The organism is Rhizobium sp. USDA 3886, from assembly GCF_056279785.1.
On sequence record NZ_JBWCDC010000003.1, the window covers coordinates 224,801 to 281,862 of the forward strand.

The window sequence follows — 57,062 nt, forward strand, 5'->3', positions numbered from 1 at the left end:
CGCGCCATCTCGTCGTCGGAGCGCGCGACAGAGTGTGAGCGTCGAGGACGTGATTGAGCAGGCGCGCTCGCTTTTTCCACCGTCGGAGACAGCGCATTCGCGAACAAGTCCAGTTGGGAATCCATCTTTTACTCTCACCGCGTGGTGGCAAAGGATAGTGGCGCTCAGCATCGCGAGCAACGAAAGATGCGGTTTATGCACCGGTTCTGAACGATCGCCAATACGTGGGACCCTTGACCAGCCCGAGGGCGAAAAGGTCATCAACCGGAACCCGTTTGAGGACGCCTTCAACACAGCAAGCTGAAGGCGTCACGCCTGCCACACTGCTCGTTACTGCTGTCGAGGCCGACCCGACCGAACTGACTTTGCAGCGCGGCGCAACGAGATGGGAGGGCAATGCAATTGCCCTCCCACAAACGATCAGGCTGCTTCGGCAGAAAACCGCGCAAATAGCGGCTTGAGACGGGGATGACGCTCCGCCCGAGGCGGATGAACCTGGACGGTTCGACCGGATTTCGTCTCGCGCCTGAGCCATTCGCTGATGGTCTCTGCACTGGTGTGATCCATGAAACGGAGGTGTTTGCCGATGATATTGACTTTGCGGCCTTCGGGCAGCCCTTCGAGCGTGCTGAGTAGCGCCGGCACGTCCTTGCAGGTGAGCGCTCCGCCCAGTCGGACATGAATTTCATCGTCGACTTCGGAATGCCTGATCGCGAGCTTTCGGCGCAGATAGGGAAGAACTTCGAGGATCGACAGCGCAAGGCCGAGCGCCACACCGACCAGCAGATCCTGCAGGACGACCATGGCCACGGTGACGGCCCAGATTCCAACCGGCATGAGACCGTGGTGCTCGAACAGGTGGCGTACGTGGTGAAGGCTGATCAGCCGCCAGCCGGTGACGAGCAGCACGGCGGCGAGCGCCGTCAAGGGTACCATTTCCAGCAATCCCGGCAAAAGCGCCACCAAGCCCAGGATCCATGCCCCATGCAATACTGCCGAGGTCCGCGTGCGAGCCCCGGCCTGGATATTGGCCGACGAACGGACAATGACACCGGTGATAGGCAATCCCCCGAGTAATCCGCAGAGCCCGTTACCGACGCCTTGGGCGAACAGCTCCTTGTTGAAGCGCGTGCGCTCCCCGTCGTGCATGCGGTCGACGGCGGCCGCCGAAAGAAGCGTTTCGGCGCTCGCAATGACGGTAATCATTAGAATCGTCAAGATGATGCCGGGCTGCACCAGCTGGGCAAAGCTCTCTGCCGCCGGTATCGATATGCTCTCTGCCAGTGAGGCCGGCACTTCCACGCGGGCTATCGGGAGGTCAAGTGTGGTAGCCAAGACCGTCGCGGCAGCAACGCCGACAAGGGCCCCAGGAAGCGGCGCCAGCAATTTCGGGCGGAATTGTTCCCAGCAGACCATCGCGAGGAGAGCGATGAGACCGACCAGAAGCGCGACGGCCTCGTTTGTCACGCTGGTGCCCCACAATCTACCGACGCTCTCGTTGATCGCGGTGATATTCTCGATGCCGCCGGCGGCAGGCCTGGCATCCATGAGCACATGGATCTGCCCCAGGATGATCAAAATGCCAATGCCAGCCAGCATGCCGTGAACGACGGCCGGCGAAATTGCTCTGAACCAGGAACCGATCCTTAGGAAACCCGCTATGATCTGCAGCAAGCCGACAACGAGCAGCACGGGAGCGAGCATGGCAACGCCATACTGTTCGATGAAGCCGAAGACGATGACAGCAAGACCGGCGGCAGGCCCGGAGACCTGAAGAGGCGAGCCCGCCAGGAGGCCGACGACGAGGCCGCCTATGATACCGGAGATTAGTCCCATAGCCGCGGGCACCCCGGAGGCGATCGCAATTCCCAGGCAAAGCGGAATGGCGACAAGAAAAACCACCAGAGACGAAGCGAGATCGCGCGAGAAAGCAGAGCCGTTGTTTATCATGGCGTTACTCCCCGGCAAGCGTTGCAGCGGCCCGCGGCATGACATGCGGGTGATCTCGTCCTATGACGGCGACTGGCAGCGGCTCGCCCTCCTGCACATCGGTAAATGTCGCCAAGACCCCGTCATAGACTTGGACCTCGCCCGTTCCAATGTCGAAGAACCAGCCGTGCAGCGTGATTTCGTTGGTCGCAAGCTTCGCAGCCACCGCTGGATGGGTCTTCAGGTGGTCAAGCTGAACGACGACGTTTTCCATCGCTACAGCCCGCACGCGGTCAGCTTCGGAAAGGTCGTCGGGATAGGCTTGGCAAACAATCGAATAGGCGGCGTGGCTGTGCCGCAGCCAGGCTGCGACATTCGGCATCGATTCCAGCATTGCCGGGTGGCACAGCCCTTTCATCGCCCCGCAATCTGAGTGGCCGCAGACAACAATGTCGCTGACGCCGAGTGCCAGGATGGCATATTCGATTGCGGAAGAGACGCCGCCATTGAGCGTCGAGAAGGGGGGAACAATATTGCCGGCATTGCGGCAGACGAAGAGATCGCCGGGCCCGGACTGCGTTATCGTTTCCGGCATCACCCGGCTGTCGGCGCAGGATATCATCAGGGCATGTGGCTGCTGGCCTTCGCGCGCGAGCTTGCGGTAAAGCGCCGAATGACTCGGGAACACGGCGCCACGAAAGCTGGAGATACCTTTCAGGAGATCACCCATATTTCGAATCCTCTTTCTGGCCGGACGTCGGACTGGGAGGAGGACGTCTCTCATCCGGCGGGTTGCAAAAGCGATCTGTTCGCAGATGCACAATAAAGGGAGAGAAGAGATCAAAAACAGAGCCACGCAGCATATTGCGGCGCAACATTTTTCAATAAAACGTGATTTACGCAATCCTAGATGGCATTTATCTCAACGCCGAACCCTTGGATCACTGAGAAAACTCGCGTAGGCGGGCCTGAACGAGCATCAAGTGACTAGTCACTCGTCCGCAGAGATGGCGCGCCGCTCTCAGAGCTGGCGGGACGCCTCCGGCTGTCAGGCGGATTTCGTCGGGCCTGGATTCGGGCAGCTTCTCCACGGTCTCGCCCCGCCCAAGAGCCTCGGCGGCCGAGGCAAGCCCTCACAGCGGCCGGGCAATGCGATTGCTAGTGAAGACACCGATGACCAAAAGCACGATGGTTGTTATCCCGAGCGAGAACAGCGATTGCGTGTTCCACTGGCAAGCAGGACTTCCTGGCGAAGGGAGCAGGCAGGGATTCGAGCAGGCTCGCAAGCAATGCGGTGCGGCTGAAGAACTCGCCCCTGGCGGCCGCCCGCAGGGCCTCGTCGCGCTCTTCCCAGGAGATAAGGAATGCAAGGGCCTGCGATACGACGAGCGCAAGCAGCATGAATACGATGAACTGGGCGGCGAGGCTCCTTTTCCACCATAGCATCATCCGGATGCCACCTCCGCAGAAAAGCGGTAGCCGCCGCCCCAGTGGGTCTTGATGATGGCGGGATTTTTCGGATCGAACTCGATCTTCTTGCGCAAGCGGCTGACTTGGTTGTCGATGCTGCGATCGAAAAAATCTGCGGTGCGGCCGACGGTCAGATCGAGAAGTTGGTCACGGCTGAGGACGAGGCCCGGATGTTCCAGGAAGGCCTTGAGCAGGCGAAACTCCGCGATGCTGAGCGCGATGCCGACGCCGTCCTCGCCGATCAGCTCTCGGCGCCCGACATCGAGCCGCCATTGATCGAAGGTCACGGTTTTCGACTTGATCGTCTCGCGCTGCTGCTGCGGCAGGCTGTTGACCCTGCGCAGCACGGCCCTGATGCGCGCCAGAAGCTCACGCGGGTTGAAGGGCTTGGTAAGATAGTCGTCGGCGCCGAGCTCCAGTCCGATGATGCGGTCGGTATCGTCCGCCATCGCCGTCAGGAAGATGATCGGTGTCTCCATCGTGCCGCGCAGCTGGCGACAGACTGATAGACCATCCTCACCCGGCATCATGATATCGAGAACGATCAGGTCCGGGGCGCCACGTTCGACGATGCGCCGAAGAGCCGCGCCGCTTTCGGCGACGCTGACGTGGTAGCCCTGTTGGGAAAGATATTTGCCGACGAGGTCACGGATGTCCCGGTGATCGTCTACGACGACGATATGGTGTGCCGTTTGCATAGAGCGCCTCACGCAAGGAATGAAGATATGAACGGCAATATAAAGTGACGGAAAAATCCGGCACCTCCAAAAGTGTATCAAAGTTTGCCGAATCCGGCGATCCGGTTACCTGACGAATTGCCCGCCATTCCAAGGAATAGCCTGAACTGGCGGGTCCGTCTTCGGTCTCGTCTAAGCTTGTATGAAGACATATCCGGACGGCTTGAGACATTTCGCGACAATTCCCTACCCGTCTGGCACATCTCTGCGACAAACCGCCCTTAGCCTGCAAGCGTCGAAACGATCTGCACCGAAGCAGCCGTTGATCCGCATCCGTGCAGTCCCAACGATGCAAGACGCAATGACACAAGGACTTTCAATGAAACCAATCTGTCTCGGCTCAATGCTGGTGTTCTCACTGTCGCTCGCGGCTGGCGGCCGGAGCCTGGCGCAGGAGCCGGTCAATCCGGAGGGCGAACGGCTGTTCCGCACCCGTTGCGGCACCTGCCACAGTGTCAACATCGGCGAAAACCGGATGGGGCCGCATCTTTCCGGCCTTCTCGGTCGGTCGGCGGGAACCATTGAAGGCGCACGCTACTCGAAAGCGCTCGGCGGGTCCGGCATCGTCTGGGACGACGAGAGGCTGCAGGCCTTTCTGGCCAATCCGCGGCAAGTCGTTCCCGGCACGACGATGACCGTCACCATTCGTGACGAGGCGCAGCGATCGGCGATCATCGCCTATCTGCGCAGCGTTTCCTCCGTCGACTAAAGCGCATGCGCCAGGCGGGGAAAAGACGGAGCGGAAGCTCCAGTAGCAGCCCGAGATCGGATCGTCCGCTCTCAGGCAATTCAAACTCCAACCAGAAGTGAGGCATTCATGAAGAATTTTCTCATCGCATTGGCAGCCTCCGTCGGCCTTCTTATGGCCGCAGGCAATGCCTTGGCCCAAGGGTCCGGTTGCACGCGGCTCCAGTCCGCCAGCTCGCAATCGCAGCCGGCTCCCCCGGCCGACCAGTCTGGCTCGGACGCGCAGCGCAAAGCCAGCTGACCAGGATACCACCCCTGCATCCTGATCGAGCGGCACGCGATGGCGGGCAAATCCGCCATCGCATCTGGGACTTCTTTCAAGAGATTGGAGCATGTTATGGTTCAACTCACCATTAACGGCGTGGCCCGCGATATCGACGTGGATCCTGAAACGCCTCTTTTATGGGTTTTGCGTGAACAGGCCGGCCTGACCGGCACCAAGTTCGGCTGTGGCATTGCGCAATGCGGCGCATGCACGGTGCATATCGACGGCGTCGCCACGCGCTCCTGCGCTATGCCGGTCAGCGCGATCGACGCAGCCCAGGAGATCGTCACGATCGAAGGGCTTTCCCCGGAAGGCTCCCATCCGGTCCAGCAGGCATGGCTCGCGCTCGACGTGCCGCAATGCGGCTACTGTCAGGCCGGCATGATCATGGCGGCCACCGCCCTTCTGAGCACGACTCCGAACCCAACGGATGACGATATCAACGCGGAAATCACAAATATCTGCCGCTGCGGCACCTATAACCGGGTGCGGGCCGCGATCAAGCTCGCCGCTGCAAACAGCAGTGCCGCGCAGAAAGGCTGAGGGTAGAACGATGAATGTGGTCACGCTATCACGCCGCAAGTTTCTGATTGGTACGGCCGCGGCGGCCGGCGGATTTTCACTCGGCTTTCAGATTCCGCTACAGGCAAATGCCGAGCAGGCGGCATCGGATATATTGCCGGAAGTCAACGCCTGGGTTCTGATCCATCCGGACGACACCGTCGTCATCCGCATCGCCCGCTCGGAAATGGGACAAGGCACGCTCACAGGACTGGCGCAGCTCGTCGTCGAAGAACTCGAATGCGACTGGTCCAAGGTTACCACCGAATATCCGACCCCTGGGGAGAGCCTTCGACGCGAGCGCGTCTGGGGTAGTTTCTCGACCGGGGGCAGCCAGGGAATTCGCGGCTCGCACGAATACGTCAGGCAAGGCGGAGCTGCCGCACGCGAAATGCTTGTTGCAGCCGCCGCCAGCACCTGGAATGTTCCGCGTTCCGAATGTTCCGTTCAGAACGGCATCATCACCCATCCCGCTTCCGGACGTACGACGCCTTATGGCGCCGTGGCGACGCTTGCCACGCAGATGCCAGTTCCGAGCGCGATCGCGCTCAAGGACCCGAAGGACTGGAAGATTGCCGGCAAGCCGCTTCCGCGCCTTGATACCGCCGACAAGCTCACCGGAAGGCAGATCTACGGCGCCGATGTTCAACTTCCCGGAATGCTGAACGCTTCGGTGAAGGCCTGCCCGGTGTTCGGTGGCAAGATTGCAAGCTTCGATGCCGCCGCCGTCTCGGCGAGGCCGGGCGTGCGCAAGGTCGTGCAGGTCGATGAGGCAACCGTGGCCGTGGTTGCCGAGACCTGGTGGCAGGCGCAATCGGCGCTCAACGCGCTTCCGATCGTCTGGGACGATGGTCCGAACAAAGCCGTCACGAGCGCCTCCATCGCCGCAATGCTCGCCGAAGGCCTCGATGCAGACGACGCCTTCCTCGGCACTTCGACAGGCGATGCGCCCGCAGCACTTCAGGAAGCAGCACGGGTCGTCACGGCAACCTATTCCTTCCCCTATCAAGCCCATGCCACCATGGAGCCGATGAATGCGACAGCGCGGTATACGCCAGACAGATGCGAGGTGTGGGTGCCGACACAAAACGGCGAAAGCAGCCTTGCGAACGTGGCGGAAGCCTCCGGCCTGCCGATCGGACAATGCGAGGTCTATAAGCTGCATCTCGGCGGCGGCTTTGGCCGGCGCGGCGCCAACGAATCCTACGTCCGTCAGGCGGTTACGATCGCCAAGGAGTTTCCAGGCACGCCGGTGAAGCTGATCTGGTCGCGTGAGGAGGACATGCTGCACGGCTCCTATCACCCGACGACGCAGTGCAGGATGCGGGCAGCACTCGATGCCGACGGCAATCTGACGGCGCTTCACATGCGCATCAGCGGTCAGTCTATCCTCTCCTCGCTCCGTCCACAGATGTTTCGCGAGAACGGTCACGACCCAATCGTGTTCCAGGGGCTGAACGCCAGCGGCAGCGAGGGTGTCTTTGGCTACACCGTCGCCAATCTCCTCATCGACCATGCCATGCGCAATCCTCCCGTACCACCCGGCTTCTGGCGTGGCGTAAACCTCAACCAGAATGCCTTCTACGTGGAAAGCTTTTTGGACGAGCTTGCCCATGCCGCCGGAACCGATCCCCTCGATTTCCGCCGTAAGCTTATGGCTGACCATCCGAAGCATCTGGCGGTGCTGGAGGCCGTCGCCGAACGCATCGGCTGGGAAACGCCGGCGCCGCAAGGCATATACCGTGGCCTTGCGCAGATCATGGGTTTTGCCAGCTATGTCGCTGCAGCCGCGGAAATCTCCATCATCGACGGACAGTTGAAGATCCACCGCATCGTCGCCGCGACGGACCCCGGACATATCGTCAACCCCGCCCAGGCCGAACGCCAGGTCGAAGGGTCCTTCGTTTACGGTCTCTCCGCCTGCCTCTACGGCGAATGCACCATCAATGGCGGCCGCGTTGAACAGGAGAATTTCGACACCTACGAGGTGATGCGGATGGAGCAGATGCCGGCGGTCGAGACAATCATCATGCCGTCCGGTGGCTTCTGGGGTGGCGTTGGCGAGCCGACCATCGCCGTCGCCGGCCCGGCCGTCCTGAACGCCGTCTTCGCCGCTACTGGCAAACGGATCCGGCAACTGCCGCTGAAGAACAATAGCCTTTCATAAACAAGGGGAGATGCAGCCTTTTACAAGGGAAAAAGGGGGGTTCCGCAACGAATGCCGGGAGACCTCTTTGCGGGGCCCAACCTCTAGGATCAACCAAGCGAGTTTGTCATGCGCCACGAAGACAGAGATCAAGAACCGGACTATCTGGAAGAGTATCTGCTCCGCCGTCGGCATGCGATATCCGACCAAGTCGTCGGCGTCGCACTTTTCGCATTCTCCATTCTGGCGATGGCGATAGGCTTGGACGCCGCGTCGGTGCGCACGGCTCCGGCCCCCGACCAACCTCTGTCGGCATTGGTGACCACGAGGCCTACAACGCCCTGCATCGACGACAGGATGCCGGCGGGAGGCCGCTCGGAGGCGATGAGATCGCGCCATGTTCTGGACCAGAACATCAATACGACGCTCGCCCTTCGCAAAGTGTCGTCGAGATCGATCGCAATCCGCTGACAACTTGGCAGATAGCCGCGTTTGTTTTGGCCGTTTGACCCCACCGTGCGGATTGAACATTGACCCCGACCTTGGCCCCCATGGCTAGGACGTCACCGACCATCTTTGCAAACCGCACCGTAATCGGCAGGCCGTCGTTGAAGTTGCACGAATCTAATTGATTTTGGTGAACCTCATGATGTCGGCAAGAACGTCATCAATCTTGGGCATATTCTTGATACCCAAGAGGGTAATGTGAAGCGGGTTTGGTATCTCGGGCCGATATGGGTGTCGAGCTGCGGCACATAGCCATTGGTCCACAGATAGTCGTCTTTTCGTCGAGGATCGACGCAGTGCCGCGCACGACCGGATAATCGTCGTCGCGAAACACTTGGTCTCTCCGCCGGTCGTAGGATGCGCACGCCCACGACATTGTCTCCTTGGGCGCCGCTTGCGAAAACGCGTCCCACTCCTCGTCGTTGGAATAGGTCTGGCCGTGAATGAACTGTTCGCGCAGGGGCTGCGCGTAATTGTCCTGGTAGGTCTCAAGGACCATCGAAAGGAGCGAGCCTCGCCTCCCGTCGAGATGCTTGTCACGTACTCAATCGCGGCCTACATAGTCATCATAGTCATCTCGCACACTCGATCTGTGTTTCGTGTCGCGCTTATAGAGCAGCGGCATCGGTTCAACGAAGCTATCAGTCGGAAGTCAGTGCAGGATCTGGCTGAGGAAGAGCTTGGTCCGCTCGTGCTGCGGGTTGTCAAAGAACTCGGCCGGCGCGTTCTGCTCGACGATCTGGCCCTGATCCATGAAGATCACGCGGTTGGCCACCTGCCGGGCGAAGCCCATCTCGTGGGTAACGCAGACCATGGTCATGCCCTCTTCGGCAAGCTGAACCATCGTATCCAGCACTTCCTTGATCATCTCCGGATCGAGCGCTGATGTCGGTTCATCGAACAGCATGATGCGCGGGTTCATGCAGAGTGATCGGGCAATCGCCACACGCTGCTGCTGGCCGCCGGAGAGCTGACCCGGATACTTGTTGGCCTGCTCGGGAATCTTGACGCGCTCAAGATAGTGCATCGCGATCTCATCGGCCTTTTTCTTTGGCATCTTGCGCACCCAGATTTGTGCCAGCGTGCAATTTTCGAGGATTGTCAGATGCGGGAACAGATTGAAGTGCTGGAATACCATGCCGACCTCGCGGCGGACCTCGTCGATCTTCTTCAGATCGTTGGTGAGCTCGATCCCATCAACGAGGATCTTCCCACTTTGATGTTCTTCCAGCCGATTGATACAGCGGATCATGGTCGACTTGCCCGAACCGGATGGCCCGCAAGCGATGATGCGCTCGCCGCGCATCACGTTCAGGTTGATGTCCTTCAAGGCATGGAAGTCGCCATACCACTTATTTAAGCTCGTCAACTCGATAGCAACTTCTTCATTCGAAGAAACAGGTTGATCGCTGGACTGGCCCACAATGGATAAAGTCATGCAATCCTCTCAATGACTGATGCGGCCACGCCGTTCCAAGAAATCGGAAAAACGGGCGAAAGAGAAAGAGAGCGCGAAAAAAATCGCGCCAATGAACAGAAACGTTTCGGCCGCGGGCGATGGCCATGCCGGGTCGGCCAAAGCCGCTTTGCCTGAGCTGATGAGGTCAAACAGTCCGACGACAAGCACCAGGCTGGTGTTCTTGATCATCACAATGATCGTATTTGCAAGAGCGGGGATGGCGACACGAATGGCTTGCGGCAGAATCACGAGTTGTTGCGTGCGCCAGAACGAAAGACCGAGAGCTTCAGCGGCCTCGTACTGCCCACTCGGGACGGCCTGCAGGCCGCCGCGGATCACCTCAGCCAAATAGGCCGACGCAAACAGCGTCAGAGCGACCAACGCACGTACAAACTTGTCAGGCAAGAGATAGTCCGGCAAGAACAACGGGAGCATAATCGACGCAACGAACAGGATAGACAGCAGCGGGAGTCCACGAATCCCCTCTATGAAGGCCACTGCCATAATTCGTACAGTTGGCATCGTCGTAGAGCGTCGTGCGAGTGCCAACAAGACGCCGACGGGAAAAGCGACCCCAATGGCCACAACAGTCAAAATAAGGGTTACTGGAAGTCCGCCCCAGGACGATGTGGGAACACTTACCAGTCCGAGACCACCACCCATCAGCCATCCGACGAGCGCCAGGGCCGCGATCCAAAGTTGCAAAAGTTTCGGTGTCCAACTGGCGGGTCGAACCGACCAGGCGAGAAGGGCAATGATCAGGACGCAAACCAGTGCCGGACGCCAACGCTCGTCAAAAGGGTAGATCCCAAAAAGCAATTGGCCGGATTTTGCGTAGATAAAGCTCCAGCAAGCGCCGGAAGCCGCACGGCATGCGTCGGGATCGGGGTCAAACAGAACCGCGTCCAAGACGAACCACCGAAACATCGTGGGCACCGTGGCAAACAGGCCAGCACCAAAAATGATGCTGAGCGTTGCATTCAAGGGCGTACCGAAGAGAAGCTTGGCTGTTTCGCGAGCCCTGCCGGCCAAAGCTCCCGATGAAACTGGAGGCATAATTGGCTGCCCTACGAGTTCTGCGGATATTGGTTTCATAGTCATCGCTCCACTATTGCGATACGGCGGTTGTACCAATTCGCGGCAGCCGACAAAGTCAGGTTCAGCGCAAGGTAGACACCGAGGATGATAAACAGCCCTTCGATCGAATGACTCGACTTGCTTATGGTCGTGTTCATAACCGCCAGGAAATCAGGATAGCCAACCGCAATCGCAAGCGTCGAGTTCTTGACGACGTTGATGTATTGGCTGTTCAGAGGAGGCACGATTATGCGCAACGTCTGCGGGATGACGATCAGTCGCAATATACTGGTTCGGGACAGACCGAGTGATCGGCCGGCATCCCATTGGCCCTTTCCAATGGCCAATACGCCGCCCCTAACGATTTCCGCAACGAAGCCACTGGTGTAGATCGTCAAACCGACCAGAATTGTGCTGAGTTCCGGCGTTAGCGTGATGCCTCCCCGGAAACTAAAGCCCGTAAAGACCGGCCAATCTACATTGGCTGGCACATTTGCCACCCAGATACCGATTGCCACTGCACCCACCAAGGTGAGGATCGAACGCGAATGAATTTGCGGAAAGAACGTACGGAATGCTCGCGCTCCAAGGAAAAGAATCGCCAGGCCAAGGAGACCCCATCCAATTGATTGCAAGCTGATGTTGACGGACGGCATCGCCATACCACGCATTGACACGTAGGTGCCGGGCGCAAGATTGAAGGCTTCGGTAATCGGGGGAAGTACCTTCCACCACAACGAATAGAGAAAAATGAGCAGGACAATTGGAGGGGTGTTGCGCGCGACCTCGATCCAGACCTTGCATGTGCCTGAGGCGAGTGGATTGCTGCTCAGGCGCGTGATTCCCAGGATCAGGCCTATGATCGATGAAAAGCCGATGACCAGTGCCGAAATAAGGATCGTGTTGGCGATCCCGACAACAATCGCCCAATAGTAGGGGTCTCGCGGTCCGTATGACAGCATCGACTCGGAGATCACGAGCCTTGACGGCATAGTGAGGAAGTCAAAGCCTATCGGGATGCCACGCGCTTCGAGATTGGTGACCGTCGTGGTGAAGAGGAGAGTCGCAAACCCAATGAGCACTAACAGTAAAACACCCTGAACGGCAATCGCTCTGGCCTTCACGTCGTTGAACATCTGACTCTCCTCACTTCTGCTTGTATGAACGGTAGTAGTGTCAGTTCCACGGAAGCGGGTAGTTCAACCCACCATCCTTGGCCAGGGCGTTCATACCGCGTGCGACTTTAAGTGGGCTCTTCATTCCAAGATTGTTGTCCCAAATTTCCGCGTAGCTGCCCATCTGTTTGATGACGTTGTAGACCCACTTGTCATCAAGCCCGATTGGCTTGCCGAAACCGGGCTCCTCTCCCAAAACGCGCTTCACTTCAACGCTTCCTGTTTTGAGTTTCTCATCGATGTTTTTCGAGTCGATACCGTTGGCCTCGGCCCAAAGTAGCGCGTTGACGGTCCAGCGGACGATATCGAACAATTGGTCGTCACCGCGTGCGATTGCGACCCCGTTCGGTTCGACGGTATTTCCGACTCTAATAATGGCGTAGTCGTCCGGGTTCTTGGCGACCGAGGCACGTTGTCCGGCTGCGGCAGTGCCGTCGGTGACGTAACTGTCGCAACGTCCGCCGAAAAAGGCATCCCGCGCCTGTATCGTAGAATCAAAGTAAACCTTCTGCATCGATATGTTGTGCTCTTCTTCGGTCTCCTGGATTGCTGTTTCCGTAAGGCTGCCACCACCCTGCAGGCAGACCGTCCTGCCATCCAGTTGTTTGGGGTCTGTGATATTGTCCGCCTTGCGAACGAGGAGTCCGTCCACGTCGTAGAGGGTTAGCCATACGAAGCGGACCACCATATCGCGCGTGTAGGTCAAGGTTGATGTCCGGGAGAGAATGTCGATCTCGCCCGTCTGCAGCGCCGGGAACCGCTGGCCTGCGTTAAGTGGCACAAAGCGGATTTTGTCCTTGTCGCCCAGGATGGCGACCGCAAAGGCCCGGCAAATGTCGGAGTCGAAGCCACGGTAGTAGCCTTTCTCGTCCGGCCGCGAGAGCCCCGGCACGCCTTGGCTAGCACCGCAGCTCACATAACCGCGCTCCTTGATCTTGTTTACGACAGTTTGAGCTTCCGCCGGCGCTCCCAGCATGGCTGAGGTAGCGATAGCGATACTGGCAAAGGCCAGCGATTTGAAAGTTCTAAGTTTCATGTTCGTGTTCCCTTTTTTCTTGATTGGATATCTAGATTTCCCGCCGGGTGGGCATGGAAGGTTCCACCATCTCGGCCGCCAGGATCCGAAATGATTTCTCGAGATCGGCCAGCAGATCATCGACATGCTCCAAGCCGATACTGAAGCGGATCAGGGGCCCCTGTATGTCGGTTCTGGTCGTTGTCCGGACCGGCTGTGGATCAATCACAGCCACGATGCTTTTCGTGCCGCCCCAACTTGCCCCTATGCTGAAGAACTCCAAGGATTCGATCGCCGATGCGACGCGCGGGCGCGTCCACGATTGCAAAACCACAGAGAACAAGCCCGAAGATCCCAGGAAGTCGCGTTGCCACAATTCGTGCCCGGGGTGGGAAGGAAGCGCCGGGTGTAGAACGCTCAGAACTTCAGGGCGCTCCTGAAGCCACTTTGCAATCGCCAGGGCATTCGCTTCTGAGCGATCGAGACGAATGGGGAGCGTCTCGATACCTCGCATGACAAGCGAGCAGTCTTCTGGCGACACACCGTAACCAAGATAACGCGATACATCCCGAAGGCGTCGGTAGAGGGTTTCATCGCGGACGGCGACTGACCCCATCAGCACGTCCGAGTGGCCGGAGAGATATTTCGACACAGCACAGATGGAGAAGTCGATCCCCATCGCTAGCGGTTTGAGCCGAAGCGGGGTCGCCCACGTGTTGTCAGCGGCCACGAGCGAGCCGCTTGCCCGTGCGGCCTTTACAATCGCCGCCATGTCCTGAATTTCCATCGTTGCCGAGCCAGGCGATTCGACCAAGACCAGCCTGACGCGGTCGTGGAGGAGTGCCGCAATCCCACCCCCGATCAGCGGATCGTAATAGCCGACCTCAATTCCTAGAAATGAGAGAAAGTTATCGGACAGTGTTCTTACCGGATCATATACACTGTCCGGGAGCAGCACCTGATCGCCCGCTTTGGCCACCGCCAGAATTGTCAAGACTATGGCAGCAAGACCAGACGGCACAACGTGGGAGTAGGTTCCGCATTCCAGCGACGCGATGCGCGCTTCGAGAGCCCGCGAGGTTGGGGTGCCGTAAAGCCCGTAGGAATAACCATCGTAGAAAGTCTCGCGACGGCGTTGATAGGCATCGACCGTAGGGAATACGACCGTAGAGCCACGGAACACAGGAAAGGACAGGCTTTGAAAGCCGAGTGGGGCTGTGGCGTCGTTTGTCTGAAGGCATCTGGTGTCGTCGTGCATATTTAATGTTTCCTTGGCTGCTTCCGACAGTAGCCGTGTGATTGAGCCGCCACAAATGTATAGTGATCACCAAATCATTCACTGTGGTTATAATGGATCGCCATGAACCTTGCCCTGATTGAAATATTTAGCGCCGTCATGAAAACGGGCTCGACCACGAGAGCTGCTGATCTACTGGGAATTTCGCAGCCTGGCGTCAGTCGTGGTTTGAAGCGGCTCGAAGACACAACCAAACTCAAGCTGTTCGAACGCTCTGGCCCCCGGCTTACGGCGACGCCGGAAGCTCTTCTGCTTTACCGCGAGGTTCAGGCCGCCCACGCTGGCCTTGATAGGTTGAAACAAGCGGCAGCACGCATCCGGGAAGTGGGGACAGGTTCGCTCAAGGTCGCGAGTTCCGCCGCTCTGGGCCTGAGCTTCATGCCGCGAGTGATCGCCAAGTATTTGAAGCACCGGCCCGCCGTATCGATTACCTTCGAAATCGCGGGCTCGTCTGCAGTTCGTGATCTGGTGGCGAGCGGTTTGTTCGATTTTGGGCTTTGTGCCGATGAGATCGACACTACCAATCTGGTCGCCGAGCCTTTCATTGAAAGTTACGGTGTATGTGTGTTCCGAAAAGGTCACGCACTCGAAAGTAAACGTATCGTGAGCCCGCTTGACCTCGAACAGGAACGCCTGATCTGTCTCGCGCCTGAGGACACCGCTCGAAAGCAGCTCGACCGTCATCTCGCCGCCCAGGGTGTGTCGCCTCGCATGATCGTGGAAACGCAATTCTCAGCCACAGTCTGCCAACTTGCGATCGAAGGCGTGGGCGTGGGCGTCGCCAACGTCCTAAGCTACGTGTCAGAGGGATACGAAAAAGCAGGACTCGTTGCCCGCCCCTTGCTTCCCGCAGTCACCTTCGTGACATTGCAGATCCTGCCGCCACAAAGGGCAAGATCGCGGCTTGTGGATGAGTTTGCAGCGGATCTCATGCAAGAGCGCGATCAACTCCTGCAGGAATGCAGCAGCTATAGCCCGCATGGTCGCTAGTGGTCGCGAAAGCGCAACATGTTGGAAGATCGGTTTCTCAAGCGCCTGAGTAAGAAAGCCCGGAAGGGATTGCGGGGATGGCCAATTGCGACGATTGCCTTCTACGGTCCGAACCTGAGCCAAGCAACAAAGGTCGCTGTTGGCATCGTCCCATCCGAGAATGCAGCAGTGGAAGAGTTGCGCGACTGGAAAGTGGAACGCGGCGATGTCCGCGCCGACCCCGCCATTGCCCGTGAGATACTCGAATTTATCGAGGAGCATCAGGCGCGATCCGTCGTGATGACCGATGGCATCATTGGGTGCCCTCACCAAGAAGGGGTCGATTACGAAGGCGAATGGTGTCCAGTTTGCGAGTTTTGGCACGGACGAGATCGCTTTACAGGGCAGAGCGTCCAATAGTTCTGTTGCAAGGGGGAGGCTTGTCGTAGTCGGTAGTCTGTCAGGGACGACCGATTGAGACGGCCGTGAGGGCTACGCCGGCCGGGCTAACGCGGCTTTCGAGTTGCCTTTTAACTCCGACGAAGGGTGCCACCGGTCTCCGTCATCGCTGTCGCGCTGATGCGAGTGCCGCGCATATCAGGGCTATTTTATTTTACTCTCTTGGAGAGAGCGACAAAGCCATCTTGGCCGTCGCCGATGATCTGTTCCCGATAGCACGGCCCTAATGCCGAATTCAGCGGAATCGTCAAACGGTTGCCCGTTCCAACTCCGCAAGGCGCTCCTGGCAGATGGTCGCGACAATCTGATGGAGATGCTCGGTCCGCTCAAGCAGCCAGCTTAGCGCCTCGTCGGTGATCTCGAAGTGCTTCGAGTAGCGCGCCTTGACATAGGATTCGTTGAGGATGTTGTACCAAGCGGTATAGCGGTGCTGGTCACGCGGCCAGGCGTCGATCAGCCGGCGGTCCTGATCTTCGGCCAACCCGCGGAGGAATTTCAGATTGTGCGACGGCGGACTGTAGTTGGTCAGCGTCAGAAGCAGACAGGAATAGGCAGTTTCGACCGCTTGGTGGAGCTCAAAGACGGCGCGACGGTGGTTTCCTTTCGCCAGATAGAACCGTGACCCGTCAATCAGATCGCCGATTTCCGGTAGATGTAGGGTGACATGCTCCTTCGCCACCCTGTACGCATCGGCGGCGGAGAGCTTTTTCGGTTCGGCCAGCGGCCGGTCGTCGAGCTCGTAGAGCACGATGCCCTCGCGCAGGATGTCGACGAAGAAATACTGGCCGTCGGCCAGAAAGTTGTTCACCTCCCTGGCGCCATGGACGATCAGCCCGACCGGCGTCTTCACGCCTTTGTCCCACATCAGCCGGTCGGTGGTTTTGTCCCAGTACTGCGGTTCCGCCAGCTGCTTGGAATTGACCAGCACCAGGATGTCGTAGTCGGAGCGGTAGCCCTTCATCGTGTGCGGCTCGTCGACCCACGTGCCGCGGCTATACGAACCAAAAAGCAGAATCTTTAAGATCCGGCCGCGCTTCTTGAAGGCGGCCGACGTCCCTGACAGCGCGTCGGCGAACTCCTCATGGATGATCGCAACGATGCGAGCAAGCTCGCGCTGCTTTTCTTCCGGCAGATGTTCCAGGGACGATCGCATGGGTTCATCGATAGGCCAAAGACGATTCGCCGTCTACTACTGGAAACTGTAGGAACTGCGGCATGGAAGACGACGGAATGATCCGGCGGTGAAATCGATCGATGACCTGCGGAGTGTCGAGCGACCACAATCGCTGCACTGTCCAGAAGAGGTGGGGGCCTGCCTAGTTTCCGCGCCAGACAGGAACTTTTTTGTCAAAAGCGGCGTTTGGCTGCTGTCACCGGACTCGACCAAGTCGATGACATTCATGGGGCTCGCTGACATGGCAGGAGGCGAGCCCCTACCATATCCAGGTTCGCCTCAAAAGTAGATCGACATGACCAGATCCTGGTCGAAATCCCCGAAACCCTTGCCGAAAATGTTCATGCCGCCCGGATTGTCCGCCTTCTCGTCAATGCCGATGCGGAAGCGAATGGAATGATGATCGGCGATGCCAAGCGAGACGATCGTCTGTGTCGAGACCATCGCACCATCGATCCAGGTTCCTTTGTCGTCGATCGTCCAGGTCTTGAGCTTGCCGTATTGCGAGCCGCTGAGTTTCCACCAGGCGGGCGAATACATGCCGCGCCGGTCACCGAAATCACCGGGCGACGTCCAGTGGCCGGCCTTGATGCCATTCACCCAGATCGAAATATCGGACGGCCAGTTGGCATTGGTCGCCGGCGTCTCGGAGCTGAGCTCGGCCGAAAACTCCATCTTGCGGATCTTTCTGCCCGTGACCCTGGCATTGTTCGGAAATTTGTATTCCACGTAGCCACGGGTGAACCACAAAAGCCCGGCCTGCATGCGCTGCGGGTCGAGGAAAACTTCCTGCACGTCCAGCATGCCGATGACATTATTGACCGAGCACAGGCCGCAGGGCGCCTCCACTTCGAATTCCGTAAAGAGCCCGATTGGCATGCTGACGGTAACGACGTCGCCGGAGGACTTCGTGCCGTTCGTGTCGAAGCGGATAAGAATCTCGTCGTAGATGCTGGAGCAGACCTTCTGATTGCCTTTCGTCGCCTTCATCGTCTGCGTCTGGATAAGACCCGCCTGTTCCAGCGCCTTCAAATTGGTCGCCGTCGTCGACTGCGGCAAGCCCATGTGACCGGCGATGTCGTTGACATTCAAAGGGCCTTTCTGGCGCAGCAGATTGAGCATTTCGATGCGCGTCGCTGAACCGAGGGCGTGGACGACTTCGCCATCCTTCATCGGATCGACTGTTAGAAGCTTAGTCTCCATGCTCGACTACCGGTTCTCCAGTCTTTCTTGGTTGTATTTTGCTGATATCATGCGGCATGGACAGTGTCGCCGTCTTTTCTAAAGGTGCCGGCCCGCGCCTCGGGAGAGCAATCGCGGACCGGCGGGGCCTTCTCACCTCGGCCCAAAAGGTATGCTTCATTCGTCTTACCCCTTGATGCCGGAAGAGAGCATGAGCGCCTGTGTCACACGCTTCTGGAAGAGCAGATAAGCCACTGCGACCGGCATGGCGGCGAGGATCGCGACGGCCATGTCACGGGCATATTTGACGCCGAAGGCATCGCTGATCTGGGTAATGCCGACGGTGACCGTCATCATGTTCTCGGAGCTCGTGACGAGGAAGGGCCACAGGAAGGCGTTCCAGGCCATGATGTAGGTGATGATCGCAAGCGCTGTGGTAATGCCCCAGTTCAGTGGCAGATAGAGCTTGAAGAGGATCTGGAATTCGCCGCACCCGTCGAGCTTTGCCGCCTCGCGCAGTTCTTTCGGAACGGAATCGAAGAACTGCTTGTAGACGATGACGACGACGGGCACGATCAGCTGCGGCAGAATGATGCCGCCCCAGGTGTTGATCAGATCCAGCCGGTGCATGAGCACGAATTGCGATACCACAAGGGCTTGCGACGGCACCATGAAGCTCGCGAGGATGATGCCGTAGAGCAGCTTTCGCCCCGGAAACACGATCTGCGACAGCGCATAGGCGCACATCACGCTGATGACGATGACGACGACGGTGACGGTTATCGAGGTCACGATCGAATTCAGGTACCAGGTGGCGAGATTGGTCTGAAAAAGGGCAAAGTAATAGGCGGAGAAGTTGAAGACGTCCGGAATGAAGGTCGTTTTCGTCACGACCTCCTGCTCGGGCTTGATCGATGTGACGACCGCCCAGTAGATCGGGAAAGCCCACATGCAGGCAATGCAGAAGGTGAGAACGAGAAGAAGCGCGTTACCGATGGTCTTGCCGGGCATGTGTCAGCGCTCCCTTACGCGCAGAAGCTGATATTGCAGCACGGAAACGACGACGATGATCAGGAAGAGCATCACCGCGACTGCCGAGCCGACGCCACCGTGGTTGAGGCGGAAAGCCTCGCGATAGACGAGCTGCAGCAGCACATAGGTGGAATTGAACGGTCCGCCCTCGGTCATCAGATAGACCTGGTCGAAGATCTTCAGCTGCAGGATGAGCTGCAGCGTGAGAACGAGCGCCGTAACCGGCCAGATCAGCGGCCAGGTGATGCGACGGAAGCACTGGAGACGTGTCGCACCGTCGAGCATCGCAGCCTCGTAATAATCCTGCGGAATGTTGCGCAGTCCGGCGATGAAGAGCAAAAGGTTGAAGCCGTTCGTCCACCAGACCGTCACGAGTGCCACCATCGGCATCGCCCAGACGGGGTCACGGAACACACTGATGCGCTTGCCGGTGAGGAATTCGATGATGTGCTGCGCGATGCCGAACTGCTGGTCGAGAACCCATTGCCATATCTGCGTCACGACCGATACTGGCAGGATATAGGGGATGAAGAAGAGCACGAGTATCAGGCTCTGCAGCCACCCCTTCAAGCGCACGACCATCAACGCCAGGCCAAGGCCAATCAGCGTGTTCGGAATGACGGTCAGCACGACGAAATATCCGGTGTTCCACACGGACGTATAGAAGAGCTTCTGGCCGAAAAGCTTCACATAGTTGCCAAAGCCGACCCACTGGCCCTCGCCGATGAGCGGCGCATCGGTGAAGCTCAAGGCGAACATCTTGTAGACCGGGTAGGCAAACACGATCAGATATGCGGTCAGAAACGGCGTGATCATGATGATCGCCGTCAGTGTCTTGCCTCGTCTTTCATTTCTGAACACTGAGCTTCTCCCTCAAGAGCAGACGCCGGCCGGAGGTTGGCTCCGGCCGGCGCATTCTCACATCTGGCTCTTCAATTCTTCGCGCATCTGCTCGATCGCGTCTTCCGGTTCGAGCTGGCCGTTCAATGCCGGAACCACGAAGTTCTGCGTCGCTTCGTAAATCGGGCCGGCAACGCCTGCGAGTTTGGAGACCGGATCGAATGCGGCGGTGTCTGCGAGCTTGGCATAGGTCGCGTTCGGCTGCATTTCCTTGAACTCCTTGCTGTCGGTCACCGGCTTGTAGGCAGGAATGTGACCCGCGCTTGCCCAGGAGATGCTATGCTCATTCATCCAGTCGATAATCTCGAGCACGATTTTCACCTTCTCGGGAGAGATCGGCTTGGCATCGCTGTTGGGGATCGCGAAGGAGTGCGAGTCCGCCCAGGTCGCCTGGGTGCCCATAAGGTTCGGAATTTCGATGGCGCCCCATTCAAAGCCGAGATTGCCGTTCTTCTGCAAGTCGACCATCGTCGGCACCTCCCAGACGCCGTTGATATGCATGGCGGCCTTGCCGGAGGTAAAAAGCGCAATCGAGGCTTCATAGGAAATCAGCTTCGGCGAATAGCCGGTGGAGACCCAGTTTGCCATGGTCTTCAGGGCATTGACACCGGCATCGCCCGGCAAGATCTCGTCTCCCTCGATGAACTTCGCGCCCTGCTGGGCGAGCAAGGTATAGAAGACACGCCACATCGAGCCGCCTTCGTCAGTGTGCAGCGACAGCGGATACTCGACCTTGGCGGTCGCCTTGATCTTTTCAAGCGCGGCATTGAAATTGTCGAGCCCGTCGAGGCCCTTGGGCAGGCCGTCGTCACCGAGCAAGCCGGCCTCTTTCAGAATGGTCTTGTTGTAGTAGAGAACGAGTGAATGAACGTCGAAGGGGATGCCATAGACCTTGTTGTCGAAAGTCGCCTGTTTCCAGGCCGCATCGACGTAATTCTCCTTCTTGATTCCGGCAGCAGCAAGCTCCCCATCTGAGAATGGCCGGAGGATGCCGGTCGGCACGGCGAGCGGATATCGCGACATATGGTAGGTCATGATGTCAGGCTGCTGACCGACGGCCGCGGACGTCTGCACCTTGGTATAGAAGGGAACGCCCCATTCAAGCGTCGTCGCGTTGATCTTGATATCCGGATGGGTATCGTTGAACTCCTTGATCAGCGCCTTCATGCGGACGCCGTCGCCTCCGCTTAAGAAGTCCCACCAGGTAACGTCCGTCTGTGCGAATGCGGCTGCCGAGGGCAGCAATGCGATTGCCGCCGAAACGGCCAGTTTCAATATCTTTTTCACGTCGGTTCCTCCTCGATTAAAGCATCGGTTATGACCATCCCGCGGCACGGAATGGCTTTCGCTGCGAACCTCCTCCAAGGCCCACAATCCTCATTCCAGCATTTACTTCCGAAATCCGGGTTCAGACGCCCAGATTCCGGGTATCAGCTGAGCCTTCTGCCTTCGCTATCGAAGGCCAGCATTTCGGGCACTCTCAGAGAGAGGCTGATCTTTTCCTTGGGCTGCGGGCGGCTGTCGCGGCACTCGACCGTCATTTCCGTGCCGCTTTTAGTCAGGATGTGCAGGTAGCCGGTCCCTCCCAGCTCCTCGGTGAACTCGGCCACGGCCGCAAGCGTCACGGTGCCTTCGCCCGCCCCAAGCCCGATATGCTCGGGACGGACGCCGACATGGACAGATGTGCCCCGCGTGAGGCTCGCGCCGGTCGGCAGGTCGAATGGTTGGCCGGGCGCGTCGTCAAGCTCGACCCGCAAGGAGCCTTGCCCGGCGCTCATGACTTTTGCCTTCAGGAAGTTCATGCCCGGCGAGCCGATGAAGCCTGCGACAAACATGTTTTGCGGATCCCGATAAAGTTCGAGCGGCGCGCCGACCTGCTGGACGACACCGTCCCTCAGCACGACGATCTTGTCGGCAAGCGTCATCGCCTCCACCTGGTCATGCGTGACGTAGACCATGGTCGCGCCGATCTGCCGGTGCAGACGGGCGATCTCCATGCGCATCTTCACGCGCAGTTCCGCATCAAGGTTGGACAGCGGTTCATCGAACAGGAAGACGCGCGGCTCGCGCACGATCGCCCGGCCGATCGCCACGCGCTGACGTTGGCCGCCGGAAAGCTGGCTCGGCTTGTGACCGAGGTAGTCGCCGAGACGCAGAATATCCGCCGCCGCCTTTACCTTCTGCTGAATCTCCGCCTTCGGCCGGCGTGCGATCGATAGGCTAAACGCCATGTTTTCGAAAACGGAGAGATGCGGATAAAGCGCGTAGGACTGGAAGACCATCGCCACGCCGCGCTTGGAGGCCTCCCTGTGCGTCACGTCGTCGTTCTCGATACGGATTTCCCCGCCGCTCGTCTCCTCCAGTCCCGCGATCATTCTGAGCAACGTCGACTTTCCGCAGCCCGAAGGGCCGACAAAGACTGCAAACTCACCCTGTTCGATCTCGATATCGACGCCATGAATGACCTTGAACGCGCCGAACGACTTGCTGACGTTCGTCAGCTTGATACCAGACATGCATCCTCCCGATTGTCGTTTTCATCAGGGCGGCTCCCCCGCCGCCCCATGGCAATCAGTTACGCCGAAGCAACAGACAGCAGTATGAAATGATAGGACTTCGCCGGCAGCGAACCGATGAGCGCGCCCTCGTCGGTGACGGAAAGACCCGACCCCGCCTTGGGAACGATGCGGTTCTGGTCCTCGACCGAGTTCCTGGCTTTCAGGTCCTCGCCGGTCATGACGTGATGCTGCATGACCTTGAGGCCCTTGAAGCCCTGCAGGTCGACGCTCAAGTCCATCGCCTCGTTAAGGCTGCGGTTTACCGCAAAGAGCGCAATGCTCTTGCCGTCGTCATGCAGCACTGCCGACAGGTCGAGATAGGGAACGTCCTGGGCAACATCGCAGTCATAGGTCGGACCGGAGGCGGAAACGGTCAGTGCCGTGCCGCGCCCGTATTTCGAGGCAAACTGCAGCGGATAATAGATCGACTGGCGCCATGCAGGGCCGCCTGCCCTGGTAAGGATCGGTGCAATCACGTTCACCAGCTGCGCCATGCAGGCGATCTTGACGCGGTCGGAGCGGCGGATGAAGACATTGATCAGCGAAGCGACGAAAATCGCATCCTCGAGATTATAATGCTCCTCGAGAAGCGGCGGCGCTTCCGGCCAATCCCAGCTGGCGATACGCTCGCCGTCTTCCTTGCGGTCGTGATACCAGACGTTCCATTCGTCGAAGCAGATCTTCACGTCGCGCTTCGACCGCTTCTTCGCCTTGATGTAGTCGATCACACCGCCGATGGTGACGATATAGCGGTCGAGCTCGATCGCCTTGGCATAGTAGTTCAGCGTGTCGTTTTCTTCATTGCCGAAGTACTTGTGCAGCGAAATATAGTCGACGCTGTCATAGCTGGCATCGAGAACCGTCGCTTCCCATTCGGGATAACTCTTCATCTTGTCGTTCGACGAGCCGCAGACCACTGTCTCCAAAGTCTTGTCGAAATACTTGAAGGCCTTGCTGACCTCATTGGCGAGGTGACCGTATTCGGCGGCACTCTTGTGGCCGACCTGCCAGGGACCGTCCATTTCGTTTCCGAGACACCAGATACGGACATTGTGCGGATCTTTGTAACCGTGCTTGACGCGAAGGTCGCTCCAGTACGTTCCGCCCGGATGATTGCAATATTCGAGGAAGTTGCGCGCATCGTTCAGACCGCGCGAGCCGAGGTTCATGGCGAGCATCATCTCGGTATTTGCGAGCTTCGACCAGTCGGCGAATTCGTTGATGCCCATCTGATTGGTTTCACGCGTCCGCCACGCGAGATCAAGCCGCGTCGGACGCTGGTCCCGCGGGCCGATGCCGTCTTCCCAATGATAGGCCGAAACGAAATTGCCGCCGGGATACCGCACGATCGGCATGTCGAGGTCGCGGACCATATCAAGAACGTCGGTCCGAAAGCCGTCCTTGTCCGCTTTTTCATGGCCTGGTTCATAAATTCCGGTATAAACCGCACGGCCCATGTGCTCCAGGAAGGAGCCGTAGACGCGCTTGTCGACGGTTGAAATCGTGAATTCCCGGTTAAGGGTCGCTTTAGCCCGCATGGATGTTCCTCGTTTATTGAATCTGATTTTTTGCCAAGCTATTCTGGGAAGTTTTTTTATTCAAGTATTTTGTTTTGTATCAGAAAATCAGTTTTAAAACGATGTGCACAGGCCGGTGAACGGCCTGTTGGGCAGGATGCTTGCCGTGATCTTTCGATTTGAAAAGAATGCGTTAGAGCTTCGGCGTCAGCATTTCGAAGCGATCGCGGATCGTGCTGCAGGTGTCGCCACCGAGACGCGCAATGGCATCGACCTCGGCCGGGTCGACACGCAGCCGCTCGGGATCGACTACCCCGTCGCGGTAATGCGCATAGATGATCTCACCCAAGATGATCTGCCGCGATTTGCCAAGCTCCAGCGTGAGATGCCGGCGGCATTCGAAGGCGGCAGGAGCTTCCGCAATCCATGGCGAAACGACCTTTTCGCCGGGCATGGCCGTCAGACCAGCCTGCTTCAATTCGTCGACACCGCGCGGAAATTTCGCGCCGCACACATGCATCGCCTCGGCGATCGCAAAGGAGACCATGTTGACGGTGAAAACCTCGGTCATGCGGATATTGTGGGCAGTATCCTTAAAGGACATGTCCGGATGGTTCTCGACGCCGAGCGCCAGGATCGGTGGATCGGCCGATAGGCAGTTGAAGAAGGAAAAGGGCGCGGCATTGATGCGGCCGTTCTCATCGACCGTCGTCACCAGGGCGATCGGCCGCGGAACGATCGTGCCGATCATCAGCTTGTAGCGCTCGCGCTCGCTCAGTGCCGTAAAGTCGAAGGAGATGCTCATCTCAGCTTGCTGTCCGCATCGGGGCAAAGCTGCTCATTGCGCCCGTGAAGGGCTTGGGAACCGGCGAGGCATAAGAGCCGCGCTTGCTGGTCGAAAGCCCGAGCGAAACCAGCGCTTCAGCCTGCTTCACGGCCGCGGCAACGCCATCGACGACCGGAACGCCATAGATCTCCTGCAGATCGCGCGCGAGATCGGTCATGCCCGCGCAGCCGAGCACGATCGCTTCGGCACCATCCTCGGACAGGGCCCTTTCGATTTCGGCGCGGAGCTTTCCGATGGCACCTGAGGCCTCGTTTTCGAGTTCCAGCACCGGGATGTCGGACGCCCTCACCCTCGCCCGGCCGCCCATGCCGTAGCGGCGGACAAGATTGTCAATGAGTACGCGGGAGCGTTCCAGCGTGGTGACGACGGTGAAGCGCTGCGCCAGAAAGCCAGCCGTCGCCACGGCGGATTCGCAAAGGCCGAGCACCGGTACATCGGCGATCGTGCGCGCAGCATCGAGGCCAGTATCATCGAAGCAGGCGATGATTGCGGCATCGTAGCCGACGCCCTGGCGTTCCTTCAGCTCCATCAGCAGTCCCGGGATCGCGAGCGCCCCATCATAATGGCCCTCGATCGAAACTGGCCCCATACGGGACGTGACGGCGATGATTTCCGTCCCTGTCGCGGCGACAGCGCGCGCGGCGACCGCAGCCTTTTCGGTCATCGAAGCCGTCGTATTGGGATTTACCATCAATATGCGCATGTCAGCTGATCTTTGCCTGCTGCCGGCTGAGCATCATCATGATGCCGAGCGCGACGAGGATGATGGTGAAGGAGAAGAGCGTCGTCACCGTTCCGAGCGCATAGAGCACCGGCGTCGTGACGTTCGTCGTCATGCCGTAGATTTCGAGCGGGAGCGTGTTGTAGGTGCCCGACGTCATCAGCGTGCGGGCGAATTCGTCATAGGAGAGCGTGAAACCGAAGAGACCGACGCCGATCAGGCTCGGCAGGATCATCGGCAGAACGACGTGCCGGAAAGTCTGCCATGCGCTGGCGCCGAGATCACGCGCGGCTTCCTCGTAGGCGGGAGAGAACCGGTTGAAGACGGCAAACATGATGAGCACGCCAAACGGCAGCGTCCAGGTGAGGTGCGCGCCGAAAGCCGAGGAATACCAGGCGGGCTTCAGGCCGCCCTGCTGGAAGACGACGCCGATGCCGAGGGAAATGATGATCGATGGAACAACGAGGCTCGCAACGGTCGCATAAAACAGTGCGGTCGAGCCGCGGAATTTCCGGCGGAAGGCAAGGCCTGCGAGCAGCGACACGACGACGGTGACGACCATGACCATCAGCCCCAGCGTGAAGGAGCGTTTAAACGAGGCCCCAAAGTCGCCGACGGCCTGCTTTTCGAAAAGGTTGAAGAACCAGTGAACCGACACGCCGTTCAGCGGGAAGGTCAGGCCGCCGTCCGGCCCCTGGAATGATAGGATGACAATCGCCGAGAGCGGGCCGTAGAGAAAGAGCACGAAGACGATAAAAAAGACCGCAAGCACGTAGAATTCGAAGGTCCGCTTTTCGTGGTTCATCTCAAAGCTCCTTGCGGATGTCGACGACGCGCAGGATGGCGGCGACCATCAAGAGCACGACGACCAGAAGCACCACGGCGTTGGCGGCAGCGGCCGGATACTGCAGCAGCGACATCTGGTTTTTCATCATCAGTGCGACGGAAGCGCTCTGGCCACCGGACATGACCTGCACCGTCGAAAAATCTGCCATTACCAGCGTCACGACGAAGATGGTGCCGATCGCCATGCCGGGTTTTGCAAGCGGGATGGCGACGTTCCAGAGGATCTGCCAGCCGCTGGCACCGGCATCGCGTGCCGCCTCGAACAGCGAGCGGTCGATACGCATCAGCGTGTTGAAGATCGGCGTCACCATGAAGAGTGTGTAAAGATGCACCATGGCGAGGACGACGGCGAAATCGGAATAGAGCAGCCACTCGATCGGCTGCGGGATGAGCCCCGTCTCGATCAATGTCGTGTTTACGAGCCCATTGCGACCGAGCACCGGAATCCACGAGATCATGCGGATGATGTTCGACGTCATGAAGGGGACCGTGCAGACAAGGAAGAGGATCATCTGCGTTGAGGTCTTGCGGATATGGAACGCCAGGAAATAGGCGACCCAGAAGCCGATGAAAAGCGTCAGCGCCCAAACGATGACGGTGAATTTGAGCGTATTGAGATAGGTCTTCCAGGTGACCCACGAACCGAGCGTATCGGTGTAGTTCATGGTGAGGAAGGCGGGATAGAGCCCTGCGAAGTCATAATCCCAGAAGCTGACGAGCGCGATCATCGCGATCGGCAGCAGGAAGAAGAAGCCGAGGATCAGGAAGAGCGGCAACGCCTGGAGATAGGAGATCGCGGAAAGCGGCAGGCGAAAGCCGCCGCTTCGAACGCGCTCAGCCTTCTCACTGGGTTGTGTGGAAGCGATCGTTGCCATCTGCCATCCTCTCGGACATTGCGGAAACCAGGGATGGAAGGGATCCGAAAGACCCCTCCGCGACCTCCCACGGGGGAAGGGCGTTTTTCTGCCGCAACCTCTCCGGCTGCCTCCCTGCGTGGGAGGCTTGGGAGGGGAAAGCGGCGAGCACCTTAGGCAGCGATGAACTCGTTCCAGCGGCGGAGCATGTAGCGGTCTTCGTCCATGACCGAATTCCAGCAGGCGACAGCACCCATGCGGGCCTCGAAGGATCCGCCATCGCGCACCGCACCCGCCTTTTCCATCACCTTGCCTTCCGGCGAGAGGATGTCGCCCTGGGCCGGCTTGCCCTCGATCCAGTAGCCCCATTCGTCAGCCGACATGAAGCCCTTGGCGGTTTCCATGCAGGCGGAATAGTAGCCCTGGCGGTTGAGGTAGCCGCCGACCCAGCCGGACGTGTACCAGTTGATGTACTCGTAGGCGGCGTCGAGCTGAGCGCCCTGGAGGTGCGAGGCAATGCCGAGACCGCCGCCCCATGCGCGGTAGCCTTCCTTGAGGGGCTGGTACTTGCAGGCAATACCCTTGGAACGGACAGCGGCGACAGCCGGCGACCACATGGACTGGATGACGACTTCGCCCGACGCCATCAGGTTGACCGACTCATCGAAGCTCTTCCAGAAGGCGCGGAACTGGCCTTCGCTCTTTGCCTTGATCAGGAACTCGATCGTCTTGTCGATCTCTTCCTTGGTCATGTTGCCCTTGTCGGCATACTTGATGTTGCCCATGGCTTCCATGATCATCGCCGCATCCATGATGCCGATCGACGGGATGTTGAGGATCGAGGTCTTGCCCTTGAACTTCGGGTCCATGATGTCGGCCCAGGTCGTGATTTCACGGCCGACAAGGTCCGGACGGATGCCGAGCGTATCGGCGTTGTAGATGGTCGGAACCATCGTCATCCATTTCGTCGGTTCCTTGGCGAAGGTCTTGGAATCGACCCCTTCGACGAAGCCCACCGTATGTGGTGCAGTACCCTGCGCAATGACGCTGTCCGGTTTCATCTTGCCGTTGATGAACAGCGGCACGATCTTGTCGAAATATTTCAGCTTCGACGTATCCATTGGCTGAAGAACGCCGGTCGGGAAGACCTTCTTGGCAATCCAGTATTCGATGTCGGCGATGTCATAGCTGTCCGGCTGGGTGACGGCGCGCTGTGCAGCAGCATCCGAGTCCGTTGCCGTCATTTCGAGCGTGATCCCGAGATCCTTTTTGCACTGTTCGGCGATCGCATTGATGTTGGAGACGCCCGTGCCGAACTGGCGGAGCGTGATGCTGGACTGCGCCCAGATCGTCGGAAAGCCGGTGATCAGGCCCGAGCCGGCGGCAGCGCCGACTGCAGCAGCGCCCGTCTTCAGCAGCGAACGGCGGGAAATGCCCTTCTCCGTCTTGGTGGTTTTCGTTTCGGTCGTCATGTCAGTTCCCCTTTTTTCGATAGCTAAGTCATGCATGGCCGAGGAGGACTGCATCCTCCAGGGCCCAACTCAGAGACACCGCATCGCCGACCGATACGGGTTTGGCGAAGTAATCGCCGTCGCTCGCGATGACCGTGAAGTCGTCGCTGCCCGCGCCGATTGTGGTGATCTTCACCGAAGCGCCGCGATATTCGATGTTGGATACGACGCCGTGGAAGCCGAGCGTCTTTTTTGCTGGCGCTTCGAGGCGGACACGATCGGTGCGGACGCCGATATCGACAGCCTCGCCCACCTGCCTGCCCTCACCGCGCACGGAAAATGTCTGGCCTTCCGGCCCCTTAAATGTGATCACGCCAGCTTCGGCAGAGACGATGCGGCCCGAAAGAACGTTATGGTCACCCATGAAACGGGCTACGAAAGCCGTTGCCGGGCGCTCGAAGACCTGGCGGGGTGCTGCCGCCTGTTCGATCTTGCCGTCATTCATGATGACCATGATGTCGGCCAGCGCCATCGCCTCTTCCTGGCTGTGCGTCACATGGACGAAGGTTATGCCGAGCGTCTTTTGAAGTTTCTTCAGTTCGGCGCGCATGCGGATCTTCAGGAACGGGTCGAGGGCCGAAAGCGGCTCATCAAGCAGCAGCGCTTCCGGATTGGTGATCAGCGCACGGGCCAGCGCCACGCGCTGCTGCTGGCCGCCGGAAAGCTGTGCCGGACGCCTGGTCGCGTAGGCTTCCATCTGCATCAGCTTCAGCATATCCAGCGCCTTGGCCCGGCGCTCGTCCTTCCCGATCCCCTTCATCTTCAGGCTGAAGGCGACATTGTCGACAAGGTCAAGATGCGGAAAGAGCGCATAGGACTGGAACATCATCGCCGTGCCGCGCTTGGCTGGAGGAAAGTCGGTCACGACCGTGTTGCCGAGGCGGATATCGCCGGAGGAGATGCTTTCATGGCCGGCGATCATGCGGAGCGTCGAGGTCTTGCCGCAACCGGAAGGGCCAAGGAAGCAGCAGTACGATCCAGCAGGAATCTTCAAGCTGATGGCGTGCACAGCGGTTGTCGCGCCATAAACCTTCGAAACGGACGCTATATCGATTTCTGCCGCTTTCAACATCACGTCTTCCCCTGTTCGAGAAAGACGATGCATCCGCCGTGCCAGTTTCCGTCGCCGGCATCAAAACCTTACGAATCCATCGGGATTTGGCAAATCCATCGAGGCGGTTCATTGCGTGGCATTCCGCGACCTGCACAGGAAATAGGCTCTTGTCTGCAACTTATGCAGATGATCGTATACAATTTGACCCGTATTTTGCTTGCAAATTCCGTTTAACTTTTCTCCCGAAGCTGGCTATCATTGTGACGATTCTTAGGTATCCGATTTCATGAAGCCCACCTCCTCCGACGCAGTTCTGCCGGCAGACGATTCAGCCGAGACGAGCACCCAGCAAATTCGCGACGCGATCCGCGATGCAATCATCGAGCGACGGCTTTCGCCAGGCACGAAACTTTCCGAGGGCGATGTCGGCAATCTCTTCAACGTCAGCCGCACGCTTGCCCGCGCCGCGCTCCAGGCCCTGTCCTATGAGGGTCTCGTCAGCGTCGAGAAGAACCGTGGCGCCTTCGTCGCCTATCCGTCCCCGGAAGAGGCTCGTCAGATCTTCGCTGCCCGCCGGCTGGTGGAGCCTGGAATTCTGCGCGAAGCCGCCGCGCGCATTACGCCTGCGCAGATCCAGTACCTGAAGCAGCTCTTGCTGGAAGAGGGCCGCCTGATGGGCGAGCGCGGGCAGACCGCAAGGCGCGCCGAAATCAAGGCCTCCGGCGATTTCCACCTGATGCTCGCTTCGGTCTCCTGCAATGCCATCATGCAGCGCTTCATGGAGGAACTCATCGCCCGCTCCTCGCTGGTCATCGCGCTCTACGGTCAGTCGACCGTATCAAGCTGTGGCCATACGGAGCACGGCGACATCGTTACGGCTATCGAGCGCAAGGATCTCGACACCGCCTGCCGCCTGATGGTGCACCATATTTCCCATATCGAAGCCGATCTCGACCTCCGCGAACGCAAAAGCTTCGGGTTAAAAGAAGCCTTTGCAATGTAGGATCCAGCCAGCCTGGCGGACGAAGGCGAATACCGGCTGTCGGAGCATCGCCAACTCGGCTTCACTGCGGTGGCCTATCGGCGAAATGAGCCATGGCAAATTCCGCCGCATGCTGATTGGATCTCCTGGCTTGGTCGAGCCAGAACGGAAACAACGAGGCCTCATGGAACAGGCCCGGCACGACGTCCAGCCGCGCATCGACGTTTGCAGCCTTCAGCTTTTCGAAGAGGCGCTGAACATCCCCCCGCAAAGCCTCCTTGTCGCCGACCTGCAGGAGGATCGGAGGAAAACCTGAATAATCGCTGTTTATCGGCGACACGGTTTGAAGCGAGGGGCTCCCCTTCCCCGCATATTCCTTCCCCACCTGCTGCAGCCACTCGCGGCCGACGGAAACCTCGTCTTCGCCATGCGCCGGAACCGCCGCACCTTCAAAATCGGCAACCGGGCTGATAGCGATCACGGCAGCGGGCTTCTCGCCGTTCGTGGCGATCTGGCGAAGAGACATTTGGAGCGCTAAGGTTCCGCCGACGGAATCTCCGATCACCACAATGTTCGCCGCCTCGTAGCCGGATTCAAGCAACCATCGAAATGCAGTGACCGCATCCTCGACCTGGCTCGGAAAGCGGTATTGAGGCAAAAGCCGATATTCGATCAACAGCACATCGGCAGACGACGCCTTCGCGAACGACGCAGCGATGTTGCGATGGCTACGCAAGGAGCCGCCATAAAAGCCTCCACCGTGGAGAAAGAGGATGGCCCGTTTGCCAAGCGGGTGGTGGAGGCGAGCGGGCCAGATCAATTCGCCCTCAACGCCATCGGCATCGACCTGGCGTATCTGCACGCGGGTTGGCTCAGGCGTAGCCCGCATCGCCTCCTCGAAGCGCTGCCTTCGATCGCGAAAATCGGTCTTGTCATCGACAAGCCGCGTGATGATTTCCTTGGCGCGTGATCGCGGATCCGACTTTGTTGCGCTGGCATTGTCGGCGCGGGCAATGCCGATCATCGGTGACGATGCCAGAAGCAAGCATGCCATCGCCCTGCCAGCCAAACCGGTTTTTGATCGCAATGCCATAAAGCTCCTCTCCATTCTCGCCTCGCCTGAATATCAGTGGGGTTCGCCAAGACTGTAGCGGCAATTGCTATCGTGTAAAGAAAGGGCAGCAGTTGCGAGGAGCATTATCCCAAGCCTGCCGCAAGGTCCCCTCAGGCCACTGGCGCCAAGTCGACGATCAGTTGTGCCCATAGTATTCTGCAAATTGGGAGTCACGGCCGCTGGCATTTTGGCGGACGGGCGCGGCGGCTGGTCTGAGCATGGGATAACCGCGGTCTTCCCTGCCGCGTCCGATCAATCGTGTCAGTCAGCGGTTATCGCCGCTCTATCCCAGGTTTCGGCGCGCTGCATCAACGACACCATGATCCACTTGCGCAACGAAAAGCCCGACGCGGGAGGAGATGCGCCGGGCTTCGATCGTGACTGACAGCTTGGGAGGAGGAGCGCTGCCCGTCGGACCGAAGCGGCTCGGGAGGAGGTGAACCGCTTCGGATCATCATAAGCTAATGCTGCAACGCAGCAAATTCAAGCCCCGCGGCTGCGCTGATGTCGCACACCATGAACGGAATCAGAAATGCCCGGGCGAGCCAGCCTTGCGACTATCGCATCGCAATCGGGCTCAGGCCCACGGGTTGTTCGCCGAGATCTTGCCGGACGTGTGGGTCCTTAGCCGAGGCCGGTGGCGCGGGTCATTCGCGCCCTCTCTATGATAGCAGTCGCGATGCGTGTCTGAAGGCTGCCGTAGAGATATCTGGGCGGCGCGCTCGTAAGTTCTGTAGGCACGGCCCACTGAATGTCCGCATTGCTCTTCGAAAGCGTCCGAATTGCTACAACGTCGCGAATTGACGCCATGGGTCAACAGCGGACTCTCACTCCACGATTTTCCAATACGAGTCCTTGCGAATCACCTTGCCGTCGCGAAACGTATAGAAGTCACAGCCTCGGACTTCCATTCTCGTGCCTTCGCGGGTGGTGCCTGTGAGGGTCCATTTTGAGACGCCCGTATCGGCAGACGACTCCACAAAATGCTCCACGTTGCCGTAGTGGACGTCAGGCAGGCCTTCAAAGCGCGTCGCCAGCGCTTCTCTTACGCTCCTTTTGCCCTCGCAACGAGAACCCCAAGGCTTACTTCCCCGCGGCATCTCCAAGATACAATCGTCAGAAAAGAACGCCATGACGCGATCAAGGTCGTGCGCGTTGAAGGCCTCACATAGCTCCATCAGCGTCGATCGAATGTCCATCGTCCCGTCTCCGCTCGTGAGCGCCCGATCTCCGAAATAGGTCATTACCGGCGGAGCCGTAGGCATCAGCACCGGGCTTGCGCCTCCAGCCGCTAAGCCAGCCTCGCGGCAAACTCCAACGCTCAACGTACCGCTTTTCTCCCTTAATTTCCGCTCTAGTTGCCAACAGGGCAGAGCCTGACGCTTGAATGCGGTCGGGGCCGTACAGCTAAAAGGAGGGTGCATGAGCGGGATACCGTTGGAGACGCTGCCAGAGCAGCCGGAATTAAAGCGGGTCATGGGACCCGGTCTGCTCTTGCTTTTCATCGTCGGTGACATTCTTGGAACGGGCATTTATGCGTTGACCGGACAAGTCGCCAAAGAGGTGGGCGGTGTCGTCTGGCTGCCGTTCCTGGTTGCTTTCGCCGTCGCGCTGCTGACCGCCTTGAGCTACCTCGAACTGGTGACGAAATATCCACGCGCCGCCGGTGCGGCACTCTATACGCACAAGGCTTTCGGCATCCACTTCCTCACCTTCCTCGTCGCCTTCGCCGTGATGTCCTCGGGCATAACTTCCGCGTCAACGGCCTCCCGTGCCTTTGCGGCCAACTTCTCGACAGCCTTCGGCTTCGATTTCGGCGGCTATGGCGTGACCTTCATCGCCATTGCCTTCATCTCGCTCGTCGCGGCAGTCAATTTCCGCGGCGTCGGCGAGAGCGTCAAGCTCAATGTGCTGCTGACAACGGTCGAACTCACCGGCCTTTTGATCATTATCGGCATCGGCTTTTGGGCAATCGCCGGCGGACAAGGCGACGTTTCCCGAGTCTGGACCTTCCAGCCGAGCGGCGATCGCGGCGTTCTCTGGTCGGTCATCGCGGCGACCACGCTCGCCTTCTTCGCCATGGTGGGGTTCGAAGATTCGGTCAACATGGCCGAGGAATGCAAGGCACCGAGCCGGATATTCCCGAAGGTGCTTCTGGGTGGCCTCGTCATCACCGGCGGCATCTATGTCCTCGTCGCCATATCGGCGATCACCTTGGTGTCCGCTGCCGAACTTGGCGAAGGCGAAACACCGCTCTTGAAGGTCGTGCAGGCTGGTGCGCCGAATTTCCCGATCGGCATTTTCGGTATTATCACGATGTTCGCGGTCGCGAATTCCGCTCTCATCAACATGATGATGGCAAGCCGCCTGATTTACGGCATGAGTCGCGAACAGGTTCTGCCGGAAATGCTCGGGAAGGTCCACGCCGCCAGAAGGACGCCGTATGTGGCAATCGGCTTCACCACGCTGCTTGCCGTCGCGCTGATCATGTTCGCGGGCGGCGTTCCGGCGCTCGGCGGCACCACAGCTCTGCTGCTTCTCTGCGTCTTTGCGGTGGTCAATATTGCCGTGCTGGTGCTTCGACGAGACAGCGTCGGACACGCGCATTTCAAAGCACCTATGATCGCACCGGTGCTGGGCTCAATCACCTGCATCTTCCTTGCCGGACCATGGACCGGCCGGGATCCGGTTCAGTACCTGATCGCTGGCTTCCTTCTCGGCCTTGGCATCGTGTTGTGGTTCGTAACGGTCGGCATCATGCGCGTCAGCGGTCAGGCCGCCTGAGCGAAGATCAATGCACGAGTTGCTGCTTTGCGCCGCTCCTCTTCGGTGCCCTTGGCAACAGAATTGAATTGATATACTAGTATGCACAACGACATCATGTTCAGGCAATGCCATGCGGCAGGCATCCAGCTTCGAAGCCATCGACTTTCCGGCTCTTTCGGAAAGACCAGCGAAGCTGCGCCGCGTGACGGCGGCGGATGCGATTTTCGAAAGGCTTTATGCCGACATCGTTTCGCTGCGCATGCCGCCAGGAATGGCGCTTCAGGAAAAGCGTATAGCTGAGGAATTCGGCGTCAGTCGCACGCCTGTGCGCGAAGCGCTGCTTCGTCTTTCGGAAGGCGGCCTTGTGGATATCTATCCGCAGTCAGGTACCGTTGTTTCACGCGTCCCCGTATCGGCGATTCCCGAAGCCGTTGTCGTTCGCAAGGCGCTTGAGAGCACGACCGTCGAAAGGGCTGCCCGAATTGCCCAACTGCACCACATCGCCCGGCTCGATGCCATCATCGCACGACAGAAGGCACTTGCCGTCGTTGGCGACGTGTCCAGCTTCCATGAAGAAGACGAGGTCTTTCACCAGGCGCTAACCCAGATCGCCGGCTACCCTGGTATCTGGACCATCCTGAAGACGGTCAAGGTGCAGATCGACCGGGCGCGGCGGTTGACGCTTCCGGCCTTGGGCCGCATGGACAATGTGGTTCCCGAACACATCGCTATCCGCGATGCGATCGCAGCCCATGATATGGAAGCCGCCCGCGACGCCATGCTTCACCACCTGAGCGCCGTCATCCCGGACGTCGCCGAGCTTCGCACGCGCTATCCCGATTATTTCTGCTGAAGCAGCCCATAAGCAACGAGACAAACAAGGAGGAAACAGATGCGGCAAGGTTGGAGATGGTTTGGGCCCGAGGCGCCCGTCACTCTGGACGAGGTGCGCCAGACGGGCGCAACGAACATCGTGTCCTCGCTGCATCAGGTGCCGATCGGCCGCGCCTGGACGGAACGCGAAGTCGGCGACCGTAAGTCCATGATCGAGAATACGCCGCCTGGCCGTTCGTCCCTCACATGGTCTGTCGTCGAGAGCATTCCGATCCCCGACGCAGTCAAGCGCAAGGGTGGCCAGGCAAAGGCCGAAATCGACGCATGGATTGCCAGCCTTGAGGCCGTCGCCGCTTGCGGCATCTCAATCATTTGCTACAATTTCATGCCGGTGGTCGACTGGACACGCACCGAACTCGATTACGAAATATCGACAGGCGCAACCGCCATGCGCTTCGACCACGAACGCTTTGCTGCCTTCGACCTCTTCGTGCTGCACCGTCAAGGCGCCGATAAGGAATACTCGGCGGAGGACCAGAAACGCGCCCGAAAAGTCTATGAGACGATGCCGGAAGCGGAGATGGCTGAGATCACCCGCATCATAACCTCGGCACTGCCGGGCTCAACCACCGAGCCTCTGACCATCCCCGGCTTCCGCGAAAAGCTTGCCGCTTACGCCGGCATCGACGCCGCTAAGCTCCGCCAGCACCTCATCGAGTTCCTGCAGGCCGTCATACCTGCCGCCGAGGCGCGCGGCGTCAAGCTCACGCTGCATCCGGACGATCCGCCGCGTTCGCTCTTCGGGCTGCCGCGTATTGCCTCGACAGCCGAGGACTATGCCGCCCTCTTCGAGGCTGTACCATCAGAAGCAAACGGCATGTGCTACTGCACCGGCAGCCTCGGGGTGCGCGCCGACAACGACCTGCCGGCGATCGCCCGCCGCTTTGCCTCACGTATCTACTTCGCGCATCTGCGCGCCACCAAGCGCGAAGGCGATGGCCGCTCATTCCATGAGAGCGCGCATCTGGAGGGCGACGTCGATATGGTCGCGGTTCTCAAGGAACTCGTGACTGAGGACCGCAAGCGCAGCTCGAAAGACGAAATCGTCTTCCGCTCCGACCACGGTCACCGTATGCTCGACGATCTCAACAAAACCGTCACGCCAGGCTATCCCGTGATCGGCCGCATGCGCGGACTGGCGGAACTGCGCGGCATCCTGCACGCGCTCGATGCCAAACCATCTTGATCGAGAAGGGACCTGTGCCAGACCGGCATGGTCCTCTCCATTTCTTTGATCGGCGAAGGTTGCTATAGCGCGGGTGGAGGCGCCCCAAGAGAAAGTCAAAAAGGCTGGCGCCTGGCTTAGCAAAGCCATCGAGGTTGCGCGCGGTTTGCGTTGCCACCGTTCCGAAGGGGCGAGACAACCGTGGACGTGCAAGGCCTTGCCGTTGGTGTGGGGCAGCGCGAGAAGGGCGAAAAGCCCATCTTGCGCGCCAATTCGACTGCGGCGAGCGCAACCTTCGGATTGAAATGCGCTGTGAAGGCACTTGTGCTGGATCCATGCAGAACGCCTGCTCCAGAAACCGATGCCGGCGACACCGAAACAGAAACGGCAGGCCGCGGCGACACATGATCTCGTCTGGCGCCTTTGCAGGGCGCTGAAGGTCAGGAAACAAGAGCCTTCGCCGCATTCATCAGCGGGTTTCGGCGCAGGTTCGTGATTGCCTCGCATTCGCCATCTTTCGATTTCGGGCCTTGGGAGGACGCCGTGCCGGCAAGTTCGTCTGCCTAGCCTTGGGCGAGGGATAAACATTCATCCGGGAGCGGTCCAATTCAAACGAGGTACGATCGGCATCCGCGAACGGGCCGGACTAGGCGACACCACGAAGGGCCTGGCAGAGCGTAAGCGGGCCTCCATCCCGAAGACTCTTCTCGCGCTGAACATGGAAGACATCCCGGACCCAGCCGACCTCCCGCGCCTCTTTTGGCGTCATTCCAAACTCGTGTCTGAAGGCCCGGCTGTATGCGGAGGGATCATCAAAACCCCATTCCTCCGCGATATGGAATATGGCCCGGACGTCATTGCTATTGGAGATTCCCGCACGCGTCCGGACCAGACGCTCATGCCGGATATAGGCCGCCACACCACCCAGCGGCTCGAATAATCGATATAACCGCGAGCGCGAGACACCTAGCTCGCTGCAGATCACCTCGGCAGTGAGCGAGTGGTCGGCAAGTCTCGTGTTTATCAAGCGCTTGGCGCGTTCCAGGACCACCGCCCCGATTGGTCTGTGAGCGTCTACCAGCCGATCTCGCGAGGGAGCTAGACACGCGATGATAAGGTTCCTCGTGGCCTCGACCACGTATGGCACCTCTGCCATGGTGACGCCGGCCAACGATCGCGCCAGAAGCACAAGGTAGTCGGCGAGGAGATGGCCCAACGCGCCCTCGATCTTCCTATGGAGCAGGCTCTCGAGAGTGGACGTCGGGACAAACCCGTCTGACGGAAGAAAGACCGATAATGCACCCTCATCTTCCACCATAACCTCGAACGGTTTAGCCAGGCATCGAAGATGGGGCAAGGTCTGCCCTCCAGCGGCGCGCGTCAGGGGCCGGACCGGCAAGCACAGATACCAGTTATCCAATGCAGCCTTCTTCACGTGCCGCCATTCGTGGGCATAGCCTTTTCCTGGCAGGACAGTGGAAACAACTAGCATCGAACCGAGCATCCAGACCTTCAGTCGGGCGGGAAAGGAACCGTCCGCGCTCTTGCAGAATGTCAGATCAGCGACGCCAACGTGAGCGTTCCTGAATATCTCGAACTGGTTGTCACTGGGAAACGATTGGGTACTCACATCTATCGAGCAAGCGAATTTGTGATCAATATCTCGCTCGGCATCCGCCTCTAGCATGTTATCCATGACAATACCTTCGCCGATGTCCACGAAAGATTATTCCATTTCAAACCTGAGTAGCAGTATCATTTTTATATAACAAACCACAACCACTACGGAGGTATCTTCAGGTCGTGATATCGCGCTGCAGCTGCATTTCCCCGCACCGCGCTGTTTGCCTACTTCGCGTTTCTTGTGGCAGCAGCGTCGCCCACTGTGGGATCTTTTCGGGACACCTTGCTCAGGTTGTGGATTCTGCGCTCACGACTCTGCGGCTGCTCCAACTAAGATGAGTTGTAGTTCGTCCGTGTCGGCGATATCGGCGTTGCGCCTCGCGCTGCGGGGCTGAGGGGTAGGAGATCACCCATGTCCACGGCGGGAGCGGCTCCAAAAACCGTTATGCAGAGATTCCTCGACGGGGTCGAAAAGGTGGGCAACATGGTCCCCCACCCCGTCATAATCTTCCTCACCCTCATCGCCATAGTGATCGCGCTGTCGGCCCTTCTGGGAGCTTTCGGCACCTCGATAACCTTCGAGCGGATCAATCCGGAAACCCATGAGATCGAGGCCGCCACGACTTCGATCAGGAGCCTGCTGAACACCGACGGCATCCGTTTCATGTACGAGTCGCTCATCCCGAATTTCATGGGCTTCACCGCGGTCGGACTCATGATAGCCGCGATGATCGGCGCTGGCGTCGCCGAGGAATCCGGCCTTGTGACGGCGCTGATCCGTAAACTGGTGATCGTATCCCCGCGCTGGGCTCTGACCTACATCCTTGCTTTCGTCGGAATCATCGCCAGCGTTGCGGCGGACGCTGGTTATCTCGTTCTTATTCCTCTTGCGGGCATCGCATATCTTGCTGTCGGGCGTCACCCCCTTGCAGGTCTCGCCTTGGGCTTCGCCGCGGTCGCAGGGGCATTCACCGTCAACATGCTAATCAAGCCGCTCGACGCAGTCCTTGTCGAGTTCACGAATGACGCCGCCCACCTTGTCGATGCGACCAGATCGATCGGGTTGGCGTCCAATGTCTGGTTCTCTATCGCATCAGTTCTGTTCCTGACCGTAGTGATTGCCTTCATTTCGGACCGCGTGATCGAACCGAGGCTTGGCACTTACATCCCCGACCAACCAGCGGACGGTGAGCGCCCGGGCGAAGGAGCGGTACTTTCTGAATCGGAATCACGGGGGCTGCGGTTCGCGTTGTTCGGCCTGATTGGCCTCGTGATCGTGTTCTGCCTTCTGACGCTCCCCAGCGGCGCACCGCTGCGAAACGCCGAAACGGGCGAGCTTATCGGCAACTCACCCTTTATGAACGGCCTCATCGCGCTGATCATGCTGATCTTCCTCGTCTCCGGCTGGTGCTACGGTATCGGGGCCGGGACCCTGCGGACGCTCACCGAGGTCATCACGGCGATCGAGAAATCGATAAGGAACCTTGGCGGCACGATCTTCCTGTTCTTTGTGCTGAGCCAGTTCGTCGCCTACTTCACCTATACCAATATGGGCACCGTCATGGCCTTGAGCCTTTCCGGAGCGCTGCAAGCCGCCAACATCGGAGCACTGCCATTGCTCCTCGGCTTTATCATCGTCGTGGCGATCATCGATCTCCTGCTGACGGGTGCGATCGCCAAATGGGCGATATTCGCACCAGTCTTTGTGCCCCTTCTGATGAAGCTCGGAGTAGAGCCGGAGGCGGTCCTAGCCGCCTACCGTGTAGGGGATTCTCCGATGAACGCCATCACTCCGCTGAATGCATACTTCGCGTTGGTCGTAGGTTTCGCCCAGAGGTACGACAAGTCGGCTGGCGTCGGGACCGTTGTATCACTGATGCTGCCTTACGTGGCTTCGATGTTCGTGTTGTGGACCTTGCTGTTCGCGGCTTGGAAGATGGTGGGACTTCCGTGGGGGCTATGAGAGCGGCCTGAGCGTCAAAAATTTACTCGCATCAATGGATGGACATGATGGACAACCCCTCGATTCCCTTAGACAGGGCTGCTGCCGAAAAACACCTCATGCGGTTCCTCTCCGTCGAGGGCGTGACAGGTCATGAGGCAAACATCGCGTCAGCGGTCATCGAAGCTCTGAAAGCTGTTGGCGTTCCTGAAGCGGATATCCGCTTCGATGACGCCAACGATAGGATTCCTTTGCCAACGGAAACGGGGAACCTGATCGTCGATCTTCCGGGAACCCGGCCCGGCCCTCGCCTGCTATTCTCCACGCATCTCGACACCGTCCCTTTGTGTGCGGGGGCAAAGCCACGACGTGAAGGCGACCGTATAGTGTCGGACGGAACAACCGCTCTCGGTGGCGACGCGCGTACAGGAGTAGCGCTTCTAGTGGTGGTGGCGGAGATGCTGATCAAGCATAACCTCCCGCACCCGCCAATCACCCTCCTGTTCACCGTGCGCGAGGAGAGCGGGTTGCATGGCGCGCGCGAACTCGATCCCGCCGTCCTCGGCGGATCGGTGATGTGCGTCAACGTCGACGGCCAGCTCGCATCGGACCTCATCATTGGAGCAGTAGGGCAGGAGAACTGGGAGGTAGAAATCCAGGGAAAGGCGTCCCACGCCGGCGTCGCTCCTGAGAAGGGTATCTCAGCGACGCTCGTGGGAGCTCTTGGCCTTGCCGAGGCCCATGCGGCAGGCTGGTTCGGGAAAGTCGAGAAACCCGATGGTCGCGGCACAAGCAACATCGGAGTGTTCGGGGGGAAAGACGGCAAGCCCGCTGGCGACGCCACCAACGTCGTCACCGACTATACGTTCCTGAGAGGCGAGGCCCGCAGCCCGGATCTGACCTTCGCGATGATGATCGCCGAGGGATACAAAGCCGCTTTCGAGAAGGCGAAGAACATCGTGAAAGACCACAACGGAGCGACTGCCCGCGTGAGCTTCGTCCACAAAATCGCGTACCCACCCTTCAAGCTGGATGAGGATGCCCCCGTCGTAGTTCGTGCAGCAAAGGCAATGAAGTCGCTGGGTCTCGAGCCAAACTACTTGTTCTCGAACGGGGGGCTCGATGCCAATTGGTTAGACAAGCACGGCATCCCGACAATCACGATCGGCGCGGGCCAAGCGGAAATCCATACCGTGAACGAGTACGTTGACCTCGCGGAGTACGAGAAAGGATGTCGCCTTGGCGTGCTGCTTGCAGCGATGGCGGACTAGCGAGATCCATCCGGCGACGAAGACGCTCGCGTGAACACCGATCAAATTTTTTCGCGGGAACCGTTTGACGGAGTTTAGCAAAGGAGCCGAGCTATTGAGTTCGATCGCCTATATCGCCGCCATCGTCGCCATGGCCGTTGTTCTGTTCGTGTGGAACAAGCTGCCTGTGGTTCTGGTCGCAATGATGACCGCCCTGGCGCTCTGGGTGAGCGGTGTGTTGACGATTGAGCAAGCACTCGGAGGGTTCGGTGATCCTGCTGTCATCTTCATAGCCTCGCTCTTTGTGATCAGCGCAGGTCTCGAGGTGACCGGAGTGACGGCTTGGGCGGGACAGCTTCTGATCCGTGGAGCAGGCAAGGAAAGCAGGTCCCGCCTGTTGCTGCTGACCATGTGTCTGGTCGCCCTCCTCACTGCGCTCATCAGTGTCAACGGCGCCGTTGCCGCGCTGCTACCCGTCGTGGTGGTCATCGCGGTGAGGCTCAGGCGGTTTTCGTCACAACTTCTCATGCCTCTGGTATTCGCCGCTCATGCCGGATCGAAGCTTGCCCTCACGGGCTCTCCGGTGAATGTGCTGGTATCGGACGCTGGCGGCGACGCCGGCATAGGTGAGTTCGGCTTCTTCGAATTCGGGCTTGTCGGCGTTCCCCTGCTGGCCGGAACTATGGCGATAATCATCCTCTTTGGCCGCCAGCTGCTGCCGGAACGGAACGGGGCGGCGATGCCAGCTGACTTCAGCCGACACGCAAAGACGCTGGTTGAGCAATACGGACTCGAGAGCGGGATCCATCAGATGCGGGTGCGGGCGCGCTCGCCATACGTTGGCGCAGCAGCTTCGTCTGTCGATGTCTCCAGGGCCGCAAGTCTTCAACTGGTTGCCGTGCAGGACGGTGAAACAAGCGCCCCTCTGACGAGAGCTGCTATCGCCGAAGGAGACTACCTGCTGGTGCGGGGAGACAACGAGGCTGTTGCTGGTTTTGCAGCCGAGATGCATCTTGCATTCCGGGAGAAGACCGAATCCTCCAGCGGAGAGGAAATGCTCTTCAATCGCCGATCCGGCCTCGCAGAGGTGGTCATTCCGCCCCGATCAGGCCTTATCGGCACGAAGGTCTTCCCTGGTATGATCACGGAAAGCGGCGATCTTATCGTTCTTGCCGTCCAGAGGGGCGGAAACGAAATCGACGCCGAGGCCGGGGGCGCACGCTCAGGCGGAACGACCTTGCAGGCGGGAGATACCATGCTGCTCCAAGGAACCTGGAAGGCTCTGGATGTGCACCTCGACGACCCCGACGTCCTGGTCGTCAGTTCGCCGGAACTCGTCCGGCGTCAGGCCGTTCCGCTGGGTCCGGGAGCATGGCAGGCCATCGTCATTCTGATCGGAATGGTGCTTCTGCTTGCAACCGGAATAGTACCCCCGGCTGTCGCAGGTCTTCTGGCTGCTGGCACGACAATCCTCGCTGGAATTATGACGGTCGAGCAGTCGTATCGGGCGATCGGATGGACTACCGTGATTCTCGTCGGAGCCATGATGCCGCTCTCCACAGCGATGGTAGAAACGGGAGCGGCAAAGCTTATGGCCGAGCAGCTTGTTGATCTCGTCGGCGACGCTGGGCCAATCGCTCTTCTTGCTGGTCTCTTCTTCATGACCGCCGTGCTTGGGCAACTCATCAGCAACACGGCGACAGCCCTCATCGTCATTCCCATCGGCGTAGCCGCAGCGACGGCCATGGGCGTGTCCCCTCGCCCGGTCCTTATGAGTACGTCAGTCGCGGCAGCGGCAGCATTCCTGACCCCGATCGCAACACCGACAAACCTGATGGTCATGGGACCGGGGGGGTATGCGTTCAGCGATTACTGGAAGCTCGGCCTGCCTCTGATGATGTGGTTCTTCGTCGTCTCGGTATTCATCGTTCCTCTCATATGGCGCTTCTAGGGCCGGAGCTCCTGCCGCCATAGCCTCGGTTTATCCCGGAGTTGCCCACATGCCGCCGATTATCCCTCGAGGTGCCCGATGACTGAACGCGCTCCGGCGGCTATCCCGACCATCCTTACAGCGATCGCCACGACAACAGCCCTTTATTTCGCGGACGTTCCTGTTGCGGGCACTGCAAGGAATATCGGCTCGGCTGAACACCATGGTCGCGTTCGGACTCGTAGTTCTCGTCTATGTCATCCTCGGACTTTTGGAGGTGTCCGACTTGGGAAATCGGATCCGTAGGTTGGCAGACAGCCGAAACGCTGCTCACATCATCAAAGGCTTCGCACTCTCTTCATCGAGGATCCGACGCTACCTTCTCATCAGGACGATCATGAGCGCGGCGACCGGGCTGGCAGTCTGGGCATTTGCCACTGCATTCGGTCTGCGATTGGCCGCCGAATGGGGAATAGTCGCGTTCACCCTGAACTATATCCCGTTCATCGGTCCCTGGATCGCGACGCTCCTTCCGACATGCTATGCCCTTGCTCAGTTCCAGTCCCCGCAGTCCGCGCTGGTCGTCTTTGCATGCTTGAGTGCTGTACAGTTTGTGATAGGGAGTTACATTGAGCCAAGAGTGGCCGGAAACACGCTCGGCATCTCTCCGTGGCTCGTCCTCTTTTCCGTCTTCCTTTGGACGTTTCTCTGGGGAATATTCGGCGCGTTCATCGGCGTGCCCATCACGATTGCGGTCCTCGCGTTCTGCACCCAGTTCGCCTCGACCAAATGGATAGCGGAACTACTGGGCACAGAGGGGATGACAGACAGCAGAACTTGAACGCAGCGGAAGTTCGATCCGCCGCCGAGCAGTCCTGTCAAACCGATGTCTGCGAGGAAAGAGAAAGAAAACCAGCCAACGCCGTGTTGCATGGCGCGATGTCAGCATTTCGAATGTGATCGACTGGGCTCTCCCGATCCGGAAAGCCTAGCGTCGGCAAAGGAACAACAACTTCGCAAAGCAAACCGATCAGCGGCACAACGCCTCTCGGGAGGCACGCCTCCAGTCTTCGATCGACCGGCGGCCATGGCTCCTGCAAACCCGCACACCATCTCAATACCAACAGCAAGAAGGGAATCGGCGGGCAACACGACATAGGCCTGCGACAGAGGGCATCCTCAGGTCGCAGTAACCTTGTCACTGCTGATAGCGGTCGCCTGCTGTAGCGCCTCGCGCAGCACCTGTTCCTTCTGCTCGTCGAGCGATGTCTGTAGTACCACGCCCCCATGGCCCTGGATTTGCTTCAGAACCTTGTCGCCCGTCATGTCCTGGACGAGCAGGAAGAGGGCGGCGTTGCCCGGTTCGATGCTTTCAGCCAGCCGTCGCATGAAGGCGTCGTTGATGCCAATGTCGCTCAGGGCCCCACTGATGGCTCCGGACATAGCGCCGACCGCTACGCCTACCAGCGGGTTTAGGAAGAGAACGCCGATCAGCATCCCCCAGAAGCTCCCCGAGGCGGCACCGGTCGCGGTAGTATTGATGAGCTGATTGAGTTTGATTTTGCCAGATTCGGTTTTCGTAGCTATAACGGCGTCGCCGAGCTTGATGATGTATTCCTGCTGCAGCCCGAGCAGGAGCTGGCGGACCTCTTCAGCCTTTGATTCGGTGGGATAGACGATCACGATCAGGTCTGACATGTTGCCTCCTTCGCTAGGTTGATGTTCTATTCGTCGCGCACCCGGCCTTTGCGGTTGCTTTTTCGCGGATCATAATCGTCTCGTAGCAGCAGTCATGAGCCGAGAATCCACAACCTTGACGTTCCGTCCCCAATTCATGGAGCAGGTCGCCGTCTTCCTTGACAACCCACAGTCTCAGAGAATGATGCATCCATCGGCACAATCGATGGAGGCCGCGATGGGCAACTTTGTTGTCGCCAAGCTGTGCCTGGCACTGATCCTGATGACGTTCGTCACCCAGCCCGCGTTCGCGCAATCGGTGGATGTCAATATCCGCATAGGGACAAGTCTCAACAATGGCAGGTCAATCACCTGCTCCCAAGGCGAGAGGCTACTTCGCCTCCGGGGATTCCGCGATATCAGGCGCATCGATTGCCGGGGACGCTTCTTCATCTACCGGGCCTGGCTCGGCATAAGACGGTTCGAGGTCGCATTGAACTCGCGCGATGGGCGGGTGGTGGATATGCGGCCGATCAGGAGATAGTAGCTTCCCCACGGCCACGCACGGCGACCTATGCTCGTCGTGGTATGCCATTGAGGCGGGGAAGCGACTATCCAGAAGGTGTCTCGATTGCCCCAATTGATCGAAAGGCTCAAGCTGCACTCCCGCGTGGGAGCGATGATGGCGCTGTTGTTTTTCGCCGGATCTCTGACGCCCAGCATGATACCGAGAACCGACCTCATTCAGGGAGTACTATCGGGGCTAGCGACAGCGCTCGGGTATGGCATCGGACTTTCGGTAGCCGCGACTTGGACTTTCCTCCAGCTTCCAGCGGCGAAGGTGCGGACTGCGCGCGTGATAGCTACGGCGGCCGTCCTCGCATGCGCGGTAGCCGCGCTTGCGGCTCTTTGGAAAATGCCTGATTGGCAGAACTCCGTCCGGCTGTTGATGGAACTGGAAGCAGTCGAGACTGGCAGCCGACTACGGACTGCACTGGTGGCGGCTCTTGTTTTTCTAATGCTTGTCCTTTTGGGACGTCTCTTCACGTTCTGCTTCGTACGAGTCTCGACGACATTCAAGCGCTTCGTTCCCGTGCGGATTTCCTATGTGATCGGTGCGATCGTCGCCACAACCTTGTTCTGGTTCGCCGCCGAAGGTATTCTCTTTAGGGTGGCGTTGAGGGCGATGGATTCCTCCTTCCAGGAACTCGATGCTCGGATGGAGGACGACATCCCCCGCCCCACACAACCGGGAAAGACTGGAAGCCCGCCGTCTGAGGTGTCATGGGACGATCTGGGGCGGCAGGGACGCCGGTTTGTTTCGTCGGGGCCTACCGAGGCTATGATCCGGGACTTCTTCTACGGCGAAACACTTGAGCCGATCCGAGTCTATGTCGGAATGAATTCTGCCGGAACCGCAGAGGAACGGGCGGAGCTCGCCCTGCGGGAGCTCAAGCGGACTGGCGCATTCGAGAGATCGGTATTAATCATTGTCGTTCCGACCGGGACTGGGATGGTCGATCCAGCCGCTCTTGATACGGTGGAGTACCTTCATCGAGGCGACGTGGCGAGCGTCGCCGTTCAGTATTCCTACCTTGCAAGCTGGCTATCACTCCTCGTCGAGCCCAACTACGGTAGCGAGACAGCCGTGGCCTTGTTTCGCGCAGTCTACAACTACTGGATCACGCTTCCACGCGACGGCCGCCCCAAGCTCTATCTCCACGGACTAAGCCTTGGTGCCATGAACTCCGAGCTATCGGCCGATCTGTACGATATTATTGCCGACCCGTTCCAGGGCGCTCTGTGGAGCGGGCCTCCGTTCCCGAGCAGAACCTGGCGGTTCGTGACGAACGGCCGCGATCCAAGGACACCGGAATGGCTCCCGCGGTTCCGCGGCGGCTCGGTTTTTCGATTCACGAACCAGAAGAACTCATTGGATATCCCCGGCGCCGTCTGGGGGCCGATGCGGATCGTCTACCTCCAATACGCCAGCGACCCGATCACCTTCTTCGACACTGCCACATTATACCGGGAGCCGGACTGGCTTCGTCCACCACGAGGCCCCGACGTCTCGACGGAGATCGCGTGGTATCCAGTCGTCACGATGTTGCAGCTCACGGTCGACATGGCAATCGCGACAACGTCGCCAATGGGCTACGGGCACGTATTCGCCCCGGAGCACTACATCGACGGATGGGTGGCGGTGACCGATCCGCCGAACGTAACAGCCGACGACATCTTGCGGCTGAAGACATTCTTCGCCAATCGCCGAACCGGACGCGGAACCGAGTGACAGGACGAAAGTCGAAATAAGGAGGAATCAGGACATGGGACCGTTCGGTAGGTGGTATGCTCGGGTTGATCGTGCCTTGTATCTGCATGTCTCCTTTCCCAGGGTCCGCGTCCGACCTCAGGATTTCCGGGGAAGCGTTCTATCGGGAACGCATATTGTTGCCCGACGACGCCACGTTGGTGATGGGACTCCTTGAACTGTCGGGGTTGTCGGTGCTCGGCGCGACCACGGTCTCGCCGTCCGGCCAGGTACCGATCTCCTTCACGTTGTCAGTTGCTTCCGATCAGGTTCCTGCAGGACGCAACTATGGACTTCGGGCGCGGATCGTAGCCGACGGCAAGATCTGGTTCACGAGCGATGTCCTCTTGCCGCTCGATTCCAGGAATGAGGAGAAGCAGCCGTCGCTTCTCCTTGTTCGCCACCACGACGAGCCTGATTCCTCCACCTCAGCGGCATTGCCGCTTGGCACCACCTCTGCAACTCCAAGGCCGAATACAAGCCTGACACGCCGCGGCTTTGTCGCCGGCACTGGAGCATCCCTTGCGACGATGGCGGCGTTGGGCTTCCCCCATGTCTATTTTTTGCGGCGCCGATGGCATTGACCGGTATCAAATCCGCTTCCAATCCTGCCGTAACCTGAGGCAACTATGCCGCGCGCCTCGGTCATCCCGGCGACGCTGGCTACATCGGGCGATAGGCCGCGAGAAGAGAGCAGCGCTTTGAAGAATATCGTCTGATGTAGGACGAGACGCACAGTTTTGGAATTCTGAGCCAATGGCAGGGCGGCCAGAAGACGCTATCTTCAACGACTGAAACGGAACTGATTAGCGTTGACTATCCCATTGCTGATTATCCGGATGGTAGGTGGGAAGTAACAGAACAACAACTGCGGCGGTGCGCTGCTTGCGCTCACATATGCAGGCATCGTGAGCTGTCCTCAAACTGTAGCCACGATCCACCGGCTATTGCAAACGGGGTCCAGGCATTGCCATTGCTCAGATGTCGATCGAGCTGGAAATTTAAGTGTCCGTCATCCTAACCTAGATTTAACAAAGGACTTCATCATGTCGGGCAAATCCAAAAAAGGCCTCGACCGTCGCGATCTGCTAATAGCATCCATCGCCACGGTCGGCGCCGCGGCCACTCTCGCATCCCACGCTGGCTCGGTTCAAGCACAGGACGCAGCGGCCTCGTCTGCCGACGCCGCATCCGGTGGGTCTCCAGGAACGGTCTATACCGGCGAAATGATCCAGGGAAAAAAGGTCGTCAGTGCGCTCGACGTCGACGACCTGGAACCCGGGCAGAAGCACCTCTTGTATTTTCAGGGCGTGCAGATGCCCACCGGACAATACTGGTATGTGTCCGTGACGGTCGCCAAGGGGGCGAAGCCGGGCAAGCGCGTCGTCATGACCAGCGGCGTGCATGGCGACGAGATGAGTTCCATGCATACGGTCCAGACCGTGATGAACCAGCTCGATCCGGTGCAGATGTCGGGCACGGTGATGGCGGTTACCGACGTCTCCCGCCCGGCCATCGAAGGCATGCAGCGCAGATGGCCCAATTTCGGCAGGGGCAACGATCTGATCGACATGAACCGGGAATGGCCCGGGAACGAGAACGGCGCCACCGCGCCCAGCCGGCACGCCGGGCTCCTGTTCAACCGGCTGCTGCGGCCGAACGCCGACACCGCAATCGACTTCCACACCGGGACAAGCGGTTTCGATGTCACCGCATTCAACATCGGCGGCATGGACGTGCCCGAGATCAAGGCGATGTTGGAACTCTACCCAGTCGGCCAGATCTTCGACAGTCATGTGTATCCCGGTGTCCTTCACAACGCTTTTGTCGACGCGGGCATCCCGGCCTTTTGCCCGGAGATCGGCGCTGCACGGGTCTTGGACCTCGAGATGGTCTCGCTGTTCGTGGAAGGCACGATGAACGTCCTCAAGCATCACGGCATCATTGCTGGGCCTATGGGACGCACAGGCAAGGACGTGAGTGTTTTTATTGGCAACAGTGCGTTCCCGATACTGGCAACAGAGGGTGGGATCGTCGAGCACCTGGTCAAGCTCAACGACAAGGTCGAAGCCGGGCAGAAGGTGGCGATCCAACGCAACAGCTTCGGCGAGGTTGTTGCGGAATATACAAGCGGCGTTGCCGGAGAGGTGACGGGCCAGCGCAGCGACGCAATGTCCGAGCCCGCCAACCCCCTTGTATTCATCCTTTTCCACAAGCCGCCGCCGGAGGGCGTCGAGGCTTACCCTGAGTGATCTTAAGCAGTCTCACCGCGGCAAAGCCAACCCGGTCGGATGGTCGAGCCCAGCGACCTTGCGGAAGTACAGATGGATCGAAGCGCCCACCGAGGCGATGATCAACGGGTTTCGGCGCCGGTTCGACCGGATATTCAACACTGCGAAACCGACCTGCGGGCTTTCGTCATCCGGAGGAAAATCTCCGGCGACACCATAAGCATTGACGGTCGCATCGCCCGCGATGTCATCGCTCGGTCTGATGAAGACATGCCAAAAGCTCGGCATCTCGTGTTACCCCTTTCGCATGGCGAATTCGGCGTTCGTTTCCTTGAGCTCCAGCTGTAATCCAACTCACCCTGTTTTTGCGCCTGTAAGTATATCAGGTTGAGTAAAACTTGACCCACTGCGCTTTATGATTGTCGTCAACTTGATAGTGTGCAAGAATTACTGGATTTGTGCGAACTTTGAGCACTATCATTCGAATATTCACATATCTTAAACTCCTTCATCGGAGAATTGGCACTATCAAGAATGATGGTCGCTCGTGGCTTGCCGCGTGAACCTCGCTTGCCCGTCCAACCACAGGCTTTGGGGGAATAAATGTTAGGATTAGGCGCCGGCGCTGACGCAAAGGCCATTCTCGAAGCGATGAGCAAGTCTCAGGCGATCATCGAGTTCAAACTAGACGGCACGATCATCACCGCGAACGAGAACTTCTGTCGGGCGCTTGGTTATCAGCGGTCCGAAATCCTTGGCCAGCACCACCGCCTTTTTGTCGATCCGGCGGAAGCCGCCACCTCTGACTACAAGGATTTCTGGGCAAAGCTCGCGCGTGGAGAATTCGACCGTCGCCAGTACAAGCGGATTGGCAAGGGCGGTAAGGAGGTCTGGATCGAGGCCTCCTACAATCCGGTATTCAGCGGTGGAAAGCCCTATAAGGTCATCAAATTCGCGACCGATATCACCGAACGGAAACTGAAGAGTGCTGAAGATGCCGGCAAGCTCGACGCGATTTCGCGTGCGCAGGCGGTCATCGAGTTCACGCCAAAAGGCGATATTCTCAACGCCAACGAGAACTTCCTTCAGGCGCTGGGCTATCAACCGTCAGAGGTCCTGGGCAAGCATCATTCGATGTTCTGTGAGCCAAGCTTCGTAAACAGCGAAGAGTATAGGCGCTTCTGGGCAAGGCTTGCTGGTGGTGAATTCATTGCGGACGAATTCATGCGCATCGGAAAAGGTGGTAAAAGGGCCTATATCCAGGCTTCCTACAACCCCATCTTCGACATGAACGGCAAGGTCTTCAAGGTCGTGAAGTTCGCGACCGACGTCACCACACGCGTGGGCAACGTCGACGAACTCGCAAGTTCCCTGAAGGCTCTGTCGGAAGGCGACCTGATGCAGACCCTCGCCACACCTTTCCTGCCTTCGCTGGAGAAGTTGAGAGTAGACTTCAACGAGGCTTCTTCCAAGCTTCGTGTCACACTGCAGACGGTCTCCCAGAACGCCGGCGCCATTGCCGCTGCATCGCAACAGATCCAATCAGCCTCCAACGATCTCTCCAAACGCACCGAGCAACAGGCCGCTTCCGTTGAGGAGACCGCTGCGGCGCTTGAGGAAATCACAACGACGGTAACCGACTCCAGCCACCGAGCCCAGGAAGCCGGCCAGCTCGTGCGCAAGACCAAGGAAAATGCCGAGCACTCGGGCAACGTCGTCGGTCAAGCGGTCGAAGCCATGGGCAAGATCGAGAAATCGGCAGGCGAAATTGCCAACATCATCGGCGTTATCGATGAGATCGCTTTTCAGACCAATCTTCTGGCGCTCAACGCCGGTGTTGAAGCAGCCCGTGCAGGCGACGCCGGCAAAGGCTTTGCTGTCGTCGCACAAGAAGTTCGCGAGCTTGCCCAGCGTTCCGCCAAGGCGGCAAAAGAGATTAAGGAGCTGATCAATACATCGAACGAGCATGTAAAAAGCGGGGTCGCATTGGTCGGCAATACCGGCAAGGCATTGCAGGAAATCGTAACACAGGTCGTGCAGGTGGATGGCAACGTCGGCGCCATCGTCGAAGCCTCCAAGGAACAGGCAACGGGCCTCAAAGAAATCAACACGGCCGTCAACACGATGGATCAGGGCACACAGCAGAATGCGGCCATGGTTGAGGAAACGACTGCGGCCGCCCACAGCCTCGCCAGGGAAGCAGAGCAGCTGTTTGAGCTCCTGGAACAATTCAATATCGGGACAGGAGCGACGACACATCGTGCTGCGCCGGCTGCGATTAACCAGCATTCGCGCCCTGTGGCATCGCCAGCTCGCCGGATGACGGCCAAAGTAGCCCAGGCATTCAACGGCAACGCGGCGCTCAAGGGCGGCGACAGCTGGGATGAGTTTTGATGTCGCAGATGGAGCCTTCGATCAGTCTCGATAACAAGCAGATGGAAATAATCGCCTTCCGGCTTCAAGGTCAGGAGTTCTGCGTTCTGACCAAGATCATCCGCGAGATTCGCGGCTGGTCACCCTCCACTCCGGTTCCCCGCTCCCCCAGTGAAATGCTTGGAGTGATGAACCTGCGCGGCGTCGTGATCCCGATCATCGATCTGGCGACCAAACTTGAAATGATGCCGACCGTCCCGAACGAGCGGAGTGCGATTATTGTGGCAGAGATCCACACGATGATCGTCGGATTACTGGTTGACCAAGTCTCCGACATTCTGACGGTCAAGGCGAGCCAGATTCAGGCAATCCCTGAAGTCGTCACTTCGTTTGATCGTGGCTTCTCCGACGGAATCATTACGCAAGAGAACGGGATGATCTGTTTTCTCAATCTGGCCCAGATGTTCCGCGCTAACGATGCAGAAGCCTACGCTGCGTAGGCCGGCTTTTGGGAGGGGAACTGGTCAGGTCATCCCGCGCCCAAATTTCGGGCCAGTCGGCCGCTTGTGGATAAAGCATCGTGCAATGACCCCGGTCGCTTCAGCAAAAACAATCATTTAGCCTACCGATCGGCACCGTAACCCCATGCCGATTTACAGTGAATAACGAGAACCGCCGTGAAGCCCTTTTCCTGATTGGCAAGCGCGCGGCTCTTCAGCCACTGATCGAGCGTTGGCTTTCCGCAGGAGAATTCGGAAACGTCATGCGCGGCAGTCATCGGCCCAGGAGCCGATAAGGACAATGGTCTCATCGCCTGCAACGTAGTCGGGCTCCCAAGGCGCGGGTCGCTTGACCAATTCCACCCTCCCAGGACCGGAGCAGCCGGGGTGGAAAGAACCTCCACGAAATCGGCGAGTCCTTCGGGACCCATGCGGATCAGCAGCACCTCAAACTGGCCATGTGGCACCGACCTGTAGATCGAACCTAGCGAAACACCTCGGTCGCTTTGGCAAAGAGGATTGCAGGCGCGCGTTACCTCCGTCCGCCAAAACGGCTAAACCGATCCGGGCGCAATGGGCTGAGATCTATTGCTGGCTTCCTTTTCGAGATAAGATCGACCACCAGCAGGCCAGTGATGCCTGCGAGCGTCAGCCCGAGATGGCCATGCCCGAACGCATAGGTCATATTCGGCGATGTCGGCGAATTGCCGACAACCGGCAGGGAATCCGGCATGGACGGACGAAAGCCGAGCCATTCCCTCGTGCCTTCGCCAGCCGCTGGCAAAAGGGTTTGCACCCCGTTGCGGATCATCGCCGTGCGGCCGCGATTGGGCGGCGCTTTAAGACCTCCAAGCTCCACCGTCCCGGCTGCGCGCAACCCATCGGCCATCGGCGTCATGTAAAAACCGTGTTCCGGATAGCAGACCGGGCGTTTCAGGAGAGCCCCCGCAGCAGGAAACAGAACGTGATAACCTCGTTCTGTATCGAGCAGAACATCATCGCCTATCTTCCTGGCAAGTGCGCGCGACCAGGCACCGCCGGCAACCACAGCATGATCGGCCTGTAATTCACCGCCGGAAACCCAAACGCGGATACCCGTCTCTGTTGCCTCAAGCCCGCTGGCTTCGCCGCTTACAAACGTACCGCCCCGCCTGACGACCGCCTCAGCAAGGGCAAACGCCAACAGTCTGGGGCTTGAAAACGTATAGGCGTCGCGAAACAGGACGCCGCGTTGGTAAAGAGGAGCGAGATTGGGTTCCAGGTCACGAATTGCTGCCTTGTCCAACCGATCTAGGGCGACGCCATGCCGCTCGCGAAAGCTAGCTTCCGGTTCCGCTGCCTGAAACTGCGCCTCTGTCTTATAAAGATAGAGGCAACCGTCACGTCGCTCCAGCGCTTGCGCGCCTGACTCGTCGATCAGCGGGCGCCATGCGGCATCCGATTGCGCAAGGAGGTTAGAAAGCACAGTTGCGATCCGCTCGACTTCGGCCGTACCGCTTGATGCCAGAAATGCACGCAGCCAAGGCGACAGATGCGGCAGGTAGCGCCAGACGATGGCCAAGGGGCCAAGCGGGTTGAGAAGCATCCCAGGGACGCGCCAAGCAACGCCAGGCGTCGCCACGGGCACGACGCTGTGGGGCGCGACCGTACAGGCATTGCCGTAGGAACAGGCCTGTTCAAAGGATGCGTTGCCAAGCGGTGGTTCACGGTCGACGAGCGTGACACGATGGCCAGCCTTCTGCAGCCATAGCGCTGAACTGAGGCCGACAAGACCGGCGCCGATCACCAGCACATGCCGTCGTTCCGTTTCGGGCAAGGGCAGCAATCTCAAACCTATCGCGCCCGGCTGCTGCATCAGACGTGCCCGATCAGCGCGCGGGGGCGATCGGCGAGCGTGGAGGCGATGATGCGCAGCGCCGTCGCCAGTTCCTCCCGCGAGGAAGCACAACCGATATTGACGCGGACGGCATGCTCGACCGGCTGCCTGTCACAGGCAAAGGCCGCGGCGGGCATGACGGCGACGCCGTGGGCGCGCAGGTTGGCGGTGAAATCCTCCGCCCGCCAGGGTGCTGGCAATCGTAGCCAGATGAACATGCAGCGCGGGTCCGATGCAAATGACTGGCCCGAAAGGATGGTCGTCACAAGCGCGTGGCGTGGCGACAGTTCGGCAAGCTGCGCCTTCAGAATGGCGTTGGCGGTGCCATCCTCCAACCATCGGCTTGCAATCAGGAGCGGCAACGGCGCCGGCATCCAGGCGGTGGTGCGCACCGCTTCCGCGGTCACCTGCGCAAGGCCCGGCGGGCAGGTCAAATAGCCGACGCGCAAGCCCGGCGCCAGGGCCTTGGACAGGGCCGAGATATGGTAGGTCCGCTCCGGCGCAAGCGTGGCGAGAGCCGGCGCGCGCGCGCCAAGCATCGGTCCATAGACATCGTCCTCGATGATCGCCACATCGTGGCGCTCAGCGACGGCGACAAGTTCGCGACGCCGCGCCTCGCTCATCGTCACGACGCTTGGATTGTGCATCGAGGGAACGGTGAATACCGCCCGAACCGTTTCCCGGCGGCAAACTTCGTCGAGTTCGACCGCGGACATGCCCTCATCGTCGCTGCTGATACCGACGATCCGGAAACGGAACATCTGTGCGAGCGCCTTCAGGCCATAATAGGTGAGCCGGTCCGAGACGATCACGTCGCCCGGCTCAATCAGGCTACTGATTGCCGCCAATAGCGCGTGCTGGGCACCGCTGGTGACGACAATATCATTGGCGGAGGGTTCGAAGCCGTTGAGCGCGATCCAGCGCCGGCCAGCGGCGCGTGCCCAGGCGGCCCCTTCCGGTGGCTGATACTCCTGTAGTTCCCTGAAGCGGGGATCGGCGGAAAGCTTAGGCAGTGTTTCAGCCAGCCGTTTCTGGAAATCATCGACCGCCGGGCGGTTGACGGTGAGGTCGATGACACCGGCAGGCGTCGTCGCGCGGTCGACGCGCGGCATCGCACCTTCCGTCATCACTATCGTGCCGCGACGCGTGCTGCCGACGACCAGGTTAAGGTTCTGCAGCTCGCGATAGGCCTTGGTCACGGTCGAGACATTGACCGAGCGCTCCTTCGCGAGGTCACGTTGGGGCGGCAACTGGCTTCCGGGCGAAAGCTCACCGGAGCGGATCTTGGCCTCGATCTCGCTGGCAAGCTCCAGATAGGCCGGTCTGCGTGGCTGTCGCTTCGGATCAGCGCTCTTTGTATGGTTTTTATCCATTATCCGTGTCATACAAACTTCCGCATCTGAGACCATCCGCCACACCAAGCGAACGCATTCTTTCGTGTGTTTCACGCTATTTCCTCGCTGTTACCACTTTTTACAGCAAATTTCGAGAGGATACTCACTCGCCGGACAAAAATATTTGTGTGGCTTGACAAAACAACTACGAGCGAGACAATATCGAACAAACACCGAGACAAACGGCAACGAACCCGGCCGGTGACTGGAGAATATCTCATGACCGAGCGTTTCATCGCCTTCGAGGGCGTGCGCAAATCCTATGACGGCAAGAGTTACGTCGTGCGCGGGCTCGATTTGCATGTTGCGCAGGGCGAGTTTCTCACCCTGCTCGGACCTTCCGGCTCGGGCAAAACAACGACGCTGATGATGCTTGCCGGGTTCGAGGCGCCGACCCACGGCACCATCACACTCGACGGCAATCGCATCGACAGCGTGCCGCCGCACCGCCGCAATATCGGCGTCGTCTTCCAGAACTATGCCCTCTTCCCGCACATGACCGTCGGCGAAAACGTGGCCTTCCCCTTGAAAATGCGGCGGCTTGGCAAGGCAGAACTAACAGAGCGCGTCCGCCGCGCGCTGGATATGGTTCGCATGGCAAGTTTTGAGACGCGGCGGCCCAACCAGCTTTCCGGCGGCCAACAGCAACGTATTGCGCTGGCCCGCGCGCTGGTGTTCGAGCCGCAGCTTGTACTGATGGATGAGCCGCTTGGCGCTCTCGACAAACAACTGCGCGAGCATATGCAACTAGAAATCAAGCATCTGCACGGCCGCCTCGGCATCAATGTCGTCTATGTAACACACGACCAGAGCGAAGCGCTGACCATGTCCGACCGCGTTGGTGTCTTCAATGACGGCACGTTGCAACAGGTCGCCTCACCGCATGCTCTGTACGAAACACCGGCCAACCCGTTCGTCGCCACCTTCATCGGCGAGAACAATGCGATTGCCGGCGAAGTGGTCGAGCTTTCCGGACAGAATTGCCGGATCAGAACGACCGACGGCTCGGTTATCGCAGCACTGGC

At 59.1% G+C, this 57,062-nt stretch carries 53 protein-coding genes (2 of these 53 running past the window's edge); 22 read left to right on the plus strand and 31 right to left on the minus strand.

The window, feature by feature from the left end:
• From ACZ9BX_RS23880 to ACZ9BX_RS23890, 3 genes are all read right to left on the minus strand, one after another.
• Positions 1–125 carry the start of a 3'-5' exonuclease gene (locus ACZ9BX_RS23880; protein WP_476220528.1) on the minus strand. 853 nt of this gene lie to the left of the window's left edge, so 125 of the gene's 978 nt are visible here — the first part of the coding sequence; it begins with the start codon at positions 123–125; its stop codon lies off the left edge, out of view.
• Positions 126–420: 295 nt separating this feature from the next.
• Positions 421–1,950 (minus strand): SulP family inorganic anion transporter, encoded by a 1,530-nt coding sequence (locus ACZ9BX_RS23885; protein ID WP_476220529.1) that lies wholly within the window; start codon positions 1,948–1,950, stop codon positions 421–423.
• Between the two features lie 4 nt (positions 1,951–1,954).
• Positions 1,955–2,659 (minus strand): carbonic anhydrase, encoded by a 705-nt coding sequence (locus ACZ9BX_RS23890; protein ID WP_476220530.1) that lies wholly within the window; start codon positions 2,657–2,659, stop codon positions 1,955–1,957.
• A 443-nt stretch (positions 2,660–3,102) separates the two neighbouring features.
• On the opposite strand from ACZ9BX_RS23890, the gene ACZ9BX_RS23895 reads away from it, so the two are divergent.
• Entirely contained in the window at positions 3,103–3,372 is a 270-nt protein-coding gene (locus ACZ9BX_RS23895; protein ID WP_476220531.1) for a hypothetical protein, read from the plus strand.
• A gap of 2 nt (positions 3,373–3,374) precedes the next feature.
• Here ACZ9BX_RS23895 and ACZ9BX_RS23900 read toward each other — a convergent pair whose 3' ends face one another.
• A complete protein-coding gene (locus ACZ9BX_RS23900; RefSeq protein WP_476220533.1) occupies positions 3,375–4,097 on the minus strand; it encodes a response regulator in 723 nt (240 codons plus the stop codon).
• Between the two features lie 358 nt (positions 4,098–4,455).
• Here ACZ9BX_RS23900 and ACZ9BX_RS23905 point away from each other — a divergent pair, with 358 nt between their 5' ends.
• The 4 genes from ACZ9BX_RS23905 to ACZ9BX_RS23920 all read left to right on the plus strand — a co-directional run bounded on the left by ACZ9BX_RS23905 (position 4,456) and on the right by ACZ9BX_RS23920 (position 8,326).
• A complete protein-coding gene (locus tag ACZ9BX_RS23905) occupies positions 4,456–4,845 on the plus strand; it encodes a c-type cytochrome (protein WP_476220535.1) in 390 nt (129 codons plus the stop codon).
• A 375-nt stretch (positions 4,846–5,220) separates the two neighbouring features.
• Positions 5,221–5,691 (plus strand): (2Fe-2S)-binding protein, encoded by a 471-nt coding sequence (locus tag ACZ9BX_RS23910; protein WP_476220536.1) that lies wholly within the window; start codon positions 5,221–5,223, stop codon positions 5,689–5,691.
• Between the two features lie 10 nt (positions 5,692–5,701).
• Positions 5,702–7,876 (plus strand): xanthine dehydrogenase family protein molybdopterin-binding subunit, encoded by a 2,175-nt coding sequence (locus tag ACZ9BX_RS23915; protein WP_476220537.1) that lies wholly within the window; start codon positions 5,702–5,704, stop codon positions 7,874–7,876.
• A 108-nt stretch (positions 7,877–7,984) separates the two neighbouring features.
• The gene (locus ACZ9BX_RS23920; RefSeq protein ID WP_476220538.1) at positions 7,985–8,326 is read left to right on the plus strand and encodes a hypothetical protein; all 342 of its coding nucleotides are present in this window, start codon (positions 7,985–7,987) and stop codon (positions 8,324–8,326) included.
• 196 nt (positions 8,327–8,522) lie between these two features.
• Here ACZ9BX_RS23920 and ACZ9BX_RS23925 read toward each other — a convergent pair whose 3' ends face one another.
• The 6 genes from ACZ9BX_RS23925 to metC form a co-directional block, all read right to left on the minus strand.
• On the minus strand, positions 8,523–8,861 hold the full coding sequence (locus tag ACZ9BX_RS23925; RefSeq protein ID WP_476220539.1) for a hypothetical protein: 339 nt from the start codon (positions 8,859–8,861) through the stop codon (positions 8,523–8,525).
• 153 nt (positions 8,862–9,014) lie between these two features.
• Positions 9,015–9,800, minus strand: coding sequence for an amino acid ABC transporter ATP-binding protein (locus tag ACZ9BX_RS23930; RefSeq protein ID WP_476220541.1), 786 nt, complete (start codon positions 9,798–9,800; stop codon positions 9,015–9,017).
• A 9-nt stretch (positions 9,801–9,809) separates the two neighbouring features.
• Positions 9,810–10,916, minus strand: coding sequence for an amino acid ABC transporter permease (locus ACZ9BX_RS23935; protein ID WP_476220543.1), 1,107 nt, complete (start codon positions 10,914–10,916; stop codon positions 9,810–9,812).
• A 2-nt stretch (positions 10,917–10,918) separates the two neighbouring features.
• The gene (locus ACZ9BX_RS23940; RefSeq protein ID WP_476220544.1) at positions 10,919–12,034 is read right to left on the minus strand and encodes an amino acid ABC transporter permease; all 1,116 of its coding nucleotides are present in this window, start codon (positions 12,032–12,034) and stop codon (positions 10,919–10,921) included.
• 40 nt (positions 12,035–12,074) lie between these two features.
• Positions 12,075–13,109 (minus strand): transporter substrate-binding domain-containing protein, encoded by a 1,035-nt coding sequence (locus tag ACZ9BX_RS23945; protein WP_027513038.1) that lies wholly within the window; start codon positions 13,107–13,109, stop codon positions 12,075–12,077.
• Positions 13,110–13,140: 31 nt separating this feature from the next.
• Positions 13,141–14,346, minus strand: a complete 1,206-nt coding sequence (gene metC / locus ACZ9BX_RS23950) for a cystathionine beta-lyase (RefSeq protein WP_476220545.1) — start codon at positions 14,344–14,346, stop codon at positions 13,141–13,143.
• Positions 14,347–14,448: 102 nt separating this feature from the next.
• Between metC and ACZ9BX_RS23955 the strand changes: the two genes are divergently transcribed.
• Complete coding sequence (locus ACZ9BX_RS23955; RefSeq protein WP_476220546.1) at positions 14,449–15,375, plus strand: LysR substrate-binding domain-containing protein; 927 nt, start codon at positions 14,449–14,451, stop codon at positions 15,373–15,375.
• Positions 15,376–15,393: 18 nt separating this feature from the next.
• On the plus strand, positions 15,394–15,774 hold the full coding sequence (locus ACZ9BX_RS23960) for a hypothetical protein (protein WP_476220548.1): 381 nt from the start codon (positions 15,394–15,396) through the stop codon (positions 15,772–15,774).
• A gap of 286 nt (positions 15,775–16,060) precedes the next feature.
• Here the strand turns inward: ACZ9BX_RS23960 and ACZ9BX_RS23965 are convergent, their stop codons facing one another.
• The 13 genes from ACZ9BX_RS23965 to ACZ9BX_RS24025 form a co-directional block, all read right to left on the minus strand.
• Complete coding sequence (locus ACZ9BX_RS23965) at positions 16,061–16,966, minus strand: nucleotidyltransferase and HEPN domain-containing protein (protein WP_476220549.1); 906 nt, start codon at positions 16,964–16,966, stop codon at positions 16,061–16,063.
• Positions 16,967–17,266: 300 nt separating this feature from the next.
• The gene (locus tag ACZ9BX_RS23970; RefSeq protein WP_132558673.1) at positions 17,267–18,190 is read right to left on the minus strand and encodes an ArsR/SmtB family transcription factor; all 924 of its coding nucleotides are present in this window, start codon (positions 18,188–18,190) and stop codon (positions 17,267–17,269) included.
• A 165-nt stretch (positions 18,191–18,355) separates the two neighbouring features.
• Positions 18,356–19,180, minus strand: a complete 825-nt coding sequence (locus ACZ9BX_RS23975) for a carbohydrate ABC transporter permease (protein ID WP_476220552.1) — start codon at positions 19,178–19,180, stop codon at positions 18,356–18,358.
• 3 nt (positions 19,181–19,183) lie between these two features.
• The gene (locus ACZ9BX_RS23980) at positions 19,184–20,017 is read right to left on the minus strand and encodes a carbohydrate ABC transporter permease (protein WP_476223019.1); all 834 of its coding nucleotides are present in this window, start codon (positions 20,015–20,017) and stop codon (positions 19,184–19,186) included.
• Positions 20,018–20,119: 102 nt separating this feature from the next.
• Positions 20,120–21,388, minus strand: a complete 1,269-nt coding sequence (locus ACZ9BX_RS23985; protein WP_476220553.1) for an ABC transporter substrate-binding protein — start codon at positions 21,386–21,388, stop codon at positions 20,120–20,122.
• 143 nt (positions 21,389–21,531) lie between these two features.
• Positions 21,532–22,617: an ABC transporter ATP-binding protein gene (locus ACZ9BX_RS23990; protein WP_476220554.1), complete on the minus strand. Its 1,086-nt coding sequence runs from the start codon at positions 22,615–22,617 to the stop codon at positions 21,532–21,534.
• A gap of 59 nt (positions 22,618–22,676) precedes the next feature.
• Positions 22,677–24,197: an arabinosylfuranosidase ArfA gene (gene arfA, locus ACZ9BX_RS23995; RefSeq protein ID WP_476220555.1), complete on the minus strand. Its 1,521-nt coding sequence runs from the start codon at positions 24,195–24,197 to the stop codon at positions 22,677–22,679.
• A 172-nt stretch (positions 24,198–24,369) separates the two neighbouring features.
• The gene (locus tag ACZ9BX_RS24000) at positions 24,370–24,981 is read right to left on the minus strand and encodes a flavin reductase family protein (protein ID WP_476220557.1); all 612 of its coding nucleotides are present in this window, start codon (positions 24,979–24,981) and stop codon (positions 24,370–24,372) included.
• A 1-nt stretch (position 24,982) separates the two neighbouring features.
• Positions 24,983–25,726 carry an aspartate/glutamate racemase family protein gene (locus tag ACZ9BX_RS24005; RefSeq protein WP_476220559.1) on the minus strand — a complete coding sequence of 248 codons (744 nt, stop codon included), beginning with the start codon at positions 25,724–25,726 and terminating at the stop codon, positions 24,983–24,985.
• 1 nt (position 25,727) lies between these two features.
• The gene (locus tag ACZ9BX_RS24010) at positions 25,728–26,549 is read right to left on the minus strand and encodes an ABC transporter permease (protein ID WP_027511462.1); all 822 of its coding nucleotides are present in this window, start codon (positions 26,547–26,549) and stop codon (positions 25,728–25,730) included.
• Position 26,550: 1 nt separating this feature from the next.
• The gene (locus ACZ9BX_RS24015) at positions 26,551–27,465 is read right to left on the minus strand and encodes an ABC transporter permease (RefSeq protein WP_476220561.1); all 915 of its coding nucleotides are present in this window, start codon (positions 27,463–27,465) and stop codon (positions 26,551–26,553) included.
• Positions 27,466–27,617: 152 nt separating this feature from the next.
• The gene (locus ACZ9BX_RS24020; RefSeq protein ID WP_476220562.1) at positions 27,618–28,916 is read right to left on the minus strand and encodes an ABC transporter substrate-binding protein; all 1,299 of its coding nucleotides are present in this window, start codon (positions 28,914–28,916) and stop codon (positions 27,618–27,620) included.
• 28 nt (positions 28,917–28,944) lie between these two features.
• Complete coding sequence (locus ACZ9BX_RS24025) at positions 28,945–30,027, minus strand: ABC transporter ATP-binding protein (RefSeq protein WP_476220563.1); 1,083 nt, start codon at positions 30,025–30,027, stop codon at positions 28,945–28,947.
• Between the two features lie 268 nt (positions 30,028–30,295).
• Here ACZ9BX_RS24025 and ACZ9BX_RS24030 point away from each other — a divergent pair, with 268 nt between their 5' ends.
• On the plus strand, positions 30,296–31,012 hold the full coding sequence (locus tag ACZ9BX_RS24030; RefSeq protein WP_476220565.1) for a GntR family transcriptional regulator: 717 nt from the start codon (positions 30,296–30,298) through the stop codon (positions 31,010–31,012).
• Between the two features lie 61 nt (positions 31,013–31,073).
• On the opposite strand, the gene ACZ9BX_RS24035 is transcribed toward ACZ9BX_RS24030, so the two are convergent.
• Both ACZ9BX_RS24035 and ACZ9BX_RS24040 read right to left on the minus strand, forming a co-directional pair.
• Positions 31,074–32,084 (minus strand): alpha/beta hydrolase, encoded by a 1,011-nt coding sequence (locus ACZ9BX_RS24035; protein WP_476220567.1) that lies wholly within the window; start codon positions 32,082–32,084, stop codon positions 31,074–31,076.
• An 848-nt stretch (positions 32,085–32,932) separates the two neighbouring features.
• On the minus strand, positions 32,933–33,304 hold the full coding sequence (locus ACZ9BX_RS24040; RefSeq protein WP_476220568.1) for a nuclear transport factor 2 family protein: 372 nt from the start codon (positions 33,302–33,304) through the stop codon (positions 32,933–32,935).
• Between the two features lie 223 nt (positions 33,305–33,527).
• Between ACZ9BX_RS24040 and ACZ9BX_RS24045 the strand changes: the two genes are divergently transcribed.
• The 3 genes from ACZ9BX_RS24045 to uxuA all read left to right on the plus strand — a co-directional run bounded on the left by ACZ9BX_RS24045 (position 33,528) and on the right by uxuA (position 36,951).
• Complete coding sequence (locus tag ACZ9BX_RS24045; RefSeq protein ID WP_476220570.1) at positions 33,528–34,889, plus strand: APC family permease; 1,362 nt, start codon at positions 33,528–33,530, stop codon at positions 34,887–34,889.
• A 112-nt stretch (positions 34,890–35,001) separates the two neighbouring features.
• Positions 35,002–35,724 carry a GntR family transcriptional regulator gene (locus tag ACZ9BX_RS24050; protein ID WP_132558643.1) on the plus strand — a complete coding sequence of 241 codons (723 nt, stop codon included), beginning with the start codon at positions 35,002–35,004 and terminating at the stop codon, positions 35,722–35,724.
• A 39-nt stretch (positions 35,725–35,763) separates the two neighbouring features.
• Complete coding sequence (gene uxuA, locus ACZ9BX_RS24055; protein WP_476220572.1) at positions 35,764–36,951, plus strand: mannonate dehydratase; 1,188 nt, start codon at positions 35,764–35,766, stop codon at positions 36,949–36,951.
• A 625-nt stretch (positions 36,952–37,576) separates the two neighbouring features.
• Here uxuA and ACZ9BX_RS24060 read toward each other — a convergent pair.
• The gene (locus tag ACZ9BX_RS24060; RefSeq protein ID WP_476220573.1) at positions 37,577–38,650 is read right to left on the minus strand and encodes a helix-turn-helix domain-containing protein; all 1,074 of its coding nucleotides are present in this window, start codon (positions 38,648–38,650) and stop codon (positions 37,577–37,579) included.
• A gap of 315 nt (positions 38,651–38,965) precedes the next feature.
• Between ACZ9BX_RS24060 and ACZ9BX_RS24065 the strand changes: the two genes are divergently transcribed.
• The 4 genes from ACZ9BX_RS24065 to ACZ9BX_RS24080 all read left to right on the plus strand — a co-directional run bounded on the left by ACZ9BX_RS24065 (position 38,966) and on the right by ACZ9BX_RS24080 (position 44,516).
• The gene (locus ACZ9BX_RS24065; protein WP_476220574.1) at positions 38,966–40,516 is read left to right on the plus strand and encodes an AbgT family transporter; all 1,551 of its coding nucleotides are present in this window, start codon (positions 38,966–38,968) and stop codon (positions 40,514–40,516) included.
• A 38-nt stretch (positions 40,517–40,554) separates the two neighbouring features.
• Complete coding sequence (locus tag ACZ9BX_RS24070) at positions 40,555–41,766, plus strand: M20/M25/M40 family metallo-hydrolase (protein ID WP_476220575.1); 1,212 nt, start codon at positions 40,555–40,557, stop codon at positions 41,764–41,766.
• 94 nt (positions 41,767–41,860) lie between these two features.
• Entirely contained in the window at positions 41,861–43,696 is a 1,836-nt protein-coding gene (locus ACZ9BX_RS24075) for an SLC13 family permease (protein ID WP_476220576.1), read from the plus strand.
• A 163-nt stretch (positions 43,697–43,859) separates the two neighbouring features.
• Positions 43,860–44,516: an AI-2E family transporter gene (locus tag ACZ9BX_RS24080; protein ID WP_476220577.1), complete on the plus strand. Its 657-nt coding sequence runs from the start codon at positions 43,860–43,862 to the stop codon at positions 44,514–44,516.
• 338 nt (positions 44,517–44,854) lie between these two features.
• Here the strand turns inward: ACZ9BX_RS24080 and ACZ9BX_RS24085 are convergent, their stop codons facing one another.
• Entirely contained in the window at positions 44,855–45,373 is a 519-nt protein-coding gene (locus ACZ9BX_RS24085) for a DUF1269 domain-containing protein (RefSeq protein ID WP_087001078.1), read from the minus strand.
• Positions 45,374–45,590: 217 nt separating this feature from the next.
• On the opposite strand from ACZ9BX_RS24085, the gene ACZ9BX_RS24090 reads away from it, so the two are divergent.
• The 4 genes from ACZ9BX_RS24090 to ACZ9BX_RS24105 all read left to right on the plus strand — a co-directional run bounded on the left by ACZ9BX_RS24090 (position 45,591) and on the right by ACZ9BX_RS24105 (position 49,915).
• Complete coding sequence (locus ACZ9BX_RS24090; protein WP_132559046.1) at positions 45,591–45,896, plus strand: hypothetical protein; 306 nt, start codon at positions 45,591–45,593, stop codon at positions 45,894–45,896.
• A gap of 135 nt (positions 45,897–46,031) precedes the next feature.
• Positions 46,032–47,645: an alpha/beta hydrolase gene (locus ACZ9BX_RS24095; protein ID WP_476223020.1), complete on the plus strand. Its 1,614-nt coding sequence runs from the start codon at positions 46,032–46,034 to the stop codon at positions 47,643–47,645.
• 86 nt (positions 47,646–47,731) lie between these two features.
• Positions 47,732–48,247 carry a YbaY family lipoprotein gene (locus ACZ9BX_RS24100; RefSeq protein ID WP_476220578.1) on the plus strand — a complete coding sequence of 172 codons (516 nt, stop codon included), beginning with the start codon at positions 47,732–47,734 and terminating at the stop codon, positions 48,245–48,247.
• 462 nt (positions 48,248–48,709) lie between these two features.
• Positions 48,710–49,915 (plus strand): M14 family metallopeptidase, encoded by a 1,206-nt coding sequence (locus ACZ9BX_RS24105; protein WP_476220580.1) that lies wholly within the window; start codon positions 48,710–48,712, stop codon positions 49,913–49,915.
• Positions 49,916–49,927: 12 nt separating this feature from the next.
• Here ACZ9BX_RS24105 and ACZ9BX_RS24110 read toward each other — a convergent pair whose 3' ends face one another.
• A complete protein-coding gene (locus ACZ9BX_RS24110) occupies positions 49,928–50,182 on the minus strand; it encodes a hypothetical protein (protein WP_476220582.1) in 255 nt (84 codons plus the stop codon).
• Positions 50,183–50,497: 315 nt separating this feature from the next.
• Here ACZ9BX_RS24110 and ACZ9BX_RS24115 point away from each other — a divergent pair, with 315 nt between their 5' ends.
• Complete coding sequence (locus ACZ9BX_RS24115) at positions 50,498–52,288, plus strand: methyl-accepting chemotaxis protein (RefSeq protein ID WP_476220583.1); 1,791 nt, start codon at positions 50,498–50,500, stop codon at positions 52,286–52,288.
• Positions 52,288–52,767: a chemotaxis protein CheW gene (locus ACZ9BX_RS24120; RefSeq protein ID WP_476220584.1), complete on the plus strand. Its 480-nt coding sequence runs from the start codon at positions 52,288–52,290 to the stop codon at positions 52,765–52,767. The genes ACZ9BX_RS24115 and ACZ9BX_RS24120 overlap by 1 nt, the downstream gene beginning before the upstream one ends.
• Positions 52,768–52,889: 122 nt before the next feature.
• Here ACZ9BX_RS24120 and ACZ9BX_RS24125 read toward each other — a convergent pair whose 3' ends face one another.
• From ACZ9BX_RS24125 to ACZ9BX_RS24135, 3 genes are all read right to left on the minus strand, one after another.
• On the minus strand, positions 52,890–53,045 hold the full coding sequence (locus tag ACZ9BX_RS24125) for a hypothetical protein (protein ID WP_476220585.1): 156 nt from the start codon (positions 53,043–53,045) through the stop codon (positions 52,890–52,892).
• Between the two features lie 254 nt (positions 53,046–53,299).
• Positions 53,300–54,622 carry an NAD(P)/FAD-dependent oxidoreductase gene (locus ACZ9BX_RS24130; RefSeq protein WP_476220587.1) on the minus strand — a complete coding sequence of 441 codons (1,323 nt, stop codon included), beginning with the start codon at positions 54,620–54,622 and terminating at the stop codon, positions 53,300–53,302.
• Complete coding sequence (locus ACZ9BX_RS24135) at positions 54,622–56,028, minus strand: aminotransferase-like domain-containing protein (RefSeq protein WP_476220589.1); 1,407 nt, start codon at positions 56,026–56,028, stop codon at positions 54,622–54,624. The genes ACZ9BX_RS24130 and ACZ9BX_RS24135 overlap by 1 nt, the downstream gene beginning before the upstream one ends.
• A 228-nt stretch (positions 56,029–56,256) precedes the next feature.
• On the opposite strand from ACZ9BX_RS24135, the gene ACZ9BX_RS24140 reads away from it, so the two are divergent.
• Positions 56,257–57,062, plus strand: the 5' portion of a protein-coding gene (locus tag ACZ9BX_RS24140) for an ABC transporter ATP-binding protein (RefSeq protein ID WP_476223021.1). It continues 277 nt past the right edge of the window; only the first 806 of its 1,083 coding nucleotides appear in the window; its start codon is at positions 56,257–56,259; its stop codon lies beyond the right edge, outside the window.

Bases quoted from the DNA above. Each gene is read 5' to 3' on its own strand.
- ACZ9BX_RS23885 (WP_476220529.1), bottom strand. From the start codon at position 1,950: ATGATAAACAACGGCTCTGCTTTCTCGCGCGATCTCGCTTCGTCTCTG.
- ACZ9BX_RS23890 (WP_476220530.1), bottom strand. From the start codon at position 2,659: ATGGGTGATCTCCTGAAAGGTATCTCCAGCTTTCGTGGCGCCGTGTTC.
- ACZ9BX_RS23895 (WP_476220531.1), top strand. From the start codon at position 3,103: ATGACCAAAAGCACGATGGTTGTTATCCCGAGCGAGAACAGCGATTGC.
- ACZ9BX_RS23900 (WP_476220533.1), bottom strand. From the start codon at position 4,097: ATGCAAACGGCACACCATATCGTCGTCGTAGACGATCACCGGGACATC.
- ACZ9BX_RS23905 (WP_476220535.1), top strand. From the start codon at position 4,456: ATGAAACCAATCTGTCTCGGCTCAATGCTGGTGTTCTCACTGTCGCTC.
- ACZ9BX_RS23910 (WP_476220536.1), top strand. From the start codon at position 5,221: ATGGTTCAACTCACCATTAACGGCGTGGCCCGCGATATCGACGTGGAT.
- ACZ9BX_RS23915 (WP_476220537.1), top strand. From the start codon at position 5,702: ATGAATGTGGTCACGCTATCACGCCGCAAGTTTCTGATTGGTACGGCC.
- ACZ9BX_RS23920 (WP_476220538.1), top strand. From the start codon at position 7,985: ATGCGCCACGAAGACAGAGATCAAGAACCGGACTATCTGGAAGAGTAT.
- ACZ9BX_RS23925 (WP_476220539.1), bottom strand. From the start codon at position 8,861: ATGGTCCTTGAGACCTACCAGGACAATTACGCGCAGCCCCTGCGCGAA.
- ACZ9BX_RS23930 (WP_476220541.1), bottom strand. From the start codon at position 9,800: ATGACTTTATCCATTGTGGGCCAGTCCAGCGATCAACCTGTTTCTTCG.
- ACZ9BX_RS23935 (WP_476220543.1), bottom strand. From the start codon at position 10,916: ATGAAACCAATATCCGCAGAACTCGTAGGGCAGCCAATTATGCCTCCA.
- ACZ9BX_RS23940 (WP_476220544.1), bottom strand. From the start codon at position 12,034: ATGTTCAACGACGTGAAGGCCAGAGCGATTGCCGTTCAGGGTGTTTTA.
- ACZ9BX_RS23945 (WP_027513038.1), bottom strand. From the start codon at position 13,109: ATGAAACTTAGAACTTTCAAATCGCTGGCCTTTGCCAGTATCGCTATC.
- metC (WP_476220545.1), bottom strand. From the start codon at position 14,346: ATGCACGACGACACCAGATGCCTTCAGACAAACGACGCCACAGCCCCA.
- ACZ9BX_RS23955 (WP_476220546.1), top strand. From the start codon at position 14,449: ATGAACCTTGCCCTGATTGAAATATTTAGCGCCGTCATGAAAACGGGC.
- ACZ9BX_RS23960 (WP_476220548.1), top strand. From the start codon at position 15,394: ATGTTGGAAGATCGGTTTCTCAAGCGCCTGAGTAAGAAAGCCCGGAAG.
- ACZ9BX_RS23965 (WP_476220549.1), bottom strand. From the start codon at position 16,966: ATGCGATCGTCCCTGGAACATCTGCCGGAAGAAAAGCAGCGCGAGCTT.
- ACZ9BX_RS23970 (WP_132558673.1), bottom strand. From the start codon at position 18,190: ATGGAGACTAAGCTTCTAACAGTCGATCCGATGAAGGATGGCGAAGTC.
- ACZ9BX_RS23975 (WP_476220552.1), bottom strand. From the start codon at position 19,180: ATGCCCGGCAAGACCATCGGTAACGCGCTTCTTCTCGTTCTCACCTTC.
- ACZ9BX_RS23980 (WP_476223019.1), bottom strand. From the start codon at position 20,017: ATGATCACGCCGTTTCTGACCGCATATCTGATCGTGTTTGCCTACCCG.
- ACZ9BX_RS23990 (WP_476220554.1), bottom strand. From the start codon at position 22,617: ATGTCTGGTATCAAGCTGACGAACGTCAGCAAGTCGTTCGGCGCGTTC.
- arfA (WP_476220555.1), bottom strand. From the start codon at position 24,197: ATGCGGGCTAAAGCGACCCTTAACCGGGAATTCACGATTTCAACCGTC.
- ACZ9BX_RS24000 (WP_476220557.1), bottom strand. From the start codon at position 24,981: ATGAGCATCTCCTTCGACTTTACGGCACTGAGCGAGCGCGAGCGCTAC.
- ACZ9BX_RS24005 (WP_476220559.1), bottom strand. From the start codon at position 25,726: ATGCGCATATTGATGGTAAATCCCAATACGACGGCTTCGATGACCGAA.
- ACZ9BX_RS24010 (WP_027511462.1), bottom strand. From the start codon at position 26,549: ATGAACCACGAAAAGCGGACCTTCGAATTCTACGTGCTTGCGGTCTTT.
- ACZ9BX_RS24015 (WP_476220561.1), bottom strand. From the start codon at position 27,465: ATGGCAACGATCGCTTCCACACAACCCAGTGAGAAGGCTGAGCGCGTT.
- ACZ9BX_RS24020 (WP_476220562.1), bottom strand. From the start codon at position 28,916: ATGACGACCGAAACGAAAACCACCAAGACGGAGAAGGGCATTTCCCGC.
- ACZ9BX_RS24025 (WP_476220563.1), bottom strand. From the start codon at position 30,027: ATGTTGAAAGCGGCAGAAATCGATATAGCGTCCGTTTCGAAGGTTTAT.
- ACZ9BX_RS24030 (WP_476220565.1), top strand. From the start codon at position 30,296: ATGAAGCCCACCTCCTCCGACGCAGTTCTGCCGGCAGACGATTCAGCC.
- ACZ9BX_RS24035 (WP_476220567.1), bottom strand. From the start codon at position 32,084: ATGGCATTGCGATCAAAAACCGGTTTGGCTGGCAGGGCGATGGCATGC.
- ACZ9BX_RS24040 (WP_476220568.1), bottom strand. From the start codon at position 33,304: ATGGACATTCGATCGACGCTGATGGAGCTATGTGAGGCCTTCAACGCG.
- ACZ9BX_RS24045 (WP_476220570.1), top strand. From the start codon at position 33,528: ATGAGCGGGATACCGTTGGAGACGCTGCCAGAGCAGCCGGAATTAAAG.
- ACZ9BX_RS24050 (WP_132558643.1), top strand. From the start codon at position 35,002: ATGCGGCAGGCATCCAGCTTCGAAGCCATCGACTTTCCGGCTCTTTCG.
- uxuA (WP_476220572.1), top strand. From the start codon at position 35,764: ATGCGGCAAGGTTGGAGATGGTTTGGGCCCGAGGCGCCCGTCACTCTG.
- ACZ9BX_RS24065 (WP_476220574.1), top strand. From the start codon at position 38,966: ATGTCCACGGCGGGAGCGGCTCCAAAAACCGTTATGCAGAGATTCCTC.
- ACZ9BX_RS24070 (WP_476220575.1), top strand. From the start codon at position 40,555: ATGGACATGATGGACAACCCCTCGATTCCCTTAGACAGGGCTGCTGCC.
- ACZ9BX_RS24085 (WP_087001078.1), bottom strand. From the start codon at position 45,373: ATGTCAGACCTGATCGTGATCGTCTATCCCACCGAATCAAAGGCTGAA.
- ACZ9BX_RS24090 (WP_132559046.1), top strand. From the start codon at position 45,591: ATGGGCAACTTTGTTGTCGCCAAGCTGTGCCTGGCACTGATCCTGATG.
- ACZ9BX_RS24095 (WP_476223020.1), top strand. From the start codon at position 46,032: ATGATGGCGCTGTTGTTTTTCGCCGGATCTCTGACGCCCAGCATGATA.
- ACZ9BX_RS24100 (WP_476220578.1), top strand. From the start codon at position 47,732: ATGTCTCCTTTCCCAGGGTCCGCGTCCGACCTCAGGATTTCCGGGGAA.
- ACZ9BX_RS24105 (WP_476220580.1), top strand. From the start codon at position 48,710: ATGTCGGGCAAATCCAAAAAAGGCCTCGACCGTCGCGATCTGCTAATA.
- ACZ9BX_RS24110 (WP_476220582.1), bottom strand. From the start codon at position 50,182: ATGCCGAGCTTTTGGCATGTCTTCATCAGACCGAGCGATGACATCGCG.
- ACZ9BX_RS24115 (WP_476220583.1), top strand. From the start codon at position 50,498: ATGTTAGGATTAGGCGCCGGCGCTGACGCAAAGGCCATTCTCGAAGCG.
- ACZ9BX_RS24120 (WP_476220584.1), top strand. From the start codon at position 52,288: ATGTCGCAGATGGAGCCTTCGATCAGTCTCGATAACAAGCAGATGGAA.
- ACZ9BX_RS24125 (WP_476220585.1), bottom strand. From the start codon at position 53,045: ATGACTGCCGCGCATGACGTTTCCGAATTCTCCTGCGGAAAGCCAACG.
- ACZ9BX_RS24130 (WP_476220587.1), bottom strand. From the start codon at position 54,622: ATGCAGCAGCCGGGCGCGATAGGTTTGAGATTGCTGCCCTTGCCCGAA.
- ACZ9BX_RS24135 (WP_476220589.1), bottom strand. From the start codon at position 56,028: ATGACACGGATAATGGATAAAAACCATACAAAGAGCGCTGATCCGAAG.